Source organism: Corynebacterium sp. L4757, assembly GCF_043673995.1.
Classification (GTDB): Bacteria; Actinomycetota; Actinomycetes; order Mycobacteriales; family Mycobacteriaceae; genus Corynebacterium.
The window spans coordinates 403,701-461,046 of record NZ_JBIMEN010000002.1 but is presented as its reverse complement, the minus strand read 5'-3'; the positions used below and the strand labels follow the sequence as shown (position 1 = coordinate 461,046).

At 54.8% G+C, this 57,346-nt stretch carries 58 protein-coding genes and 3 pseudogenes (2 of these 61 only partly in view); 23 read left to right on the top strand and 38 right to left on the bottom strand.

Going from position 1 to position 57,346, the window contains the following annotated elements; genetic code table 11:
- The 6 genes from ybeY to hemW all read right to left on the bottom strand — a co-directional run.
- Positions 1-22 carry the beginning of an rRNA maturation RNase YbeY gene (gene ybeY, locus ACG98I_RS04595; RefSeq protein ID WP_394718751.1) on the bottom strand. It extends 557 nt beyond the left edge of the window, so the window shows 22 of its 579 coding nt (coding positions 1-22); the start codon lies at positions 20-22; its stop codon lies off the left edge, out of view.
- A gap of 5 nt (positions 23-27) precedes the next feature.
- Positions 28-1,014: a PhoH family protein gene (locus ACG98I_RS04590; protein ID WP_394718750.1), complete on the bottom strand. Its 987-nt coding sequence runs from the start codon at positions 1,012-1,014 to the stop codon at positions 28-30.
- Between the two features lie 23 nt (positions 1,015-1,037).
- Entirely contained in the window at positions 1,038-1,802 is a 765-nt protein-coding gene (locus ACG98I_RS04585; protein WP_394718749.1) for a 16S rRNA (uracil(1498)-N(3))-methyltransferase, read from the bottom strand.
- Between the two features lie 2 nt (positions 1,803-1,804).
- Positions 1,805-2,959 (bottom strand): molecular chaperone DnaJ, encoded by a 1,155-nt coding sequence (dnaJ, locus tag ACG98I_RS04580; protein WP_394718748.1) that lies wholly within the window; start codon positions 2,957-2,959, stop codon positions 1,805-1,807.
- A 93-nt stretch (positions 2,960-3,052) separates the two neighbouring features.
- A complete protein-coding gene (gene hrcA / locus ACG98I_RS04575) occupies positions 3,053-4,084 on the bottom strand; it encodes a heat-inducible transcriptional repressor HrcA (RefSeq protein ID WP_394718747.1) in 1,032 nt (343 codons plus the stop codon).
- A gap of 68 nt (positions 4,085-4,152) precedes the next feature.
- A complete protein-coding gene (gene hemW, locus ACG98I_RS04570; protein ID WP_394718745.1) occupies positions 4,153-5,289 on the bottom strand; it encodes a radical SAM family heme chaperone HemW in 1,137 nt (378 codons plus the stop codon).
- A 156-nt stretch (positions 5,290-5,445) separates the two neighbouring features.
- Here hemW and ACG98I_RS04565 point away from each other — a divergent pair, with 156 nt between their 5' ends.
- Positions 5,446-6,852 (top strand): hemolysin family protein, encoded by a 1,407-nt coding sequence (locus tag ACG98I_RS04565; RefSeq protein ID WP_394718743.1) that lies wholly within the window; start codon positions 5,446-5,448, stop codon positions 6,850-6,852.
- Positions 6,852-7,961, top strand: coding sequence for a CNNM domain-containing protein (locus ACG98I_RS04560; RefSeq protein WP_394718741.1), 1,110 nt, complete (start codon positions 6,852-6,854; stop codon positions 7,959-7,961). Before ACG98I_RS04565 ends, ACG98I_RS04560 begins: the two co-directional genes overlap by 1 nt.
- Before the next feature lie 48 nt (positions 7,962-8,009).
- Here the strand turns inward: ACG98I_RS04560 and ACG98I_RS04555 are convergent.
- The 4 genes and pseudogenes from ACG98I_RS04555 to ACG98I_RS04540 all read right to left on the bottom strand — a co-directional run bounded on the left by ACG98I_RS04555 (position 8,010) and on the right by ACG98I_RS04540 (position 12,936).
- Positions 8,010-9,326 (bottom strand): annotated as a pseudogene (locus ACG98I_RS04555) (PepSY-associated TM helix domain-containing protein).
- A 335-nt stretch (positions 9,327-9,661) separates the two neighbouring features.
- Positions 9,662-10,003: a hypothetical protein gene (locus tag ACG98I_RS04550; protein ID WP_394718739.1), complete on the bottom strand. Its 342-nt coding sequence runs from the start codon at positions 10,001-10,003 to the stop codon at positions 9,662-9,664.
- Between the two features lie 257 nt (positions 10,004-10,260).
- Positions 10,261-10,947: a hypothetical protein gene (locus ACG98I_RS04545; RefSeq protein WP_394718737.1), complete on the bottom strand. Its 687-nt coding sequence runs from the start codon at positions 10,945-10,947 to the stop codon at positions 10,261-10,263.
- 153 nt (positions 10,948-11,100) lie between these two features.
- Positions 11,101-12,936, bottom strand: a complete 1,836-nt coding sequence (locus ACG98I_RS04540; RefSeq protein ID WP_394718735.1) for an AMP-dependent synthetase/ligase — start codon at positions 12,934-12,936, stop codon at positions 11,101-11,103.
- 83 nt (positions 12,937-13,019) lie between these two features.
- Here ACG98I_RS04540 and malQ point away from each other — a divergent pair, with 83 nt between their 5' ends.
- A complete protein-coding gene (gene malQ / locus ACG98I_RS04535) occupies positions 13,020-15,134 on the top strand; it encodes a 4-alpha-glucanotransferase (protein WP_394718733.1) in 2,115 nt (704 codons plus the stop codon).
- Here malQ and ACG98I_RS04530 read toward each other — a convergent pair.
- Both ACG98I_RS04530 and ACG98I_RS04525 read right to left on the bottom strand, forming a co-directional pair.
- Complete coding sequence (locus tag ACG98I_RS04530) at positions 15,124-15,423, bottom strand: hypothetical protein (protein WP_394718732.1); 300 nt, start codon at positions 15,421-15,423, stop codon at positions 15,124-15,126. The genes malQ and ACG98I_RS04530 overlap by 11 nt on opposite strands.
- A gap of 11 nt (positions 15,424-15,434) precedes the next feature.
- Complete coding sequence (locus ACG98I_RS04525; protein WP_394718730.1) at positions 15,435-15,641, bottom strand: hypothetical protein; 207 nt, start codon at positions 15,639-15,641, stop codon at positions 15,435-15,437.
- A 54-nt stretch (positions 15,642-15,695) separates the two neighbouring features.
- Between ACG98I_RS04525 and ACG98I_RS04520 the strand changes: the two genes are divergently transcribed.
- On the top strand, positions 15,696-17,021 hold the full coding sequence (locus ACG98I_RS04520) for a carboxylesterase family protein (RefSeq protein ID WP_394718729.1): 1,326 nt from the start codon (positions 15,696-15,698) through the stop codon (positions 17,019-17,021).
- Here ACG98I_RS04520 and idi read toward each other — a convergent pair.
- A complete protein-coding gene (idi, locus tag ACG98I_RS04515; protein WP_394718727.1) occupies positions 17,018-17,587 on the bottom strand; it encodes an isopentenyl-diphosphate Delta-isomerase in 570 nt (189 codons plus the stop codon). The genes ACG98I_RS04520 and idi overlap by 4 nt on opposite strands.
- Positions 17,587-18,144, bottom strand: coding sequence for a hypothetical protein (locus ACG98I_RS04510; RefSeq protein WP_394718726.1), 558 nt, complete (start codon positions 18,142-18,144; stop codon positions 17,587-17,589). The genes idi and ACG98I_RS04510 overlap by 1 nt, the downstream gene beginning before the upstream one ends.
- A 163-nt stretch (positions 18,145-18,307) precedes the next feature.
- Between ACG98I_RS04510 and ACG98I_RS04505 the strand changes: the two genes are divergently transcribed.
- The 12 genes from ACG98I_RS04505 (at position 18,308) to ACG98I_RS04450 (ending at position 32,859) form a co-directional block, all read left to right on the top strand.
- Complete coding sequence (locus ACG98I_RS04505; RefSeq protein ID WP_394718724.1) at positions 18,308-20,194, top strand: ABC transporter ATP-binding protein; 1,887 nt, start codon at positions 18,308-18,310, stop codon at positions 20,192-20,194.
- A gap of 10 nt (positions 20,195-20,204) precedes the next feature.
- Positions 20,205-21,350, top strand: a complete 1,146-nt coding sequence (locus ACG98I_RS04500; RefSeq protein WP_394718722.1) for a MalY/PatB family protein — start codon at positions 20,205-20,207, stop codon at positions 21,348-21,350.
- A gap of 93 nt (positions 21,351-21,443) precedes the next feature.
- The gene (gene brnQ / locus ACG98I_RS04495; RefSeq protein ID WP_394718720.1) at positions 21,444-22,811 is read left to right on the top strand and encodes a branched-chain amino acid transport system II carrier protein; all 1,368 of its coding nucleotides are present in this window, start codon (positions 21,444-21,446) and stop codon (positions 22,809-22,811) included.
- 85 nt (positions 22,812-22,896) lie between these two features.
- The gene (locus ACG98I_RS04490) at positions 22,897-23,937 is read left to right on the top strand and encodes an LLM class flavin-dependent oxidoreductase (protein WP_394718719.1); all 1,041 of its coding nucleotides are present in this window, start codon (positions 22,897-22,899) and stop codon (positions 23,935-23,937) included.
- Positions 23,938-24,206: 269 nt separating this feature from the next.
- The gene (locus ACG98I_RS04485; protein ID WP_394718717.1) at positions 24,207-24,425 is read left to right on the top strand and encodes a hypothetical protein; all 219 of its coding nucleotides are present in this window, start codon (positions 24,207-24,209) and stop codon (positions 24,423-24,425) included.
- 320 nt (positions 24,426-24,745) lie between these two features.
- Positions 24,746-25,519 carry a GntR family transcriptional regulator gene (locus ACG98I_RS04480; protein ID WP_394718715.1) on the top strand — a complete coding sequence of 258 codons (774 nt, stop codon included), beginning with the start codon at positions 24,746-24,748 and terminating at the stop codon, positions 25,517-25,519.
- A gap of 58 nt (positions 25,520-25,577) precedes the next feature.
- The gene (locus ACG98I_RS04475) at positions 25,578-27,113 is read left to right on the top strand and encodes an ABC transporter substrate-binding protein (RefSeq protein WP_394718713.1); all 1,536 of its coding nucleotides are present in this window, start codon (positions 25,578-25,580) and stop codon (positions 27,111-27,113) included.
- Positions 27,110-28,057: an ABC transporter permease gene (locus tag ACG98I_RS04470; RefSeq protein ID WP_394718712.1), complete on the top strand. Its 948-nt coding sequence runs from the start codon at positions 27,110-27,112 to the stop codon at positions 28,055-28,057. The genes ACG98I_RS04475 and ACG98I_RS04470 overlap by 4 nt, the downstream gene beginning before the upstream one ends.
- On the top strand, positions 28,054-28,887 hold the full coding sequence (locus tag ACG98I_RS04465; protein WP_394718710.1) for an ABC transporter permease: 834 nt from the start codon (positions 28,054-28,056) through the stop codon (positions 28,885-28,887). The genes ACG98I_RS04470 and ACG98I_RS04465 overlap by 4 nt, the downstream gene beginning before the upstream one ends.
- Positions 28,888-28,890: 3 nt before the next feature.
- Positions 28,891-30,315, top strand: a complete 1,425-nt coding sequence (locus ACG98I_RS04460) for an ATP-binding cassette domain-containing protein (protein WP_394718708.1) — start codon at positions 28,891-28,893, stop codon at positions 30,313-30,315.
- Positions 30,316-30,519: 204 nt separating this feature from the next.
- Entirely contained in the window at positions 30,520-30,912 is a 393-nt protein-coding gene (locus ACG98I_RS04455; protein ID WP_394718706.1) for a hypothetical protein, read from the top strand.
- A gap of 72 nt (positions 30,913-30,984) precedes the next feature.
- Positions 30,985-32,859, top strand: a complete 1,875-nt coding sequence (locus tag ACG98I_RS04450) for a BCCT family transporter (RefSeq protein WP_394718704.1) — start codon at positions 30,985-30,987, stop codon at positions 32,857-32,859.
- Positions 32,860-32,884: 25 nt separating this feature from the next.
- Here the strand turns inward: ACG98I_RS04450 and ACG98I_RS04445 are convergent, their stop codons facing one another.
- From ACG98I_RS04445 to lepA, 4 genes and pseudogenes are all read right to left on the bottom strand, one after another.
- Positions 32,885-33,262, bottom strand: coding sequence for a type II toxin-antitoxin system death-on-curing family toxin (locus ACG98I_RS04445; RefSeq protein ID WP_394718702.1), 378 nt, complete (start codon positions 33,260-33,262; stop codon positions 32,885-32,887).
- Positions 33,259-33,747: pseudogene (locus ACG98I_RS04440) on the bottom strand (Panacea domain-containing protein); the annotation flags it as partial. The pseudogene ACG98I_RS04440 and the gene ACG98I_RS04445, both read right to left, overlap by 4 nt.
- 72 nt (positions 33,748-33,819) lie before the next feature.
- The gene (locus tag ACG98I_RS04435) at positions 33,820-35,265 is read right to left on the bottom strand and encodes a M20 family metallopeptidase (protein WP_394718701.1); all 1,446 of its coding nucleotides are present in this window, start codon (positions 35,263-35,265) and stop codon (positions 33,820-33,822) included.
- Between the two features lie 23 nt (positions 35,266-35,288).
- Positions 35,289-37,136 carry a translation elongation factor 4 gene (gene lepA / locus ACG98I_RS04430; RefSeq protein ID WP_394718699.1) on the bottom strand — a complete coding sequence of 616 codons (1,848 nt, stop codon included), beginning with the start codon at positions 37,134-37,136 and terminating at the stop codon, positions 35,289-35,291.
- A 92-nt stretch (positions 37,137-37,228) separates the two neighbouring features.
- On the opposite strand from lepA, the gene ACG98I_RS04425 reads away from it, so the two are divergent.
- From ACG98I_RS04425 to ACG98I_RS04410, 4 genes are all read left to right on the top strand, one after another.
- On the top strand, positions 37,229-37,765 hold the full coding sequence (locus ACG98I_RS04425; RefSeq protein ID WP_394718698.1) for a type II toxin-antitoxin system PemK/MazF family toxin: 537 nt from the start codon (positions 37,229-37,231) through the stop codon (positions 37,763-37,765).
- Between the two features lie 179 nt (positions 37,766-37,944).
- Entirely contained in the window at positions 37,945-38,208 is a 264-nt protein-coding gene (gene rpsT, locus ACG98I_RS04420; RefSeq protein WP_394718696.1) for a 30S ribosomal protein S20, read from the top strand.
- A gap of 119 nt (positions 38,209-38,327) precedes the next feature.
- Positions 38,328-39,167, top strand: coding sequence for a DNA adenine methylase (locus tag ACG98I_RS04415; RefSeq protein ID WP_394718694.1), 840 nt, complete (start codon positions 38,328-38,330; stop codon positions 39,165-39,167).
- Positions 39,148-40,419 carry a type II restriction enzyme gene (locus ACG98I_RS04410; RefSeq protein WP_394718692.1) on the top strand — a complete coding sequence of 424 codons (1,272 nt, stop codon included), beginning with the start codon at positions 39,148-39,150 and terminating at the stop codon, positions 40,417-40,419. Before ACG98I_RS04415 ends, ACG98I_RS04410 begins: the two co-directional genes overlap by 20 nt.
- Here the strand turns inward: ACG98I_RS04410 and ACG98I_RS04405 are convergent.
- From ACG98I_RS04405 to ACG98I_RS04340, 14 genes are all read right to left on the bottom strand, one after another.
- Complete coding sequence (locus tag ACG98I_RS04405; protein ID WP_394718690.1) at positions 40,416-41,066, bottom strand: LysE family translocator; 651 nt, start codon at positions 41,064-41,066, stop codon at positions 40,416-40,418. The two genes, ACG98I_RS04410 and ACG98I_RS04405, sit on opposite strands and share 4 nt — an antisense overlap.
- Entirely contained in the window at positions 41,063-41,449 is a 387-nt protein-coding gene (locus ACG98I_RS04400; RefSeq protein WP_394718688.1) for an ankyrin repeat domain-containing protein, read from the bottom strand. The genes ACG98I_RS04405 and ACG98I_RS04400 overlap by 4 nt, the downstream gene beginning before the upstream one ends.
- A 10-nt stretch (positions 41,450-41,459) precedes the next feature.
- A complete protein-coding gene (holA, locus tag ACG98I_RS04395; protein WP_394718687.1) occupies positions 41,460-42,422 on the bottom strand; it encodes a DNA polymerase III subunit delta in 963 nt (320 codons plus the stop codon).
- On the bottom strand, positions 42,391-43,698 hold the full coding sequence (locus ACG98I_RS04390) for a ComEC/Rec2 family competence protein (protein ID WP_394718685.1): 1,308 nt from the start codon (positions 43,696-43,698) through the stop codon (positions 42,391-42,393). The genes holA and ACG98I_RS04390 overlap by 32 nt, the downstream gene beginning before the upstream one ends.
- A 37-nt stretch (positions 43,699-43,735) precedes the next feature.
- A complete protein-coding gene (locus ACG98I_RS04385; RefSeq protein ID WP_394718683.1) occupies positions 43,736-44,404 on the bottom strand; it encodes a helix-hairpin-helix domain-containing protein in 669 nt (222 codons plus the stop codon).
- Positions 44,405-44,514: 110 nt separating this feature from the next.
- The gene (locus tag ACG98I_RS04380) at positions 44,515-45,834 is read right to left on the bottom strand and encodes an MFS transporter (RefSeq protein WP_394718681.1); all 1,320 of its coding nucleotides are present in this window, start codon (positions 45,832-45,834) and stop codon (positions 44,515-44,517) included.
- Between the two features lie 198 nt (positions 45,835-46,032).
- Positions 46,033-46,923, bottom strand: a complete 891-nt coding sequence (locus ACG98I_RS04375; protein ID WP_394718680.1) for a LysR substrate-binding domain-containing protein — start codon at positions 46,921-46,923, stop codon at positions 46,033-46,035.
- Positions 46,923-47,711, bottom strand: a complete 789-nt coding sequence (locus tag ACG98I_RS04370; protein ID WP_394718678.1) for a DegV family protein — start codon at positions 47,709-47,711, stop codon at positions 46,923-46,925. Before ACG98I_RS04370 ends, ACG98I_RS04375 begins: the two co-directional genes overlap by 1 nt.
- On the bottom strand, positions 47,711-48,409 hold the full coding sequence (locus tag ACG98I_RS04365) for a histidine phosphatase family protein (protein WP_394718676.1): 699 nt from the start codon (positions 48,407-48,409) through the stop codon (positions 47,711-47,713). Before ACG98I_RS04365 ends, ACG98I_RS04370 begins: the two co-directional genes overlap by 1 nt.
- A 6-nt stretch (positions 48,410-48,415) precedes the next feature.
- A complete protein-coding gene (gene rsfS / locus ACG98I_RS04360; protein ID WP_394718675.1) occupies positions 48,416-48,877 on the bottom strand; it encodes a ribosome silencing factor in 462 nt (153 codons plus the stop codon).
- A 53-nt stretch (positions 48,878-48,930) separates the two neighbouring features.
- Entirely contained in the window at positions 48,931-49,539 is a 609-nt protein-coding gene (gene nadD / locus ACG98I_RS04355; RefSeq protein WP_394718673.1) for a nicotinate-nucleotide adenylyltransferase, read from the bottom strand.
- A gap of 6 nt (positions 49,540-49,545) precedes the next feature.
- The gene (locus ACG98I_RS04350) at positions 49,546-50,436 is read right to left on the bottom strand and encodes a cutinase family protein (RefSeq protein ID WP_394718671.1); all 891 of its coding nucleotides are present in this window, start codon (positions 50,434-50,436) and stop codon (positions 49,546-49,548) included.
- Positions 50,437-50,509: 73 nt separating this feature from the next.
- Positions 50,510-50,815 (bottom strand): DUF202 domain-containing protein, encoded by a 306-nt coding sequence (locus ACG98I_RS04345; protein WP_394718669.1) that lies wholly within the window; start codon positions 50,813-50,815, stop codon positions 50,510-50,512.
- Positions 50,815-51,156, bottom strand: a complete 342-nt coding sequence (locus tag ACG98I_RS04340) for a YidH family protein (protein WP_394718668.1) — start codon at positions 51,154-51,156, stop codon at positions 50,815-50,817. The genes ACG98I_RS04345 and ACG98I_RS04340 overlap by 1 nt, the downstream gene beginning before the upstream one ends.
- A 52-nt stretch (positions 51,157-51,208) precedes the next feature.
- On the opposite strand from ACG98I_RS04340, the gene ACG98I_RS04335 reads away from it, so the two are divergent.
- Positions 51,209-52,588: a GntP family permease gene (locus ACG98I_RS04335; protein ID WP_394718666.1), complete on the top strand. Its 1,380-nt coding sequence runs from the start codon at positions 51,209-51,211 to the stop codon at positions 52,586-52,588.
- Here the strand turns inward: ACG98I_RS04335 and ACG98I_RS04330 are convergent.
- Positions 52,557-53,075, bottom strand: coding sequence for a gluconokinase (locus tag ACG98I_RS04330; protein ID WP_394718841.1), 519 nt, complete (start codon positions 53,073-53,075; stop codon positions 52,557-52,559). The two genes, ACG98I_RS04335 and ACG98I_RS04330, sit on opposite strands and share 32 nt — an antisense overlap.
- Before the next feature lie 183 nt (positions 53,076-53,258).
- Positions 53,259-54,896, bottom strand: coding sequence for an HNH endonuclease signature motif containing protein (locus ACG98I_RS04325; protein WP_394718664.1), 1,638 nt, complete (start codon positions 54,894-54,896; stop codon positions 53,259-53,261).
- Between the two features lie 135 nt (positions 54,897-55,031).
- Here ACG98I_RS04325 and ACG98I_RS04320 point away from each other — a divergent pair, with 135 nt between their 5' ends.
- Positions 55,032-55,325, top strand: coding sequence for an aldehyde dehydrogenase family protein (locus ACG98I_RS04320; RefSeq protein WP_394718662.1), 294 nt, complete (start codon positions 55,032-55,034; stop codon positions 55,323-55,325).
- On the opposite strand, the gene ACG98I_RS04315 is transcribed toward ACG98I_RS04320, so the two are convergent.
- From ACG98I_RS04315 to ACG98I_RS04305, 3 genes and pseudogenes are all read right to left on the bottom strand, one after another.
- On the bottom strand, positions 55,303-55,515 hold the full coding sequence (locus tag ACG98I_RS04315) for an integrase core domain-containing protein (protein ID WP_394718661.1): 213 nt from the start codon (positions 55,513-55,515) through the stop codon (positions 55,303-55,305). The two genes, ACG98I_RS04320 and ACG98I_RS04315, sit on opposite strands and share 23 nt — an antisense overlap.
- A gap of 31 nt (positions 55,516-55,546) precedes the next feature.
- Positions 55,547-56,158 (bottom strand): annotated as a pseudogene (locus tag ACG98I_RS04310) (IS3 family transposase); the annotation flags it as partial.
- A gap of 43 nt (positions 56,159-56,201) precedes the next feature.
- Positions 56,202-56,465 (bottom strand): hypothetical protein, encoded by a 264-nt coding sequence (locus tag ACG98I_RS04305; protein WP_394718659.1) that lies wholly within the window; start codon positions 56,463-56,465, stop codon positions 56,202-56,204.
- 84 nt (positions 56,466-56,549) lie between these two features.
- Between ACG98I_RS04305 and ACG98I_RS04300 the strand changes: the two genes are divergently transcribed.
- Positions 56,550-56,999: an AbrB family transcriptional regulator gene (locus ACG98I_RS04300; RefSeq protein WP_394718839.1), complete on the top strand. Its 450-nt coding sequence runs from the start codon at positions 56,550-56,552 to the stop codon at positions 56,997-56,999.
- Here ACG98I_RS04300 and ACG98I_RS04295 read toward each other — a convergent pair.
- A protein-coding gene (locus ACG98I_RS04295; RefSeq protein ID WP_394718658.1) for a GntP family permease crosses the window boundary here: on the bottom strand, positions 56,980-57,346 show its end. 1,070 nt of this gene lie beyond the right edge of the window; only the last 367 of its 1,437 coding nucleotides appear in the window; its start codon lies off the right edge, out of view — the gene reads right to left on this strand; the stop codon is at positions 56,980-56,982. The two genes, ACG98I_RS04300 and ACG98I_RS04295, sit on opposite strands and share 20 nt — an antisense overlap.

The window sequence follows — 57,346 nt, the reverse complement described above, 5'->3', positions numbered from 1 at the left end:
CATTGAAAAACTCAATGCTCATGCGTTTTACTGCCCTTTGCTTTCATAGGAGTTATTGCCATTATCTGCATCGAACTTGTCATATGCTGATACGATACGTCCGACCAACTGGTGACGCACCACGTCCGAGGACCCGAGGTCCGCGAAGTGCACATCATCAATATTGCTCAAGATCCTGCGCACTAAGCGCAGGCCAGAAATCTGACCCTTAGGCAGGTCCACCTGGGAGATATCACCAGTGACCACAATCTTGGAGCCAAAGCCGAGACGAGTCAGGAACATCTTCATCTGCGCTGCCGTGGTGTTCTGAGCTTCATCGAGGATGACGAATGCGTCATTGAGAGTACGACCACGCATATACGCCAGCGGAGCGACCTCAATGATGCCGGCTTCCATGAGCTTCGGAATCATCTCCGGATCCATCATGTCGCGCAGCGCATCATAAAGCGGGCGCAGATAAGGGTCAATCTTGTCATTGAGCGTACCTGGCAAAAAGCCCAGCTTCTCCCCTGCCTCAACCGCAGGGCGGGTCAAGATAATGCGCGAGACCTGCTTATTCTGCAGCGCCTGTACAGCCTTTGCTACCGCAAGATAGGTCTTACCGGTACCAGCAGGACCAATACCGAATACAATCGTGTTGTCATCAATGGCCTGGACATACTCTGTCTGCCCTAGGGTCTTCGGACGCACGCGCTTGCCACGACGCGAGACAATATCAGCAGCGATAGCTTGGGATACTGATTCTGGCGCATCCACGGCGATCATGTCGAGGGTGTGCTTGACCGTATCTGGGGAAATCGCATGCCCGCGGCGCGCGATTGCTTCTAGCTCATCCAAGGCTTTCTTTGCCCGCGCTACCTCGTAATCAGGACCGGTTACGGTGACGGTGTTGCCGCGCGCAAAAAGATCCGCATCCAGCAAGTTATTTAATACCCGCAGGTTGTCATCACCCACGCCCAATACTGAGCTGGTGTAGGCGGAATCTACATCGAATTTCTTGGTTATGATAGCCACGTTCTTCAATTTACCAGCGCTCCTTACCACCTATCGGTGCGTACTCCGATAGCTGCCAACGCCACCATTGCCGCTGATGCTGTCCTCAGCACCTCAGAGCCTAGTTTGATGGCTGATGCTCCTGCTTCTTTTAGCTTCGATAATTCCTCATCACCAATGCCGCCCTCCGGCCCAATGATGAGCACGACATCATCAGTGAGCGGGACATTCTTGATGGACTCTGTTGCGTCTTCATGTAATACATAAATCAGCGGGCTGTCTCGCTGATTTAGGTGCTCAATGAGTTGTGGCGTGGTCAGTGGACCTGAGACATGCGGGATGCGAGTGCGGCGAGATTGCTTCGCAGAAGATTCGGCTTGCGCTTGCCACTTCTGCAATGCCTTGGGGGCTTTCTTGCTATCCCATTTCGCAATGCAGCGATCGGCTTGCCAAGCAATGAACTCATCAGCGCCGGCTTGAGTGGCCAGATCGATTGCTAGTTCGGAGCGCTCCGACTTCGGGATTGCCTGCACTACCGTCACGCGGGGATTTGGGTCCGGCTCTTGGCCTACCTCATCGACTTGTGCGCTCAGCGTGTCCTTGCCCTGGGTATCCTGCACCGTGGCTACAACGTACATGCCTTCAGCATCACGGTTCAGTTCTTGTGGGGCGTGAATCAGCAGAACTTTTTCGCCGGGAACAATCCTTTTGACCGTCACCGCGTGGCGGCCTTCGGGACCGGTTAGCGAGATGACATCGCCAACTTCTATGTTACTAAGGTCAGGATGCAGGAACGCGGGCAAAGACATATCTAGCGCCTAAAGCGGTCGCGGATGCGGTCGAAGAAACCTTCGCCATCACCATCTTCGGAATTGTGGACCTTGGTTTCTTCCTCGCGCTTATCGCGAATCTGCTCGAAGAGTTCCTTGGTCTTCTTATCCAAGTTGGTTGGCACGACGACCTCGACGTGAGCATAGAGCTTGCCGTGGCCATCGGTACGCAGGCGTGGCATACCCTTGCCATCGAGCTCAATCGCTGCATCTGGCTGGGTGCCTGGCTCAATATCAATATCGATGGTTTCGCCATCGAGGTGCTCGATGGGGAAAGAAGTACCAAGGGCTGCATCAACCATTGGCACGCGGACCGACAAGTGCAGGTCATCTGCATCACGAGTAAAGACTGGGTGCTTCTGGGTGTGCACCTCAACATAGAGGTCACCAGCTGGGCCGCCGCCATGGCCAACCTCGCCTTGGTCTGCCATGCGAATACGCATGCCATCACCAATGCCTGCTGGGATATTAACGGTCAGATCGCGGCGCTTCTTCACGCGGCCATCACCACCACAGTGGTTACAAGGATCCTCAATGACTTCACCAAAGCCCTGGCACTGTGGACAAGGACGGGACGTCATGACATTGCCCAGGAAAGAACGCTGGACTTCCTGGATTTCACCAGCGCCGCCACAACCAGTACAGGTCACTGGCTTAGCCTTAGATGCAGAACCGGAACCGGAGCAGCGGTCACAGAGCACCGCGGTATCCACGGTGACGGTCTTACGCAGACCCGCATAAGCCTCTTCCAGGGTGATGCCGGTACGCAGCAGCGCGTCATTGCCTGGCTGCACGCGAGAGCGTGGACCGCGTCCTCCGCCGGAAGAGCCACCGAAGAACTCAGCAAAGATATCGCCCAGTCCGCCGCCGCCAAAGCCGCCAGCTCCACCGAAGCCGCCGCCGCCAGCTTGGCCCTGCTCCATTGGGTCAGAGCCCATGTCTACAATCCGACGCTTTTGCGGATCCAGCAAGACTTCCTGCGCCAAAGATGCCTCACGGAACTTCTCGGCTGCCTCAGCATCATCCGGATTAACATCTGGGTGGTACTTACGCGCTAATTTGCGGTACGCCTTCTTAATTTCCTGATCGGATGCATTAGATTCCACGCCTAAGATGCCGTAGTAGTCACGAGCCATGGTGAGTTAAAAATTCCTTCTTTGATTGCTTATATTTCTAAACGTTTTAAGAGTTGAAAGATGCGCTTTGAACACTCTACTAGTGGTGAACCATCACTCGTGTTTGAGGATGTCACTGACATAGTGTGCAACGGCGGAGACCCTGGACATTGTTCCTGAATAGTCCATAAATGTTGGACCCACCACACCTAGTCCACCCAGGACCTCTCCATCAGTGCCATAGGCGGTGGTGACCACCGATGCTTGACGCAGCTGGTCATCATCATGTTCATCACCAATCACTACCGAGATATTGCCTACTTCTGGCACACGGGTCAAAAGATTGAGCACCACTACTTGCTCTTCAAGTGCCTCGAGGATGCTGGAGAGGTCTACCCCGCGTGCAGCTAAATGATTGCGCGTGAGGTTAGGGGTGCCGGCAAGCAGGTAGCGCTCGGCTGGATACTCCACGAGCGTATCCACCAAGACGGTGGCCGCCTTGCGCAGGTGCGGGCGGATATCCATGGGTGCGGATTCTTCTAGCAGATCCAAATGGGTCGTGGCGTCATTGAGCGTCTTGCCGGCCAAAGCATTATTGAGGAAGTCCCGCAGGCGCGCCACCTCATCGGGCTCGATGATGGTGTCGAGCTCCACGTTGCGTTGCTCCACGCGGCCATTATCTGTAATCAGCACCAGCAGCAGACGCACGGGCGTCAGGGCCACGACCTCACAGTGTTTGACCGTGGACACTTTCAGATTCGGCATCTGGACAACCGCTGCAGAATTGGTCACCTGCGCCAGCATGCGTGCTGCGCGGTGCATGACATCCTGTAAGTCCACGCCGCCTTCGAGGAAAGTCAGCATGGCTCTGCGCTCTGGCTGCGACAGTGGTTTTAAGTCATGGAGAGAATCCACGAAAAGGCGGTAACCCTTTTGCGTGGGCACGCGTCCTGATGATGCATGGGGTTGGGTAATCAGGCCTTCAGATTCTAAGACGGACATGTCATTGCGGATGGTAGCTGAGGATACGCCCAGCTGATAGCGCTCGAGCAGCGCCTTTGACCCGACGGGTTCCTGCGAGGAGATAAAGCCTGCAACGATAGCGCGCAGGACTTCTTTTCGCCTGGCGTCAGTGATACTCGACATCTAGCACTCGCCTCCTTCGATTGCTAAATCTTACCCCATGAGCACACCAGATGTTAAGTGGCGTGCACTCAGGCTTCTTCGGCGAGAAGAAGGTCGGTAATGATGCCATCGGCAAGCAAACGGCCCTTGTGCGTGACATGTAAGCTGCCGTCTTCTGCTAGGAGCCCGCGGGAGATGAAATCATCAATCACCGGCTGTGCTTTGGCAGAAAGTAGGTTGCGGTCAATGCCTTCCTTCAAGCGCAGGCCGAGCATGATTTTTTCCATGTGATGCTCATCCGCGCTCAGGGTTTCCGTATCCGCGATGGGCAGCTCACCCTCGCCCAACATCTTGATGTAGCGACCCGGTAGCTTCACGTTGTAAAAACGCTGATCACCAAGGTGTGAATGGGCGCCAGGGCCCGCGCCCCACCAATCCTGATCGCGCCAATAGATCATATTGTGACGGCACTCCCCGCCCTCTTTGGCCCAATTGGAGACCTCATACCAACCAAAGCCAGCATTATCCAAGGTCTCAGCGATGATGTCATAGCGGCGAGCCATCGTATCCTGGTCCGGCATGGGCAACTCGCCCTTCTTCACCTTTCGTGCCATGCGCGTGCCATCTTCGACGATGAGCGAGTAGGCGCTGACATGGTCTACTCCTGCATCAAGCACGAGCTCCAGCGTGCGGCGCACGTCATCATCGGTTTCTGTCGGCGTTGCGTAAATCATGTCGAGGTTGACGTGCTCAAAACCTGCTGCGCGGGCTTCTTTGGCGGCCTCAAATGCGCGGCCCGGGGTATGTGCGCGCTCCAGGACCTGCAGGACGTGCGCGGCAGCTGATTGCATACCCAAGCTAATACGCGTGAAACCGGCCTCTTTAAGCTGGCCAAAGAATTCTGGCGATGTGGATTCTGGATTCGACTCCGTAGTAATCTCTGCGTTCTCCGCAATACCGAAAGTATTGCGCGCGGCATTGAGTACCCGGGTCAGGCCCTCCCCACCCAAAAGGGATGGCGTCCCGCCGCCGATAAAGATGGTATCTGCAGGGCGATTTACCTTCGCTGCGGCAATCTCTAATTCGCGCTCTAATGCATCCAAATAGGGTCCGGTGAGATCCCGCGGGCTCCCCAGCTCACCTGGGGTATAGGTGTTGAAATCACAATAGCCGCAGCGCGTTGCACAAAACGGCACATGGATATAAAGCCCGAACGAATCCTTCATGGCCATTACACTAACGCTTGGGCCGAAATACGTGTAATCTTGTCACATCATTTACTTGATGATATGAAGCTTGAAGTCAACCTAAGAAAGGCACCCGCTGGTGGAACCCCCGAGTCGATGTCCCCGCTACCAAAATACTAGGTGGTGGGGATCGCTATGATGACCGCAATACTCATGATTTTGGGCGGCATCGTAGTTATTGGCCTAATCATCGTTGCAAACGCCTTCTTCGTAGCGCAAGAATTTGCCTACATGTCTGTCGACCGCACCCAGCTCCGCACGCTGGCAGCGGAAGGTGACACGCGCGCGCAACGTGCTCTAAAAATTACAAAACAAACGTCCTTCATGCTCTCTGGTGCCCAACTGGGCATTACGGTGACCGGCCTGCTCATTGGTTATGTGGCGGAGCCGCTCGTAGGTGAAGGCCTCGGCATCCTGCTGGGCGGCGTCGGTGTTCCGACCGCTGTCTCCGTGGGTGTCGGTACCGTGCTGGCGCTGGCAGCGTCCACGATTGCAACCATGCTCTTCGCGGAACTCTTCCCGAAGAACTATACCATTGCTGCACCAATGAAGTCCGCTTTGTGGCTGGCAACCCCATCCATCATCTTCCTTAAGATCTTCGGACCGCTGGTCCACTTCTTTGAGTACTCCTCCAATGCCATCTTGAAGATGTTCAAGATTGAGCCACTAGAAGACGTGGATTCTTCCGCGACCTCTGGCGATCTGGAATCCATCATGGATAACTCCCGTGAATCCGGTGATCTGGATGATGACACCTACTTGGTGTTGGACCGTTTGCTGCAATTCCCACACGATGACGTTGACCACGCGATGGTTCCACGTTCACGTGCTGACGTGGTGGAACCTGACACGACTATCGCTGAAGTGCGTGAGTTGATGGCCTCCAACCACACCCGCTACCCAGTCATTGATGATGACCACAATCCAATTGGCATTGTGCACCTCTTTGATGTTCTGGCGTGGGATGGTGACCCCCAAGCTCCGGTGACCGAGTTGATGAAGGACACCGTTGTGGTGCCGGACTTGATGGCTTTGCCGAGCTTGGTGGAAGAATTGCACCACGCTGATGAGAAATTAGCGTGTGTCATCGATGAATACGGTGGCTTCGTCGGAATTGTCACCTTGGAGGACCTCGCTGAGGAAATCTTGGGCGATATTGCCGATGAGCACGATATTGAAGAGACCGAGGAAATCACTGAGCAGGATGACTCGCACTGGCTCGTCGATGGTGACACACCATTGGATGAGATTGAGCGTGCCATTGGCCATGACCTTCCAGAAGGCGACTTTGAGACCATCGCAGGTCTGCTGATTGCTCATACTGGCTCGCTCGTGGTGCAGGGTGAAACCCACACGATTGATCTGGAAGCTGAGCCTGAAGACTGGGTGGCTGATGATGCCCCAACGCGTCAAATCAATGTGCGTGTGGAGGAAGTCGACCGCCATGTCCCATCGGTGCTTTCCATTGAGTTGGTTGAGCACACTGCATCTGAGAATGAAGCTGAATCAGATGACGCTGACGAGGAAGAGGAGGTGCGCTAATGGATAACTGGATTATCAACCTCATCATCACCCTTTTAGTGATTGTCGCATCTGCGTTCTTCGTCATCATTGAGTTCTCCTTGCTTAGTGCAAGGCGCAACCGTTTGGAAGAAACCGCGGAAACCTCCCGTGCTTCACGTGCTGGTCTGCGCTCTTTGAATGAGCTGACCATCATGCTGGCGGGTGCGCAACTGGGTATTACTGCTGCGACCTTCATTCTGGGTGCTGTGACCAAGCCTTGGGTTCACCACCTCTTGGTGGGACCTTTGGAGGCGCTCAGCTTGCCTACGCAGGTCGCTGACGTTGTCGCCTTTATTGTCGCACTGTTTATTGTCACCTTCTTGCACCTGGTGATTGGTGAGATGGCGCCGAAGTCTTGGGCGATTACTCACCCGGAGACCGCGCTGCAGATCATCGCTATCCCAGCCCGTGGCTTCATTTGGCTCTTCCGTCCACTGTTGAACTGGATTAACCACATGGCCAATGTCATGGTACGTAAAACTGGTGAAACCCCAGTCGACCGCGCCGGCGCTGCCGGCTATGACGTGGATACCCTGCGCACCTTGGTGGAGCACTCCCGCGATACCGGTGCATTGGATGAAGAATCTGCTTCTTCGATCACCGGCGTCATTGAGCTAGAGACTTCCACCGTGGGCGAGTTTGCTCGCCTGCATGGTTCTGAAGTTGTGCCTTTGCCTTCGGATGCCACCGTTGCTGAGCTGCAATCCCTGTGCGTGTCCAAGGACATCATGCGTGTTCTGATTTACCCGAAGAACTCCCGCATGCCACAGATTGTGCACGTTCGTGACACCTTGTTAGCTGAGGCTAACGAGCCTGCGCTGCAGTTCTCTCGTCCTGCGCTGACCGTGGCTTCTTCCAGCACCGTTCAGCAGACTCTGGACCACATGCGTGCTCGTAATGAGCAGATGATCATGGTGGGCAAGTCCAACAATAAGCCAGGCGCCCAAGGCGTGTGGATTTTGACCTGGGATGACATCATGGGCCAGCTATGGCCTCAGATTACCGAGGAGCTGGACAAGGTTCCTACTCTCCCACCCGAGGAGCGCGCTGCTTTCCGCCGCCCGCAGGTACCTGTTGAAGAGAGCTAGCCTTTAGATAGAGCGTAGGTTTCCAGAATCACATCTGGGACCTACGCTTTATTTGTTTCTGCGTACCGCCTGAATCATCGCATCAACTGCTAAGAACGCCACCAGGCTGATTCCAAACATTGGCGCGATTAATGAATACGCACACAGGAAGGCGATGATTGCTAGCAGGACCTTGGGGTTGGTTTTGCGCCACTGCCCTGCTGCCGTGAGTCTTCTTTTGCGCCACCATGACCGGTAACCCAGGAAAATCACCGCCAGAAGCCCCAACGCAATAACTGCCAGCACCACCTGGTTGATCCACCCGAAGAGCGATCCCATGTGCAGCTGAATCAACCACGCCGATAGTTTCGCGGCCAGTGGCCAATCAGCATGGTCAATGCGGTCAACCACTTCCCCAGTCGAACCGTCGACTGCAACCGCATCATTTTCCATCTTCCACGGTTCACGCATCTCTGTCACATGCCAAATACCGTCAGCTACTTTTGGCAGCGTCATTTCAATTACTCCGCTCATGCCTGCATCGCGTGATACGGCTAGCGCCGTATCTATCTGCGAGTGACGAGCTGGCTCAACCATGTCTTCACTGTGCTCGGAGTGATGACTGCTGTGATTGCTGTGCTGGCCGTGGCCATGATGTTCGTGTTGGGCGGAAAGACTCGGTTGTTCCCAGTCCAGCTCCGCACGTAGGTTCGCGATATTGCCGCCGGCCATGGAGGACCAGGTCAAACCGGTGATGGTCAAGAAAATAAAGCCCGGCAGCAACCACACTCCGAGCTTGCTGTGGAGCGACTTCCTGCGCTTAAACCACAGCCATAGTCCCACCAGTGACAACATGCCCAGCCATGAGGCAGCGACCTCTGAGTAGATTCGGCCCGGCTCCCCCATCCACAGCTGGCGGTGTCCTTCAGAAAGCCAGGTTCTTAATGGCAATGCCCGTGAGGAACCCTATTGGACTAATTGTCCAGTGACTTCCAAAGAGCCTGGGTCCACGAACACTGCTTGCCGGTAGCTGCTACTGTCTAGTCCTGGATCCTCAAAGAGGACTCGCGTTGTCGCATCTGGATCTTCGGAAGTCTGCACCGCGGAAAGCTCCAAGTCTGGGTGCACTGCTTCCGCAACCTCAACCTGCTCAGCCAAGGGCCGAGCTGGTTCCTGCGAGCTCGGGGTCAGTACATCGCGATACACGACGTTCTCGATACTAGGCGCGAATGCATAGAGCAATCCGGACAGCGCCGCTATCACTAGCAACGGCGCAACAAAGACACTGACAACCGTGTGCAGCCGATAGATGACGCCACATGCGCCGTTCTTTCTCCGAAGAGTTTTAGTTGATGTGGAAGTTTTCACGCCTATAACGTCGCGCATGCAAATGCATAAGTTCCGTGAGGGATTTGATACTTGCCCCTGTTTAGCCCCAGCGGAAGTTCCCAAGATTTTGCGAAATCACGAAATCTATGAACCTACGTGTTGGTGATAATGGGTGAAGGTTTCCTTTTGCACGCGGCTTTCTGGGAATTCACGAAAAGGCGAAATTTTCAATCGCCTGAATATAGTGTTTGGGCCGGTTGAAGTTTTCGCGGTTTGGCGAAATCTCTTTGGGGCTCTTGATTGATATTGATGGCGTGGTGAGATCACAAAAGCTCCAGCCAGGTGGCTGGAGCTTGGAAGTTAGCTTCTAAATTCTAAACCTGGATTAAGGCTTAGTAGAAACGAGGAAGCTCGATGTTGAACTGCTTAGCAATTGCGCGAGCCTGAGGGGTCTGGGAAGCGAAAGCTGCTGCGCCACCAACGATGGTAGCCAGGGAAGCTACGGTGTAAACGTAGGTCAGCTGGTCAAAGCCATTTGCGGAGTCGAAGTCCTTGGCGGAGCCCCAAACAGCGCGCTGGGAATCGGTTGCGTCCAACTCGGTCGCAACGGTGGAAGAGGTGGAGCTGGTGGAAGAAGCGTTGGAGCCCTCTTCTGCAGCCAAAGCTGGGGATGCGGAGAAAGCAACTGCAGCAGCGGTAGCAGCAGCAACGATGGAAGTACGGATAGAACGCATGTAAAATACCTTCCTTGCAGGGATTAAGGGCCCGTATGAAATAGCATAACTAAAAATACATACTAGACCATTTTTTAACGTTTATAGACTCCGATGAAGTCACGGGGTCGCGCCTCACTTTTGCGTGGAGCACTCTGACTATCATAGCACCACAATGCTAACTCTTTGGAAATTAGATTCCCATAATAGAAATTGCCCCGAATAGTATATTCATCTAAACCAATTAGATGTATAAAATCGGGGACGAAAACCGAGGTTTAAGCAGTTGTAGCCTTGCGCTTTGCGGCGGCACGCTTTGCAGCCACCTTGGCCACAATACGGTCAATGCGGGCGCGTTCCTCCAGGAAAGGTGGAGGATTGTAGCCACGCATGGTGCGTACATACGCCGGGTGTGAATCCACAACAGTACGGTGCCAACCATTGGCGGCAGCGATAACCTGCTTGCCCACGCGGTTATAGAGCTGAGGCAAAGAAACCATGTCCAGGTTGCGCGCCACGGCATCGGTCTGACCGAGGACGTACTCCACGACCCCACGCAGATAGTCCACGGTTGCAGCGGTGCGATCCTGCAGCGCCGCAGCGAGCTGGTGAACAGCCACGGGCGGGCCATCAATCGGATAATCCGCTTCCAGCGTGCGGGCATTGAAAGCATGTGGTGCTTCCATGTCATGATTACCGGAAGGAGCCGCCGAGATAGTGCCAGAACGCAGACCAGAAACCAGCGCCTGACGCAGGCCGATCAGCTCACCAACGCAACGGCCGGAATCCACACGGGCATCTTCGACGATATCGCCGAGCTCAGCCAGGCAATCTAGGGCCAGATCCGCGTCCCAATCTTCAATCGCCTCAATGAGGTTTTCAACATACTGGGCGATTTCATCACCGATATTGTAAATCTCTTGAGTGAGCTCGCGGTGCCGAAGCTCGGCGGCAATTTTGTGCATTGGCTCGGCGTATCCTTTCCGCAGTTTCTACCCAATCAGTGACTTAAACCTATCCCTCAAGTTGAACTTGAGGGTGATGGTTAACGCGACTGACTTTATTCCAGATTCTGCATGAAATCTGTTAGACACTCCGTAAATTCACAGCGAAGATCTCTAGCGGGTGTAGAGGTGGTCAATCGCGTCCGCGTAGCGCTGGGCCACAACATTGCGCTTGACCTTGAGCGTTGGGGTCAGCTCATTGCCTTCCTCAGTCAGATCGGACTCCAGAATGTAGAACTTCTTGATGCCCTCTGCATGCGACACAGTTGCATTAACTTCATTAATCGCATCCTGAATCTCCGCGCGCAATTGCGGATCAACCGCCAATTCCTTGATGTGGCGATTCTCTGGAATATTGCGGGTCAGCTTCCAGCGCTTGAGTGCATCAGGGTCCAAAGTAATGAGCACGCCGATGAATGGCTTGCCATCACCAACCACCATCGCCTGGGATACCAGTGGATGTGCGCGCAGAATATCTTCCATCGGTCCAGGAGAAACATTCTTACCGCCCGCGGTGACAATGAGGTCCTTCTTGCGACCAGTCACCACAAGCTTGCCATTGTCTTGAATCTCGCCCAGGTCGCCGGTGTTGTACCACTCGCCTTCAAAAGCTTCCTTGGTGGCTTCCTCATTATTCCAATAGCCATCAAAGACGGTTGGTCCCTTGACCAGGATTTCACCTTCATCATTAATTCGGATGGTCATGCCACCGATTGGTGGGCCGACGGTGCCGATTTCCTGGTCGACAAAGTCCACGCTGGCGGCAGCTGCTACTTCTGTCAGGCCATAGCCTTCATAGACTGGCACGCCGATTCCGCGGAACCAATGCAGTAGATCCTTCCCCATCACAGAGCCACCGGTAATGCAATAGTGCACGGAGCCGCCAACACCATCACGAACCTTCGAGTACACCAAGCGGTCAAAGACGCGGTGCTTTGCCTTCAAAATCTTATTGGGGCCCTCTGGAGTATCCAGTGCCTTCGAATATTCAATGGCGGTTTGCTCCGCCTGCTCAAAAATACCGCGCTTGAGTGGTGAGCCCGAAGCCGCTTTTTGAGCTGCTGAGTTACGAACCTTTTCAAATACTCGTGGCACGCCCAGAATCAGGTTCGGGCGGGAGCGCTGGAATTCCACAGACAAAGTGGAAAAATCAGACCAGTGGTTTTGGGTTGCACCACTCATCGCCACTGCCAATGACACAGCACGGGAAAACACGTGCGCCAGCGGCAAGAATGTCAGAACGCGGGAACCAGGAACAGCAATAGCACCAATCGGGTTGGTCAATAGGCCACGGGTTTCCGCCAGCCAATTGCGGTGGGTCAAAATACAGCCCTTGGGCTTACCAGTGGTGCCAGAGGTATAAACCAGTGAAGCCAAGTCATCAGCAGAGGTATTTTCAATACGCTCATTGACCTGCTCATCTTTGAGGGTGCGGCCCTCAAATTTCAAAGTGTCAATCGCAGAGGAATTAATCTCAAGGATTCGGCGCAACTTCGAGGTGGAGCCATGCAAAGCTGGGGCACCCGAGTCATCGATCAGCAAATGCTGCACCAACTCGGTGTGGTCGGTGTTTTCGGTTATGGCTAATACTGCCCCGGAGTCCTCAACCATCCACCGCACCTGTGAGAGTGAAGAAGATGGATACACCGGGACAGACACCGCGCCAGCTGCCCAGATAGCAAAGTCCAGCAGGGACCATTCATAACGGGTCTCAGAAATAATAATGACGCGGTCGCCCTGCTCAATACCGGCAGAAATCAGGCCTTTAGCAACATCGAATACCTCACGGACAAATTCTTTCGCCGTAACATTGACCCACTCATAATTAGCGGGACGGGTAAACATCACGCCATGCGGACGCGCCCGAGCCATGTCCATCATCGCAGTTAGACAGGTCTCATTAGGTTCTATTTCAAATTCTGCGGGAGTGAAAGTTTCTTGCAGAGTCACAGCTTAGGCCTTCCCTACTGCTTCATGAGGAAAATAACTCTTACCACCTTATCAATGCTACTTGTGTGGCAGAATAGCGTGGTGTGACATACCGGAAGCTTTTGGAAGAGCTCGCGGGCAACCACAACATCTCCACTGGCTATTATTCTCAATCTGGCCAGTGGATTCATGTCTCGGATGCCACGCTGGAGTACACCCTTCGCGCACTCGATGTTCCGCTATCCGCAAACCCGGACGATGCGGAGCTAACCAACCTCCTTTATGTGGACTACCTGAAGCGGTCCTCCCGTCCCCTGCCGCCCACGGTCGTGGCAGTGAGTGGAATAGAAGCCTCCTTCGACGTGCACGTGCACCATGGCTCTACTGCGGAAGTATCGATTAAGCTGGAATCCGGTGAGACTCGCTCGGTGTATCAGGATGAGAATCTTGCTGCGCCCGTTGAGGTGGATGGCCAGTTGTGGGGCGAGGCCACCTTCCACATTCCCGGTGACTTGCCTTTAGGTTTCCACCATCTGGTCTTGGAATCAGATGGCTTTGACTCTGCCTATACTGCCCCGCTGATTATTACCCCTAAGCGCTTGACCACTGCAGATAAATTCCAGGAAGAGCCCGTGACGGGTGTTATGGCGCAGCTGTATTCAGTGCGCTCTGCGCAGTCTTGGGGCTCAGGAGACTTCGCAGACTTGGGTGAGTTGTCGCAGGTTGTGGCGAAGGAAGCCGGGGCGGATTATTTGCTGATTAATCCTCTGCACGCGGCAGAACCGGAACCTCCAATTGAAGACTCCCCTTATCTTCCCACCACCCGGCGCTTTATCAATCCGATCTATCTACGTATTGAGGATATTCCTGAGCTAGAACTGCTGGATGCCTCGCTGCGTGAAGATGTCGAGGAAATTGCAGCGGAATTTCGGGAAAGGAGTATCAGCGCCGAGTCGATTGAGCGCAATCCGATCTTTGAGGCAAAGCTTGCGGTCCTGCGTGAGCTGTGGGCACTAGAGCACACCGAAGCGCGGGTTTCTGCTTTCCGGGAGTTTACGCGCCGTGAAGGCACGGGCCTGGTGCGTTTTGCTCAGTGGTGTGCGGAGCGTGAAGCTCAAGTTGGCCGCCATGCGGTCAATGATGACTTGGATGATTCCATCGGGTTTTATTCCTGGCTGCAATTCTTGTGTGATGAGCAGCTGGCTGCCGCACAGGAAAAAGCATTGGCGGCGGGAATGAAGATTGGCATCATTACGGACTTGGCTGTGGGCGTGCACCCAGGTGGTGCGGATGCTGAAATCCTCAGCGAATATCTGGCGCCGCAGGCTTCAGTGGGTGCACCGCCAGATGACTATAACCAGCAGGGCCAGGACTGGTCCCAGCCGCCGTGGCACCCAGTGCACTTGGCGGAAGCTGGTTACCAGCCGTGGCGCGATATGCTCGCCGCTGTGCTGCGCAATGCCGGTGGTGTGCGCGTGGACCACATTTTGGGGCTCTTCCGTTTGTTCTGGATTCCGCGGATGTCCCCGCCCACCGAGGGCACGTATGTGGCTTATGACCATGAGGCCATGCTGGGCATCCTGGCGCTCGAAGTCGAGCGCGCCGGCGCAGTGGTCATCGGTGAAGATTTAGGCACCCTGGAGCCGTGGATTCAGCAGGTCCTGCAGGATAAAGGTTTCATGGGCACGTCCATCGTGTGGTTTGAGCGCGATGACAATGGCGCACCACTGCCCCAGGATCAGTATCGCACCCTGGCGTTGTCTTCGGTGGGCACGCATGATTTGCCGCCGACTCTGGCGTATTTGGGTGGTGACCACATCACGCTGCGAGACAGGCTTGGTCTGTTTACTCGTGACGTGGCGGAAGAGGAAGCAGAGGACCTGGACTTCCAGGCGCAGGTGCTGCATCTGATGTCAGATACGGGACTCTTGCCGCAGCGTGATTTTGAGAACCTTTCGCGCAAAGACCGTGGCAACCCAACGCAGTTGATGGGTGCGCTGCATGCTTTCATCGCCGGCACGCCTTCGGCGTTGACGTGCACCAACTTGGTCGACATGGTCGGTGATATTCGCGCGCAGAACCAGCCCGGTACCACCAATGAGCTTTATCCCAATTGGTGCATTCCTTTGTGCGATACCGAAGGCCAGCCAGTCCTCATTGAAGATCTGGCGCAGAATGCACTATTTAAGGCCATCGCGGCGGCCGCGACTAGAAGATAAGACCCCAGAGCGCAGCGAGAATAATCAGCAGGAACATCGCGCGTAGGGTCATCTTCACCCACGACTTTGGCAGAGCGCGCTTGCGCTTCACCACTGGTACCGGCGGTGCGGGTTCCGGGACGCTCTCGGTCTCGGATTCCTCATTCGCGCGCTCTGGATCCCATAGGCCCTCACGGGGGTCATAGCTCGGATCCAGGTTGAAAGGCTGAATATCATCAAAACCAACGCGCTCATTACCCTCACGTGATGGTTCTCGAGGGCTGGAAGAAGAATTCTGCGGCGTTGACACAGTGCTCTATCCTAGCCCTTTGTCATGGGCTTCGGCGAAATGGCTGCCCAACCTCGCTTGGTCCAGGTGGTACACACATCAATCAAGAAATTCAGCAGCAAAGCCAAAACCACCATCACTGGTATCCCCACCGCCATGATGGATATCAATTGCAGCCACACCGGCGCTGATGCCAACCATTGGGTAATCGCATCTGAAAATTCCACAAACCACGTCATCGTTATCTGACTTTATCGGATAACGGGGATTAATTAGCGCTACACTTGCTAATCATGTCTCACGTGCTTGTTCATGCGCCCGCTGGTATTTATCAGGGCTATCGCAAAGATGGTGTCGATTATTTCCACTCGGTGGAGTTTTTAGACCTTGAATCCCGCTTTGCGCCCTCGGCACCGCGAAAATTCGAGCCCACCCAGACTTTTGATGCAATCACCAAGCGGCCTGAAGAAATCGCGCTGTCTATTACGGCACCAGAAGATGCGAAGAATGGTTCTGATTATCCGGTCTTGGTGTATATCCACGGTGGCCGGTTTGAATCCGGCACGCATGAGGATCCGCGCGCCGATGGCACGGCGAATGCCTTGCAGGGCGTGGTCCAGGTGCAGCTGGGCTACCGCGTGGGTTTAGAGGGCCTGGTTCCTTTCAAGGGTGATGAGCCGCACCGCTACCGCGCGATAGATGATTGCCAGGTTGGCTTGGAGTGGATTCAGCGCAATATTGAAGCATTCGGCGGGGATCCCACTAATGTCACGCTCATAGGGCAGTCCGCTGGCGCGACCACTGCCCTATGGCTGACGCGCAAAGACCACTATCGCGGCGGTTTTCGCCGGGTGATTGCTCTCTCCCCGTGTTTTCCTCGGGAGCACTTTGATGCACGCAAGAATACGTTGCGCGCAGTCTTGGGCAAACCAATCACGCGGAAATCACTGGAAAATACATCCTCGAAGCGCAAGGCACGGGCGTTTAAGTGGTTCCGTACCCGCTATATCTTGGACATGGCGCTCGGTCCTGGACCTTTAGATACCAGTGAGCTGGCAGATGTCCCGCTTTTGCTGGCCTCTACTCGGGATGAGTTCTACAAAGACCAGGGCGGCATGTGGGCCGATAAGCGCAAGGATGGTTTCTTTAAAGACTGGATTATCAAAAAGACGATGCTTTTGATGGGCCTGCACAAAGAGTCTTATGACATCTGGAAATATGAGGCCGAGAAGATCGATAAGACCCGTCTGCTCGGTCGCGGAATTGGTGATTCCACCATTCGCCGCTGGGTCGCCCACGCCGGCGACAATGCGCCGGGCAAGACGTGGATGGTGGAATTTACCAAGTCCAGCAAACCGGCGCTGCACTGCGATGAGCTGCGCTATATCTTTGGCGTACATGCGCTCAAGGATGAAGATGCGCTGGCGGCATCATCCTCGAAGAAGTTGAATGAGTGGATTCAAAGCTTCATTCGCTCGGGAGTGCCTGACGGACTACCCGAGTATAAAGATGGTCATGATGTGCTTGATTTCAATTTAGAAACGGGTGAGCACCAACTGGTTCAGGGCACGCTGGACTATATTTATCCAGCGTTTCCAATGACCTCCGATGAGCTCTAGGCGCGTAACGCGTCTCTGAGCTCGCTTTCGGCGAGCTCTTCGACCATCCAGGGGGAGAATACGTCGGGGGCGGCGTCGACAGCGGAGATGAGCTTGTCGATCTCCAGCCAGATGAGGGAATCTACTTCCAGTGGGTTGGGTTCAAACTCGGCGCCGTCCTGCAGATGGGTGACGAAGACCGGGCAGATTTCATTTTCCACGATGCCGGAGGAATCCACGGCGCGATAGGAAAAGTCCGGCAGGACCTCGATTGGCTCGGTGAGCTGCTCCGTGTTGATGCCAAGCTCGAAAGCGGCACGCCGCAGGACGGCTTGCTCATTGGTCTCCCCGGGTGCGGGGTGGCCGCAGAAAGAATTAGTCCACACACCTGGCCAGGTTTGTTTGGTCAACGCGCGGCGGGTCAAAAGCACTTTTCCTCCGCGGAGAACCCACGCGGAGAACGCGAAGTGCAAGGGAGTATTAGCGGTGTGCACCGCCACTTTCTTCTCCGTGCCGGCAGGCTGGCCATTGTCATCTGCCAGGATGACTACTTCTTCATCCATCTCAGCCATTTCAGCATTGCTCATCACAGGTTCATGTCTCCTTCCCAGACCACGTTGCCGATGCTCAAACGCGCATTCCATAAATTGCCCGGCGCGACATCAAAGCGGTACTGCAGATTGGTCGACGCGCCCGCGCCGAGTGGCCTATCCAGCCCAGGCGCCATCAGGTTGGTGTTGACTTCCGGGTCATAAGGCAGCTGTTCCACCTCGGTCCAGCCGCCATTGCCATCGGCAAGTTCGAGGACGGGATCGGTGATGGCATCGGCAGGCAATGTCACCTCATTGTCATTGCGGACCTTAATCGTGATGACGGAGCCGGTGATATTGTCCTGGTACGCACCCTGGTTCCACCAGGTCACGCCCAAGCCGGCGTCTTCTACTGGGGTGGTGAGATCACCGGTGACCAGTTCATCATCGACGTCTTCAGCCTGGTATTCAGGCTGCGCAGAAGTGCTGACCACCAAGTCATCATCCGGGCCTAGTCCGGTATCTTCGGGTTCCAAAAAAGAACAGCCCGCCAGGACAATTCCAGCCAAGCTGATGCTGGCTATGGCGGATACTATGGCACGGGAATGTTGCACTGGAGGATCGTTTCCCTTCTAACATGACGCAAACTTCTTAAACCGCAGCTTAGTCTACCCACTCACAATCATGGGCATCGATTGCTCTTAGATGGCATACTTTCCCTTCTGATATCCCCCATGAGCAATCATTTAAATTAAATAACTTTTGGAGTAGTACTTAGTGAATTCCCTGGCCAAAATTCTAAGAAATGCCCAAGCATTATGGCCCTTTTATGTCGGCGTCATCATTACCTCTGCTGTGGGTGCGGCATTGGCATTGGCGTCGCCGTTTATTGTCCGCGAAGCAACCGACACCATCGTTGAGTCCCTGCAGGGCAACGTGGCGGTTTCTGCGGCGCTTGCCACCGTCATTGGTTTTGCGTTGCTTTTGCTTTTGGCGGACTCGCTCAATGGCGTTATCAATAATGTTGGCGGGTATATCGGCGATGTGATGATTTCGCGGCTGAGGCAGATTCTGTCCACGCGCTATTATGCCAAGCTGCTGTCTTTGCCCCAAGGCTACTATGACAACCAGGTCACGGGCACAATCATCGCGCGCTTGGACCGCTCGATCATGTTTATCACGCAATTTCTGCAGTCTTTTGCCAATAATTTCTTCACGATGATCATTCAGGTCATCGCGATCTTGATTATTACCGCTTTCTATTATTGGCCACTGGCTATTCTGCTGGCCGTGCTCTTTCCTATCTATATGGTGCTGACCACGCTGACCTCTAAGCGCTGGTTGAAGTTTGAGTCCACCAAGAATGAGCACATTGATATTGCCAATGGCCGCTTCGCCGAAGTTGTGGGCCAGATGAAGGTGACCAAGTCCTTTGTGGCTGAGGTACGCGAGCTAGACGGCTTTTCCTCGCATTACCGCGGCTATGTGGACACCACGCGCCCACAGTCGCGCTGGTGGCACACCATGGATGCGCTGCGCAGCTTATCGATGGCCCTGGTCTTCTTCGGGATCTATGCGGTCATTTTCTGGCGCACGCTCGAGGGACATTTCTCCATCGGTGACATGGTCATGCTGATTCAGATGGTGACCATGGCCAAGCAGCCGGTCTTCATGATGAGCTGGATGGTTGATGCCGCCCAGCGCGCCATTGGTGGATCGCGAGAATACTTCGAGGTCATGGAACAAGAAGTAGAACCCACCGTGGATAAGGTGCTGGTTCACGCCACCCATGCGATTAATGAGCCACAGCTCAATACCACCCAGGTTGATCCGCTGCCTCTTCCTGCAGATGAATCCGAGCCGATCTTTGCTTTCGATGATGTGACTTTTGCGTATGAGGAAGATAAGCCGGTCATTAAAGGTGTGAGCTTTGAAGCTAAGCGCGGTGAGAAGGTCGCGCTCGTGGGTGAATCCGGTGGCGGTAAGTCCACGCTGGTCAACCTCATCTTGGGCCTGTATCAGCCAAGTGATGGCCAGCTCAATGTGCTCGGTCACGATGCGGCGGATCTGACGGCGGCGCGGCTTCGGGCATCGGTAGGCGTGGTGTTCCAGGAGGCCTTCTTATTCTCCGGTTCGATTCGCGAGAATATTGCCTATGGCAAGCCCGGTGCCACGATGGAAGAAATCATCACGGTGGCCAAGCGAGCCAATGCACATGAGTTCATTGAGGCTTTCCCCGATGGCTATGAAACGGTCATCGGTGAGCGCGGCTTGCGTCTTTCTGGCGGCCAGAAGCAGCGCGTGGCAGTTGCGCGCGCGATGCTGAAAGACGCTCCTATCTTGGTCTTGGATGAGGCAACCTCGGCGCTGGATACCAAGTCGGAGCGCGCGGTACAGGCGGGTTTGGAAGAGTTGATGAAAGACCGCACCACGTTGATCATCGCCCACCGCCTATCCACCATTGCCAATGTGGATACCATCATCACGCTGGATAAGGGCAGCGTGGATGAAATGGGATCGCCCGCGCACCTGTCCACTACCGGTGGCATTTATGCACAGCTGCTGCAACTGACTGCATCTTCTTCCGCAGCTGACCGCGCGCGATTGAAGAAGTATGGCATCTCCCATGAATCTGAAGAAGCACAGGAGGAATCAGAGGTTTAGGCTAGTAAGCATGAAGTTTCCTAGCCAACAAGAATTACGAGCACGTTTTACCCGCAAATGGACTCAATTTGAGCCTGATGTCCTGCCGCTGCATATTGCTGAATCTGACTTCCCCACCGCACCCGCGGTCAAGAAGGTCATTACGGACTATGCCGAGCGTGAATGCTTCGGTTATAGCCCAGCGGTAGGTTCTGTGGGACTGGGTGAGGCAGTCGCTGATTTCCATGAAAACCGCTATGGCTGGCACCCAGATCCGAAGAAGGTGTTCTGGATTGGGGATGTTGTCCGCGGCATGCTGCTGGGCATCCAATACTTCACCCGGCCTGATTCACCCGTCGTGGTGCCCGTTCCGGCATACCCTCCTTTCTTGGAGCTGCCTGCCGCTGCCGGCCGCGAGCGCATTGATGTCCCAGTAACTGAGACCGGCCTGGATTTAGATGCCATCGAGAAGGCTTTCGCTGATGGCGCTGGCTCCATCTTGTTGGCTAATCCTTATAATCCTTTGGGCTTCGTCTTTGATGAAGAGCACTTAAGCGTATTGGTCGCCCTGGCTGATAAATATGGTGCCCGCATCTTGTCTGATGAGATCCACGCGCCGCTCGTTCTAGATGGCCAGCACATCTCGATTGCTGGTCTCTCTGAGACTGCCGCCAATGTCACCATGACCGTCACCGCAACGTCGAAGGCATGGAATTTCGCGGGGCTGAAGTGCGCGCAGATCATCTTCTCCAATGACAAAGACATTGAGACGTGGAATCAGATGACGCATGTGGCCAAAGATGGCGTCGGCACGCTCGGCATCTTGGCTGCGGAAGCTGCCTACCGTGATGGTCTGGACCACCTGGAGGCGCAAGTTGATTACCTGCGTGAGACCCGTGACTGGCTGGTAGAAGAGCTGCCCAAGCGCATTCCGGGAATCCGCACATCGCATCCATCGGCGACGTATCTTTTGTGGTTGGATTTCCGCGATACGGCGCTCGGCGATAATGACTATCCTGCTGCATGGCTGCTTCAGCATGCCCGCGTGGCCTTTAATGAGGGCGTGACTTTTGGTGAGCTCGGCAAGGGCCAGGCGCGCCTGAACTTTGCTACTTCACGTGAAATCTTGGAGGAAGCGATCGATCGCGTGGCAAAAGCTATCGAATCGATTAAGTAACCCCTGTAATTGCCATCCCACCCTGCGGAAAGTAGTATCCCACCTATTGATAAATCGTTCCTACTATTTTTCGAAGGGTCTGGGTAACGCTTTATGGCTGACACGGCCACACCTAAAAAGTTCTCGCCACTGATGACCATCGTGTTCGCATCATTGATGCTCTTTTCGATGTTCTTTGGCGCAGGCAACCTGATCTTCCCGCCAATCGTGGGCGTGAGCTCCGGCACCAACTTCTGGCCTGCCATCATCGGCTTCCTGATCGCCGGCGTGCTGCTGCCCGTCGCAGCGATCATCGCCGTGGCTGTCTCCGGCTACAGCGTCCGTGACCTCGCGTCCCGCGGCGGTGCCTTCTTCGGCGTCGTTTTCTCCGTCATGGCTTACCTGTCTATCGGCGCGTTTTATGCTCTGCCGCGTACCGGCGCTGTCGCGATGGAAACCGCTATTACCCCGCTCTTTGGCTGGGAAGGGACCGCGGCTAATGGCATCTTCAACATCATCTTCTTTGGTGTTGCTCTAGCGCTGTCGTGGAAGCCCAATGCGATTATTGACGTTCTGGGGCGCTTCTTGACCCCAGCGCTGGTGATTTTGCTGGTCATCCTGATCACCCTGGCTGTCACCAACTATGAGCGCATTCCGGGCACGCCAACTGAAGCTTATGCGGATAACCCAATGGTTACTGGCCTTTTTGAGGGCTATAACACCATGGATGCCATCGCCGGCCTGGCATTCGGCATCGTAATTATTGCGTCCCTGCGTTCCAAGGGCTTCGGCTCTGGCGGCACCTTGGTGCGCTCCACCATCATCACCGGCATCATCGCCGGTGTCCTGCTGGCGGCTATCTACTTGGGTCTCGGCTACATGGCACAGACCCTGCCTGATGGCCAAAGCTATGAATCAGGTGCAGCCCTGCTGGCTGACTCGGCCAACCTGACCATGGGCACTCCCGGCCAATTCGTCTTCGCGCTGATCGTGATCCTCGCATGTCTGACCACCGCGGTGGGCCTGATTTCTTCTACCTCTGAGTTCTTCAGCCAGCTGGTACCAAAGATGGGCTACCGCACCTGGGCCATCCTCTTTACGCTGCTGTCCATCTTCATGGCTTTCCGCGGCCTGGATGCAGTCCTTGCTGTTGCTGTTCCTTTCATCGTGTTCTTGTACCCACCAGCAATCACCCTGATTGTCATGACCCTGGTCCAGCCACTCGTGCGCAAGGCCGTGGGCTTCTACTGGGCTTACCGCCTGGCACTGTGGGTCTCGGTGCTCTGGTCCGCGCTGACTACCTTTGCCGCGCAGGGCTGGGGAACAAATGTCCTCGAACCTGTGTTGAACCTATCGCCGGGTCAGGATCTTGACCTGGGCTGGATTGTTCCAACGTTCATCGCATTAGTCATCGGCGTTCTCATCGATGTCTTTGCCAAAAATGCGGACCGTGAGGAACCGCTGGCCAAGACCACGGACTAGCATTCAATCCCAAGCTCCTACCCTGCACAGGTTAGGAGCTTTCCTTTTGCGTACATGTAGCTAATTGATTTGGAGAAGAATACATATGACCGCACGTACTTCACGCGCACACCTTTCCGTCCTGGATTTTTGCACCATCTATGAGGGTGAGTCCGCGCATGCTTCCATCCAACATTCAGTGGACTTGGCACAGCGCGCAGAAGAATTGGGCTATTCGCGTATTTGGTATACCGAGCACCACAACATGCCTTCCATTAGTTCTTCTTCCCCCGCGGTCCTGATTGCGCATATTGGCGCCAAGACTAACTCCATCCGTCTCGGTGCCGGCGGCATCATGCTGCCTAACCACTCCCCTTATGTCATCGCCGAGCAATTCGGCACGCTTGAAGAGATGTACCCGGACCGTATTGATCTCGGCCTGGGCCGCGCACCCGGCACGGATGCGCAGACCCTAGGTCGTGCTCTGCGCCGTGATTTCAACGCAGCGGAGCGTTTCCCTGAGGATGTGCGCGAGCTGCAGGCCTACTTGGCCGATAACTCCCCCATCCCGGGCGTGCAGGCGGTCCCCGGTGCGGGCACCAATGTGCCGCTGTATATCTTGGGCTCTTCCATGTTCGGCGCTTCTTTGGCCGCCAAGTATGGCCTGCCTTATGCTTTTGCTTCCCACTTCGCGCCACAGCACTTAGAGGCCGCAACGCAGTACTACCGCGAGAATTTCCAGCCCTCGGAATTCTTGGATGCTCCTTATGTCATCGCCGGTGTGAATGTCACCGCCGCAGACACGGTGGAGGCAGCCGAGGAGTTATGGGAGCAGGTTTGCCGTAACCGCATCCGCATGATGGTTGGACGTGGCCGCATGCTTACCGATGACCAGGTGGAGCAGATCATCTCCTCCGGCCAGGGTCAGCAGGTTCTGGACATGCTGCGCTACTCCGCAGTGGGTACGGCCACCGAGGTACGTGATTACTTGGATCACTTCCAGCAGATTTCCGGTGCGGATGAGTTGATGATTTCTCTGCAGGCGACCTCCCGTGAGACCACGCTGAGCGGTCTGGGTATCTTGGCTCAGGCGTGGGAGCTGGATCCAGAAAAGGTCGCTAGCCGCCCTGGGTACACACTTTCCTAGTTTTCGCCACACTAGGGGTAGTTTCCCTGGTGTGACCAGCTGTCTCCTTCTTTCATAAATACCCCCAAAAGAGTGAAGTTCAGCACAATATTATTTCTTCCCATTTTCGCGCGATGGGAAGCTGAACTATCCAATTCCTATTGAACGTGAATCAATATGCCCCATAGCCTGTAGTTACTCCTATAACTACAGGCTTAATCGCACCCAATTCCATTCATCGATAGACGTCAATATGTCTAGAATTATGGACACCTTTAGATTGATTACGTTTGTTCACCATTGATTTCCAATTGTTCCCAGACCGTCAGTCAATCGCCTGCATGAGCTGGAAATTTTTACAACTATTGGTCGACAAAGAAGCAAAGCTTCAGGATTCCATTTTGGCACAGTTCATGCCAGTTCTGTCTCAAAACGATTACATCAAGGTTGCAGCTGGGGATCACTTGCCTTACTCTGAGGGCAATAGAAATACGCCGCTGGCTATATAAATTTACCCAACTCACTGGGACTTTCATTGGCCTATCTAGAATTCAATTAAAGTAAGACCACGACGTTATAGCCAGCGTCATATTCTGTGTTAAAAAATTGCTATAAATATTTCTTCATTCAAGGAACCACCTTGTGGCCCTGCCAGTCCACAATTATAAAGACAGTGTTTTAGCAAGACTTTCTTTAACCTGCCATACATAACCATCGGTAGTTGCCCCAGTTGCACTGGAGCAGCTCACCATCTTCGACATATAAAGATCCCTTCCAGCCTTATCAAGGCTTTATAAGGATCTATGAAGAAAAGAGGAGCCAAATTTCAATGTCTGCCCGCCGAGCACCTCAGCAGCACATTAAGATCGCCGAACATCTCAGGGGAAAGATCCTCTCGGGTGAGATTCCTGCGGGTAGCCTCTTGCCTTCTGAGGCAGAGCTCTGCGAGGAATTTAGCACCTCCCGCGGCCCAGTCCGCCAGGCATTGGCATCTCTGCGCACCGAGGGTTTGATCTCTTCCGGGCGCGGCCGCCGTTCTGTGGTTCTTCCGCATGAGAAGACGGAGACCTTTGAGACCTTCATTTCCAACTTCGAGTGGATTGAGTCCAATGGCTGGGAAGCCACCTCTAAGACCCTCTGGATGGCGCGCTGCCCAGCCCCAGCAGATGTTGCTGAGAAGCTAGCCATCAATGATGCTGACCCAGTAGTCTTCTTGCACCGTGTGCGCTATGCCAATGGCGTGCCCATCGCCGTGGAGCGTAGCTACTTCACCCTTCCGGTGGGAAAGCATGTTCTCTACATGGACCCAGACCAAGGTTCTTTGCACGCCAAGTTGCGCGATGTCGGCGTGGGCCTAGATCATGGCCGCCGCGAAATGTTTGGCCGCGCATTTTTGCCTGAGGACTGCGAGCAACTCGGTCTCGAGCCCGGCTCAGTCGGCATGGTCTCCCAGCTCTCTTTGTCTGATCACAATGGCCATCCAGTGGAGTACACGGAAATGCACCATGTCTTTGAAGGCATTACGCTGACCTACAACTACATCGCGGGGACGCCTTCCCCACTGGATATCTCAGTGCGTCACTCCGACCGTTATGAAAAATAGTCACTGCTGATAGGCACAAGATTGCGCATTTTCATCGCGCATTCGTTACTCTGCCTATATGCTCGTGACTTCCGGAAGCATCAAGCGCTTCCTGTATCTCCCCGCCAGCGTTTTCATGGCCGCAACGTTACTTGTCGGCTGCGCTGCGGGGCATACTGCTGTGGTGGCCCCTAGTGAGTCTTCAAACTCGTCGATTTCTATCGCCACCACCTCCGCGGCAAACTCTTTGGACTTCACCACCACCGGCGGCGCCGCCATCCCCGCAGCACTCATGGACAATGTCTATGAAACCCTGGTCACCATTGACCCGGAATCCGGTGAGATCATCCCGCGGTTGGCATCTTCCTGGGATATCTCCGATGATGCCCGCACCTATACTTTTCACCTGCGCGATGATGTGGAATTTAGCAATGGTGATGCTTTCACCGCCCACACCGCAGAATTTTCCATTGAGTACGTCAAAAATGAGTGGACCAATGGCATTGCCTCCCAAATGGCTCCCGTTGAATCCACCGAAGTCATCGATGAACACACGCTTCAGGTCACCCTCTCCCAGCCTTCCCAGTCCTGGCTATGGAATATGTCCACCGCTATCGGAGCCATGATGACGCCCACCGCCATCGATAAGCTTGCCACCGAACCGATTGGCACTGGGCCTTATCAGCTCAAGCAATTTTCCACCGGCGAGTTCATCGCGCTTAAGCCTCACCATGATTATTGGAGTACGCCTGCTGCAAATGATGTCACCATCTCCTATTACCCGGATGCATTGAGCTCCATCAATGCTCTGCAGGCCGGCCAGGTCGAGGTGGTCTGGGCCATGCAAACCCCGGAGCTGCTCAATACTCTTCCTGAAGCCTTCAACGTGGAAGTGGGCACCACCAATGGTGAGATCTTGCTATCGATGAATAATAACACCGCGCCTTTTGATGACCCACGGGTGCGCCAAGCAGTCTCCTATGGCGTGGACCGTGAAGCACTCAATGAAGTCTTGTGGGAAGGTCTAGCCGCTGATACCGGTGGTGCCCCTGTCCCGCCCACTGACCCGTGGTTTACCGATGAGAACTTCTATAAGTTCGACCCTGAGCGCGCAAAGGCGCTTATGGATGAATCCGGGGCCACCGGCGCTCCCCTCACTCTGACGATTCCCACCGTGCCCTATGCCCAGACCGCATCGGAATTGCTCTACTCGCAGCTGACCGATATCGGATTCGATGTCACGCTCGAGACCGCTGAGTTCCCCGCTGTGTGGCTGGGCCAGGTCATGGGCGCGCAGGATTATCAGATGTCGCTGATTGCGCACGTGGAACCGCACGATATCCCTGTGCTTTTTGGTGATCCCGATTATTACTTGGGCTATGACTCTGAGAGCACCAGGAAATTGCTCACAGAAGCAGATACCGCGACCTCGACTGAGCAGTATCACGACACCATGGAGCAGGCCGTTGCCAACATCATGTCCGATGCCGGTGCGCTGACCTTGATGAATATGCCCAATATCGTGATTTCAGACCCGGCTATCTCGGGTCTTGAGACCAACTCTATTACGGATGCAATGATTCTGCGCAACCTCGAATCTAAGGATGCCTCATGACGTTTCTCAAGCTCATTGGGCGTTATCTCATAACTCTTTTCGCCGCCTCCATCATCATTTTCCTGCTCATGCGTGCAGTCCCCGGCAACCCGGCGCGCGTGGCCCTGGGCGTCAACGCCACTGAGGATGCCGTCGCGGAGCTCACCACTTCAATGGGTCTGGATCGTCCGCTGATTACCCAATATGCCGAATGGATGGGTGGGTTGCTCACCGGTAACTTCGGTACCTCGCTGGCCTCACAACAAGACATCACAGTGCAAGTACTCGACCGCGCGCAGGTCTCCCTCATCTTGGTTTCTTGCGCGCTCATCCTGGCACTGGCCATCGCCATTCCCGTCGGCATGTGGACTGCCACCAAGCGGACCCAGTTGGATGCCACTATTGTCACCGCACTGACTCAGGTCGGCATCGCGATTCCCAACTTCCTCGTCGGTATTGTGCTCATCGCGTTTTTCTCCATCAATCTCGGGTGGCTGCCGGCTAATGGCTGGGTACCACCGAACCAGGGTTTTGCGGATTTCCTCGCGCATCTCATCATGCCGGTCTGTGCGCTCGCGCTCGTCCAAGGTGCGGTGCTATCGCGTTATGTGCGTTCAGCGATTATCGATGTCATGGATCAAGACTTCATTCGCACCGCACGCGCCTTGGGCAAGTCCCCGGCGCAAGCACTATGGCGCCATGGCCTGCGCAATGCTGCGCTGCCCGTGCTGACTGTGGCCGGTCTGCAATTTACGACGCTGATTGTCGGCGCCGTGGTCATTGAGTCCGTCTTTGTCATTCCTGGTCTAGGCTCCATGCTCTTGGATGCGGTCTCCGTACGTGATCTCACCACAGTGCAATCTCTCGTCATGCTGCTGGTGGCGTTTACGCTCACGATTAATGTGCTGACTGACGCCGCCTATCGTCTCATTGATCCCCGCCTGCGCGAAGGAGCACGCTCATGAAAACACTCCAGCGCCTTCCGCTGACCGGAATCATTGGGCTGGTTATTGTCAGCCTCACCATCCTGACCGCACTCATCTCCCTGGTGTGGACACCTTATGATCCCCTCGCCGCTTTGCCGGCCGATCGCCTGGAGTCCTCCAGCACCTCACATTTGCTCGGCACTGATCGCTTCGGCCGCGACGTGCTTTCACGACTCATGGTCGGTGCGCAAATCACGCTCTTTGTCGGATTGGTGGCCGTCACTATCGCCGCGGTCATCGGCGTTCCGCTCGGCATTATCGCCGGGATGAGAAACGGCAAGCTTGCCGATGCCCTCATTATGCACGGCGCCGACCTCATGCTCGCCTTCCCCGCCCTGCTGCTCGCCATCATCGCCGGCGCTATCTGGGGACCGTCGACGCTCTCCGCCATGATTGCCATCGGTATCGCCGGCATTCCTTCCTTCGCGCGCATCGCACGTTCCGGCACCCTGCAGGTCATGTCCCAAGACTTCATCGACTCGGCCAAAGTCTCGAAGGTTCCCGCCGCCACTATCGCCACCCGCCACGTGCTGCCGAATATCACCGGCCTTATCATCATCCAAGCCTCGGTCTACTTCGCGCTCGCGATTCTTGCTGAAGCCGCTCTCAGTTACTTGGGCCTGGGTACCGCACCTCCCGCCGCGTCCTGGGGGCGCATGCTCCAAGATGCCCAATCGCTGCTCTCTATCCACCCAGGTCTTACCCTCTGGCCCGGCCTTGCCATCGCACTAACCGTGCTCGGGTTCAATCTTTTGGGCGATGGACTGCGTGATGTCCTTGACCCGCGCCAGCAGAAGGCGAGGAACTAAAAAGTGAATAACTTACTCGAAGTCACCAACCTGAAAATCACCACTGGCTCCAAGGAACTGCTCCATGGAATAACCTTCACCATTCGGCCTGGCCAACGCCTCGGGCTGATTGGTGAATCCGGTTCCGGCAAGTCGCTCACCGCACTGTCCATCATTGGACTGCTTCCGCACACGCTGACTGCGTCTGGCTCCATCATCTTTGATGGCACTGAGCTCACGTCCTTGCTAGAGCGCCGCATGCAGAAACTACGCGGCAGGCGCATCGCCATGATCTTCCAAGAACCCATGAGCGCGCTGGATCCCTTGATGAAAATCTCAAAGCAGATTCCTGGACCAGCTCACCAATTGCTGTCCGAAGTCGGTTTGGATGCTTCTTTTGCATCCCGCTACCCGCATCAGCTTTCGGGCGGTCAGCGCCAGCGCGTCATGATTGCCATGGCTCTGGCTCAAGACCCCGATCTGCTGATCTGCGATGAACCGACCACCGCGCTTGATGCCACCACCCAAGCAGAGATTCTCTCCCTCATTGAGTCCCTGGTTGAGAGCCGCGGCCTCTCACTGCTGTTCATCACCCATGACCTGGGCGTGGTTGCACGAATGTGCACGGAAACCCTGGTCATGAATGAAGGCAGCATTGTCGAAAGCAATAGCACCGCTGAGCTGCTGAAGAACCCGCAGCACGATTACACCAAGCAACTCATCGCTGCATCGAAGCTCGGCACTGCCACTGACTCCACGTCTTCGACTGACGTCGCTATCTCCTTAAGCGAGCTGACCAAGACGTATAGCTCCACCATCGCCGTCAATGACATCTCCCTCGATATCACCCGCGGTAGCCGCTGGGGCATTGTCGGCGGTTCGGGTTCCGGTAAGACCACGCTCATTAAAATGATTGCGGGTCTCATTTCGCCGACCTCTGGTACCTGCCGCACTGATGGCTCTATCCAGATGGTCTTCCAAGACCCCCAAGGTTCCCTGAATCCCCGCATGGCAATCGGCAATATCATCGCCGAAGGACTTGGCCGATACGATGCGGCCAAAATCAGCGAAGCGCTCATGTCCGTTGGCCTTGATGCTGACGATGCCGCGAAATACCCGCATCAATTCTCTGGTGGTCAGCGCCAGCGCATCTCTATTGCGCGCGCAATTATTGGAGGCCCCGATATTTTGCTGGCTGATGAAGCTGTCTCCGCTTTGGATGTCTCCGTCCGCGCGCAAATCCTTAAGCTTTTAAACCAGCTGGTCGAAGAACTCGATCTGACCTTGGTCTTCATTTCCCATGATTTGGGCGTCGTCAAAGCGCTGTGTACGCACGTCGCCGTGATGCACAATGGCGAAATCGTGGAGCAAGGCCCCACTAGTCAGATCTGGGAATCCCCCACCGAGGACTACACCAAGCAGCTTTTAGCTGGAGTGCACATCCAATAAGAAGCTGCCGTCCAGCAGGTGTTCTTCATGGTACTCAAAGACAGAAAACGCCTCTTCGAGTGAGGCCATCTCTGACTGGGAACGATGATTAAACAAGCCCATGTTCACGGACCCACTTTCACTTCGAGCTTTAAGGAAATATTCCGCTGTCTAATATAGCTCACATTCATGTTATTTTCCTACTACATGACCTAGCATGAAGATATGCCCACTGAAACAGTCCTGGATGGCTACACGATTACACAGCAGCATGTCATCGACCATGAGTTCCTGCTTCTCGGCTCGCCATTTTCCTTGAGCACGCCGGTATTCCTCATCTGCTTCATTCTGGGACTTGCGGCTCTTATCTTTGCCGCCTTCAAGCGCAGCGCACTTTTTGCCATCCTCTCCATCTTTCTCATCGGCGCTAAGTACCTGTGGCTGCCCTTCTACCTGTGGTTCAGTTATGAAGACGCACGGCTATTTGGGTATGCCTGGAAGATTTACCCTGGCTACTGGGTCACAGAAACAATCCTCATTGCGGCACTCGTGGTTATTGCGCTGGCTGTGATTGCGCACTCTTTAATCACCCGCAAACGTGCCCGTGAATTGAGATAGCTGGGCAACCCCGGAATAATAAGCAGTCCATTTGTTTATTTTATTCTTGAAATCGATCTCTTAAGGATCCTTATGAGCGATAAACCATCGCACAATAATGTCGAGGGTGCCGTTGGCATCTATCCGCACAATATGCACCCGGGATTGGTCCCGGGTATTCCTGTCGAGGACCAAAGAAACCGCTTTGGTATCGACAAAGTAATCTTCTCTGTCACCGCTGTTCTCATTCTCGGGTTCATCGCATGGGGCGTTATCCGCCCCGACCAGGTCTCGGCGGCATCTTCTACTGCCTTCGCGTGGGCTATCACCAACGCCGGTTGGTTGCTGAACTTCACCATGATCATGGCCATCGTGGTCATGGCCTATGTCGGCTTTTCCAAGCTCGGTCGCATCAAGCTGGGCACCGATGATGAAGAGCCAGAGTTCTCCCGCTTTTCGTGGGTAGCCATGATGTTCGGCGCCGGCATCGGCGTGGGTCTGTTCTTCTATGGCCCCTCTGAGCCGCTGTCTTATTACATCACCCCGCCACCACACACCGTTGATGGCAATTCCGTCGAAGCACTGCACCAAGCCATGGCGCAATCGCACTTCCACTGGGGCCTGTCCCCATGGGCGGCTTATGCACTGGTTGGCGCAGCCATCGCATATTCTTCCTACCGTCGTGGTCGCGTCACCCTGATTTCTTCTATCTTCAAGCCGCTCTTTGGCTCCAAAGATACAGATGGCCCATTGGGCAAAATCATCGACATCATGGCACTGATTGCCACCTTGTTCGGTACCGCCGCCACCTTGGGTGTTTCTGCCGTGCAGATTGGCCAGGGCGTGCAGATTGTCTCCGGCGCTAGTGAAATGACCAACACCATGTTGATCGTCATCATCGCGATCCTCGGTGTCTTCTTTGTCATCTCCGCTGTTTCTGGTGTCTCCCGCGGTATCCGCTACCTGTCCAATATCAATATCTCAGTCACCTTGGGACTCGTTGCCTTCGTCTTCATCGTTGGCCCCACCTTGTTGCTGCTCAACCTGCTGCCTTCCGGCATTTTGATGTACATCAATGAAATCTTGCCAATGATGTCCAAGTCTTTGTCGTGGGGCGATGAGACCATCGAGTTCCAGTCTTACTGGACCGCGTTCTACTGGGCATGGTGGATTGCGTGGACCCCGTTCGTCGGCATGTTCGTAGCACGTATCTCCCGCGGCCGTACCCTGCGCGAGTTCACCGCTGTCACCGTTCTGGCTCCCACCATGATTCTGATCCTGGCCTTCACCATTTTCGGTGGTACCGCAATCACCTTCCACCAGCAGGGTGTTGAAGGTTTTGATGGCAGCGCTGGCGGCGAAGCCGTGCTCTTCGCTATGTTCCAGAACCTGCCACTGGGCCAAATCACGCCTTTTATCCTGCTGGCTGTTCTGGCCATCTTCTTCATCACCTCGGCAGACTCCGCATCCGTGGTCATGGGCACCATGGTTTCCAAGGGCAACCCAGCACCAAATAAGTTGCTGGTGGTCTTCTGGGGCCTGTGCATGATGGGCATCGCCATCGTCATGCTGCTCACCGGCGGCGAGGAAGTCCTGTCCGGTTTGCAGAACCTGACCATCCTCTCGGCACTGCCCTTCTCGGTCGTGCTGCTGGTCATGATGGTCGCATTCATCATCGACCTGCGCTCTGACCCAATGTTCATCCGCCGTACCTATGCCGAGACCGCCGTGGCGAATGCAGTTGTGCGTGGTCTGGAAGAGCACGGCGATGACTTCGAGCTCACTGTCGCACCTGCCGAAGAAGGCCGCGGTGCCGGCGCTGACTTCGACTCCACCTCAGACCGCTACACCGATTGGTACCAGCGCACCGATGAGGAAGGCGAAGAAGTTGACTATGACTTCGACACCGGCGAGTGGGCCGATGGCTACACCCCAGGGGTTGAAGGCGTAGAAAAGAAAGAAGACTAGACGTCCTTAAAGCTACTCATGGGAATTATGAGAATCGATCTGCAAGCCAGCTCGCAATCTCCTCCACTTCAGCCTCATTATTTGCAATACTCACCATCAGATCAACTACTTCGGAATCACTGACCCGAGCAATAATAAAGCCATGATGCTCAAGATACGCAACGCCGCATACCCAAGCGGTGCGTTTATTGGCATCTACAAAAGCATGGGCATTTGCCACACGCTCAATCAACATGGCTGCTTGCCCCAAGGTAGAGGGGACTAAGAGTTCTCCACCAAATATCCTCAATGGCACACCGAGCGCGCCTTCGAGTTTCCCACGGTCCAGAACATTAAACTCCGTACCGACAAAAGACCGATTTAAGTCAATAACAAGCTCGGGTTCAATGCAATATTGCTTCATTTATCAGCGAGAATATCCAGGGCAGTTTTCCACCGGTCGGCTGAGCTGAACAACTTTTCACGAACTACTTCAGTCGAAGGCGCGCCAGCTCGGTTTGGCCTAGTAGGAACCCCTTTGCCTTGCAATTCCTGAATTGCATAGAAGGACTTCATCGTTGATTGTGACAAGGGCCTCCGGATCGGTGCCCCGTCCTCAACGCCTTCCCGTGCTTCTTTCCATGGAGTCTCATCATGGGTCCGTTCGATTAACTCTGACTGAGAAAAACTTCCATAGAATTCCAAAATCGAGTCAATGATGGCTCGGTCTAACTCTGCCAACCGCGTCACATCAGCGGACGGCAATCTCGTCGACATTGCATCTGAGCGATCGTACTTATTCTCCGAATGCAGTTTCGGCTCTACAGATCCGTCTGCCCATGCCTGGAATTCATCGGCAATCATTGAACGCCCATACCACCCCAGGCTCCATGCCTGTGAATAGTAGGTAAGCTTGGCAAGCCGTCAAGCATCAATCCAGCCTAATTTATTGTAAATGTACTGAGCCACATGATGGGTGGGCTAGGTCTCGGGCGTTTGGGCTGCCTCCCCGGCTGTCGCTGAAGGATTACCGGTCTGCACCGCGGTACGGGCAGCTTTTGTGATCGGCGAAGGATGGGCATCTTCGGTAGCCAGGCGCTCGAAAGCCAATGTTGCCAATGCTGCCGATTGCAGGCCCAGAATGGAGTCATCAAAACGTGCCAGCGGCGAATGGTTCCACTCGCGCTGCGCATAAGGTGTTTCCGGGTTAGCGGTACCCAGCCAGAAGAAAGAGCCCGGCACTTGCGCCAGCACGGCTCCGAAGTCTTCCGATGCCATCATGGGCGCCTCGAAATTTTTGATACTGTCCTGCCCGAATTGCGCGCCCCACACCGTGGCAGCGAATTGATTCTCACGCGCATTGGTCTTGGTGGTGGGGTACAAAATCTCAAAGTCCACTTCCACCAAGCAGCGATGCGCGGCAGCAATATTGGTAGAGATTTCACTAATCACCTGGCGCACCGCGTGAATCTGCTCATCACGCAAGACCCTGACCGTTGCGCCCAGTGCCGCTTTATCCGGAATCGCGTTGAATGCGCCATCGCCCGCACGCAGGTTGGTCACCGTCAACACGATGGGTTCGAGTGCATCAAAGCGCCTGGTGATGGCTGTCTGCAGGGCGGTAATAATCTCTGCCAGACAGGTCACCGGGTCAACTGCATCATGTGGACGCGAGCCATGTCCGCCCTTGCCGAAGACAGTGATGGCCAGATTCGAGGAGGATGCCATCGTGGGGCCATTGATGTAGTGGAACGTACCGCGGTCCTGCGGGCCCACGTGCACACCATAAGCGGCAATTGGGCGGCGTCCGGCCACATCCAGCACGCCTTCTTCAATCATAAGTTCCGCGCCGCCGGGGCCTTCCTCACCAGGCTGGAACATGAATACGACATCGCCATGAATCTCATCCCGGTACTGGCACAATAATCGTGCCGCGCCCACGAGTCCCGCCGTGTGCAAGTCATGACCACAGGCATGCATGTAATCATTGGTGGAGGCAAAAGGACTACCCGTGCGTTCTTTGACCGCGAGCGCATCCATGTCGCCTCGAAGTAATACCGAGACTGGCCTTTCGCCACGCTTGCCACCACGCAATACAGCAGTGACCGAGGTCAGGTCCTGGCCGAGCGTGATTTCTAACGGCAGACCATCGAGTGCCTCCAGCACCGCTTTTTGCGTGCGGGGCAGCTCCAATCCGATCTCTGGATGCTTATGCAAAGACCGGCGCAGCTCCTGGAGCTCCTCGAGAATCTCCTCCCCCGATTCCCGAAAAACCTCGCCCGCAGAACGTCCCTCAATGGTGGACGCAACAAAAGGCAAAGGCGGCAGCGCCTGGCCTTGACGCGGCAATTTCCGCTTCTGTTTGAATTGACCAGGCAGTGCCGCAGAGCTTTTTACATGAGTTTCAATTGGGTTGGAAGAATCCATGTCGTCCAATCTACCGAAGGAAACTACTCGGAGTCAGTAGAAAGCGCTGCTACGAATGCTTCCTGTGGAACATTCACAGAACCAATCGACTTCATTCGCTTCTTACCAGCCTTCTGCTTTTCCAGCAGCTTACGCTTACGGGAAATATCGCCGCCATAGCACTTGGACAGCACGTCCTTGCGCATCGCGCGAATATTCTCACGGCTGATGATCTTCGAGCCAATCGCTGCCTGAATCGGCACCTCGAATTGCTGACGCGGAATCAATTCCTTGAGCTTCTTGGTCATCTTATTGCCGTAATGACCAGCATGATCCTTGTGCACAATCGCAGAGAAAGCATCCACTGGTTCACCTTGGAGCAAGATATCCACCTTCACCAGGTCAGCTTCTTGCTCGCCAGCTTCCTCATAGTTCAGCGAAGCATAGCCCTTGGTGCGGGACTTCAACATGTCGAAGAAGTCAAAGATAATCTCACCCAAAGGCATGACATAGCGCAGCTCCACGCGGTCTTCAGACAAGTAATCCATGCCCTGCATCTGACCACGCTTGGACTGGCACAATTCCATGGTTGGGCCCACGAAAGACTCTGGAACGATGATGGTCATCTTCACGATTGGCTCATAGACCTCGGGAATCTTGCCGCTTGGCCAATCCGAAGGATTATGCACCATCCGCTCCGTGCCATCTTCAGAAATCACACGGTAGGTTACCGAAGGCGCGGTCGAAATCAGATCCAGATCAAACTCGCGCTGCAGACGGTCACGGGTAATTTCCATGTGCAGAAGGCCCAAGAAGCCACAGCGGAAGCCAAAGCCCAACGCGACGGAGGTTTCTGGCTCGAAGGTCAGCGAGGCATCGTTAAGCTGAAGCTTTTGCAGCGCATCACGCAGATCCGGGAAGTCAGCCTGAGAAATCGGGAAAAGACCGGAATACACCATCGGCTTCGGGTCCTCATAGCCGGCCAGTGGCTCCTCCGCGCCCTTAGCCGCCCAGGTCACCGTGTCGCCGACCTTGGTTTCACGCACGTCCTTCACGCCGGTAATGAGGTAGCCCACCTCACCCGGGCCCAAGCCCTTCACCGCGGTTGGCGTTGGTGACACCACGCCGATATCAAGAACTTCCAGCTCCACGCCGGTATTCATCATGCGCACCTTCTGGCGCGGCTTGAGCGTGCCATCAACCATACGAATGTAGGTCACAACGCCGCGGTAGGTGTCATAGACCGAGTCAAAAATCATCGCGCGCGCCGGTGCGTCCTTGCCAAAGTCGCTGGTTGGCGCCGGAATCAGTTCACATAGGCGGTCGAGCAGCTCCGGCACGCCGTCACCGGTCTTGCCGGAAACGCGCAGCACATCTTCCGGCTCCACGCCAATAATATTGGCGATTTCCAGCGCGTACTTCTCTGGCTCTGCATTAGGCAGGTCAATCTTATTGAGGACCGGAATGATTTCCAGGTCATTTTCCATCGCCATATACAAGTTTGCCAAGGTCTGCGCCTCAATACCCTGCGCGGCATCAACCAGCAAGATTGCGCCCTCACAGGCATCCAAAGCGCGGGAGACCTCATAGGAGAAGTCAACGTGGCCCGGGGTGTCATTCATCTGCAGAACAATCTGCTCACCCTCATGCGCACCCGAACGGGGTACCCACGGCAGGCGCACGCTCTGCGCCTTAATGGTGATTCCGCGTTCGCGCTCAATATCCATATTGTCCAGATACTGATCGCGCATATCGCGGGCATCAACGACCTGCGAAAGCTGCAGAATACGGTCTGCCAGCGTCGACTTACCGTGGTCGATGTGCGCAATGATGCAGAAGTTACGGATCTGGGCTGGATCCGTAAAAGTGTTCACGGCAAAATTATTAGTCAAAAGATTCCTATTCGGTATTTCCATGCGCGTAAAGAAAGCTTGCTTCAACCATACCCAACACCATTAAGATAATAGGAGTTAGGATGGTGAGCATGAGAAACGCCTTTGTGTCCCGTTTGCGCAAAGTAGCTGGCATTGAAGTGAAAGACCCGCTTGATTTGGGTCTGTCCCGCATTAATGCGCGCCTCGGAATGCACGGCGGTCAGGGAGCAAGCGATCCGCGTAAGCCCGCCTCCATTCGCGTTGAACATACCGAATCACGTGCGCGGTCCATTTTCTTTGCCCCCGACATGGACGGCCAGGCCGACTCCGGTGAGGTTGTGTGGGTTTGGGCGCCTACCGATGGGCCCAACTCCCCTCCCACCGAACGCGCCATCTTGCTAGTCGGCCGCACCCGCTCCACCGTGCTGGGGCTATTAATCTCCCCCAATTCCGCGCATTCGAATGAGGATGCCTGGCTAGAAATTGGTTCTGGCGAATGGGATGACTCAGGCCGCCAATGCTGGGTGCGCCTAGACCGCGTGCTGGAAATCTCCGAGGAGCAAGTGCGCCGCAAAGGCATCCTTTTCCCGCAGCGCCGCTTTGAGCGTATTGCCAACCGTCTGCGCCAGAAATACCACTGGGGATAGATTTGGAAAACCCCTTCACCGCTTGGTACCGTATCCAGGTTAGTTAACTTCTTTTGCGCGCATGCAGCTTGCGGTCAGGACCTTGGGTCCGCACAGCATTCGCCGAGAACCTTGAGGTTCGGGAGATTGCAGAGGATGTTAAATATCCAATCACATTCGATTTACAAGAGGTATTTCTCATGGCAAACATCAAGTCCAAGCAAAAGCGCATCCTCACCAACGAGAAGGCACGTCTGCGCAACAAGTCCGTACGCTCCGCTGTACGTACTGAGATCCGCAAGTTCCGCGCCCTAGTTGAGGCTGCTGACAAGGCTGGTGCTGAGGCACAGCTGCGTAAGGCATCCCGCGCACTGGACAAGGCTGTATCTAAGGGCGTCTACCACCGCAACACCGCGGCGAACAAGAAGTCCGGTATGGCTGCTGCTTTCAACAAGATGAGCTAATCATTTTTTAAAGCTTTTGGTGCCTCACACATTAACTTGTGTGGGGCACCTGCTATTTTCTAATCCTTGTTCGAACTGATGCACTCAGCGTCCACCGCGAGCGCTAAGATACTTCTACGATGACAAACCTGAAGCCTTTGGTAAAATGGGTCGGCGGTAAACGCCAGCTTCTACCACATATCCACGCTGCCCTCCCGGCAGATGGTTTTCAGCGCTACTTTGAGCCTTTCTTTGGCGGCGGCGCTGTTTTGTGGTCCCTTGCTCCCAAAGCTGCCACGGTTAATGACTTAAATGCTGAGCTCATCAATCTCTATACCGTTGTCCGTGATGATGTCAGTTCCCTGATTAAAGAACTCTCGGATTATCCCAATGATGAAGCCTTCTTTTATGAGCTGCGCGCGCTAGACCGTGAGCCTTCTTTTAGCTTGCTCTCCCCCATCAAGCGCGCCGCACGCACGGTCTATTTGAATAAGACCTGCTATAACGGCCTGTATCGCGTCAACCTCGCGGGCCAATTCAACTCGCCTTTTGGCCGGTATAAGAAACCGTTGATCTGTGATGAGAAGACTCTCACCGCTATCCACGGCTACCTCAATACCAATGAGGTCACGTTCCTCAATGGCGATTATCGGGATGCAGTCGCAAACGCACAGCCCGGCGACTTCGTCTATTTTGACCCGCCTTATGACCCGGTCAATGTCACCAGCAATTTCGTGGGCTATTCCTCCGGTGGTTTTAACCGCACTAACCAGGTAGAGCTTAAGGAGCTTGCCGATGCCCTCACCGACCGCGGCGTCAATTGGATGCTGTCTAATTCCGCCACCGATTTCATCCGCGAGCTTTATTCCGATTATCACGTTGATATCGTGGGTGCATCCCGCGCTATTAATTCTGTGGCTTCTAAGCGCGGCAAAGTCGATGAGGTGTTAGTACGCAATTATGAGCACACGCGTCAATGATATTGGCTGGGAGAAAGTCCTCGAACAGGATGAGTACCGAAGCAAGCTAGCCACCAACGGTTTCTTCCGCATTAGCCCAAATACAATCAAAGCGATTTCTGATCGCGAGCCTCGGCTGATGGCCAAGCATGATTCCACCGCTGCACGCCCACATCTCTTTAAAGAACTGGGTCTCAACATCATCCCGCTGTCCCGATACGAGTATCTGGTTGGCGAATTCGATCTTTTCGCCGAGTTTCCCGAAGATGATCTCGGCCCCGTGCGTTTCATGCCTTTTCCCGATGGCATCGAGTCTTTAACTCCCGATGGCATCACCTCCGAAGCCGCAGCCCTCAATGCCAGCGCACTATCCGGCATCCTCGCCGATTTCCTTGGGGCCGATCATCTCCACGCCACCGTGGCCGGCCGCATGTCGAGTGGAGACATCAATGTCGAACTTGCCTGCGGCAACTTCCGGGTCAGTAAAGCCCAAATGGAAATTGACGCCGGGTTTGAGGCCTCCAATCTCCTCTGCTTAGTCGAAGCGAAGAACCATCTTTCCGATGACTTCAATATCCGCCAGCTCTATTTCCCCTACCGCCGCTTTAGAACGGAAGTCTCCAAACCAGTCACCTCGGTCTATCAGGTCTATTCCAACGGTATCTTCCACCTGTACCAATATGACTTCACCGATCCCCTCCGTCCGGAATCCATCACGCTGGTCAAAGCCGCACGCTACACACTCAGTTCTTCCCGGATCACCCTCGATGTACTCAACAAGCTGCTCAATTCCGTGACCATTGAGCCCGAGCCCTCCACTCCCTTCCCCCAGGCTGATAGCTTCGCACGCGTCATTAACCTCTGTGAACAGCTCCAGCTTTCCCCACTCAGCGTCGATGAAATCACCGAGAATTATGATTTCACCCCGCGCCAAACCAACTACTACACCAGCGCCGCCAAATACCTCGGCCTGGTCACTGATACCAAACGCATCTGGTCACTGACTGATGCCGGAATCCGCATTATGGAGGCACGGAGAAATGAGCGCAATATTGAGCTCATCAAAGCCCTGGCCCGGCACCAAGTCTTTCACCAGGCCCTTGCCACTGCCCTCAAATACAACGAAGTCCCAGATAAACCAGCAATCATCAACATCATGAATGCTTCGAATCTGGGACTTGGTCAAGCAACTACCCAGCGCCGTGCCGGCACCGTGCTCTCCTGGGTGCAGTGGGTGTGGGATCTTGCCACCACGCAGGAACTAGAGATTTAAATCCCGAAGACATCGCGGAATCCGGTGACAACCAGCGCCAATCCAGCGACCATAAAGAACGCCCCGGCAGCGATATCAATCCACGGACCTGCCGCCAGTAGCTTCCGGCGTACAGCCTTGGTGGAGACGACCATGCTGATGACCACGAACATCGCATAACACGACAAGCTCATCGCCAACACCAAGGTGATCGCCACACCAATCGATAGGTTCGCCGGCAGCAGGGGTGCAATCAACGCGGACAGGAATAACACGATCTTCGGGTTAGACAGATTCGTTGCTAGACCCGTGCGAAACGCATGGCCCACGCTTCCCAGCGAGGCCTCTTGTTCTGCCAAAGACATCGGCACCGCATTGCGCGATTCCCAACCGGCCTTGAACGTCGAATAGCCCATGTATACCAGCCAGCTACCACCCAGCAGCTGCACGAGGCCCAGCAATTGCGGGAATGCCGTCAGCAACGCCGCTGCACCCAGCACCGTCAGGGTGGTCCACATGAGCACGCCAACCTGAATACCCGTCACCGCAGCAATCGCATGCTTGCGTGACTTCGTTGCCAGCCTGGTAATCAGAATGACATCGGGTCCTGGGCTCGCCGCGCCCAGTAGATTCAGTACAACAATCGTGGCGAGCGAACTCAGACTCACTCGAAGCGTCCCAGTAGATCCTCACGGCCAAACATGGTGGCTGAGTCGATGGCATTCGGCGAGCCAGCCTTCGGGTCCGCGCCCGCTTCTAGCAGCGCGTCAATAACCGCGTCTTCCTTCTTAAAAATCGCACCCGCCAATGGCGACTGGTTACGATCATTGAGCAGGTTCACGTCGGCTCCAATAGCCGCCAGTTCTTTCACCAATTCCGCATGGCCGTTATACGCCGCCAGCATCACGAAGGATTGTCCATCCTGGTTCACCAGATCAACGCTAATGCCCTGCTTGATGTATTCAATCAGGGACACATCGCCCTGCCGAGCCAGGTCAAAAAGCTTGGAAGCGAATTCCGCTAATTCTTGTTCATTTACGTTGTCACTCATAAACGATAGTTTATCGTGCAAGCTCCGCAATTCTCTTAACGGCCGCCTCAACCGCATAGTCAGCACCATCGCGACCCAGGGACTTCACGTCTCCATCAAGGTCAGCCACCACAATCACAGCCTTGGAAATATTATCGCCCGACCAACGCCTGGCAATCGGCGCAGTCTTTTCTGCCACATAAGGGTGCAATCCGGACTGCTTCGCCAGCGAAAACTTATCCCCGCGCGCAGTGTAGAGCCTCGCGATAACCCCAACTTTATTCGCCAGCGCCGCCGCAATACCCACCGGTTCTGCGCCCAATTGCAATGCTCGCCGACACGTCGCTACTGCTTCCGACACCTTGCCGGCCACCGCCGCATCCGCGATATCCCAATTTTCTACTTCCGCGACCCCCGCGTAGTAGCTTTGCACCGTCTGACGCGTGACGTTGCCGCCGGTATCTGCCACCAGCTGCGAAATCGCCGCCGATAGCGCACGCAGATCCGACCCCACGCCCGATAGCAATGCGTCCACCACATCCGGGGTCGGACGGACCCCGTGCGCGGCGAACTCACGCGTCGCCCACGGTTTCACTTCATTGTCATAGAGCGCAAAGACCTCATGCACGCGCGCGAGCTTTTGCAGCTTTCCGATGAGCTCCGGCGGCTTCTTGCGGTTCTTCAAGTTTTTTCGCGAAATGGCGAAATTTATCACCATCGTCATCCCCGGCGCCGGGTCTTTAGCCGCGTCCACGATCAACTTCACCAAAGCCGATCCCACGCGTTCGGTATCCGCGATAACAATCACGCGCGTCTCACCAAATAGAGATGGCGATGTCGCCTCAATAATCTCCCACTCGGTTACCTCGGACGCGCGAAGAATCTTCAGCTCCGGCTGCTCCCCCGTTTCTTCGGCTACGCCCTTCTGAATATTCCTGCGCGCTCGCTCCGCCAGAAATTCATCATCGCCCAAGATCAGGTGCACCGGTTCCATGCTGACTATAATAGAGCAAGCCCGCCACGAGCCAGCCATAGACAATCATCACCGTCATGGGTGAGGTTTCGATGACAGAGATTGGTATTTGATTCGCGCCGGCCGCAATGTGGTAAATCCACCAAGTGCACGGCTCAATCATTTTCAGCAAGATAGCTGCGGGAAAGTCTATGGGTAGTTGCGCCAAGCCAGCAGCAATGAGTCCGAGAACCGTAATTGGTGCCGTGACGGGTGCGACCAGGACATTCACCAGCACGGATACGAGTGAGACTTCGCCGGCCATCAGCGCCACAATCGGCATGGTCGCGATGTCCGCGGCAATCGCCACCGCCAGAGCACGGGTCAGAATATCTGGAAGATTAAACGCGCCAAGCAACCTGTGAAACATGGGCGTCAGCGCCACAATCGATGCCGTGGCTGCACATGACAAAGCGAATCCGAAACTGGCCGCCATGTCGCTATCCCACAGGATCAATCCAATGACGCCTAAACATAGAGAGTGTATCGGCTGCACCTTCGTCGAATTCACCACGGCCAGCAACCCAACGATGCCCGCGACGCTTGCCCGCAGAACGGAAGGCTCCGTGCCCACCAGAAACACGAAGCCAAGCAGCGCTAATCCACCCGTTAGCACCTGCACAATCGGGCCTAGCCCAATCCATCGACATAGCAAGAACACCGCTGTCAGCACGATCGCCACGTTCGCACCTGAGACTGCTGAAAGGTGTGAGAGTCCCGTTTCAATAAAGAGTTCTTGCTGGGCTGCATCTTGCAGCGACGTATCCCCTAACACCATTCCTGGAATTAGACCTTGAGAAGCCTCACCAACAGATCTGACCACAGCTTCCCGAAAATTCTCTGCCACAGTAATCGGAATTCCCGAGGCCTCAGTAAACGCAGTGATTTCGCCATTTCCAATAACGCCAGAAACACTCGGGCTCGAGAACTCGCTCCACCGAGCATTCACCTCGACAAGCGAACCGGTATCAACCCCTTCTGGAAGTTCCTTCACAAAGACTGGAAAGGTCGCATTATGTGCCGAGAGCCGAACCAAAAATCCCGAGTCGGTTTCCGAGGGTGACATCACCACTGCGCCCACAGTTATCTCTTCCGGAGCCCATCGCATTCTGAAGAAGGTGACCGCCATCGACACGATTCCCAGAACGGTCAACAGAATCCCTTGCCCGAATTGTTTGACCAAGATAAAGCTCAGCACCACCACAAATAGCACCACGATTGCGGGAGCAGTGTGACCCATCAGCACCATCAGAGTCATGGCCCAGACGATGAGCGCTGAAGGCAGCAGGCGAAGCTCAGACACTGACGTGGTCCTGTAGCTTCTCAAATTTCGCGGGCCCAATGCCAGAGACGTCCATCAGCTGTTCAACAGAGTTAAAGCTGCCGATGGTGTCGCGATAGGCAATGATCGCATCTGCTGTTACCTGCCCAACCCCAGGCAGCGACATCAAATCGGCAGCAGTTGCAGAGTTGAGATTAACTTTCCCTGTCCCTGATTCAGAACTTGGTTCAGTATTGTGTTCAGGACGAGCTTCCTCACCAATGCGGCTGACGTAGATCTGTTCGCCATCGGCAAGCAATTGCGCATGGTTGATGGAAATGATGTCGGCATCATCGGCCAATCCAGACATCTCTAATGCATCGGCGACGCGCGAGCCCTGCGGCAAAGTAATGATGCCGGGATTGTGCACCGCCCCGACCACGGACACCACTACCTCACTAGGCAGCTCAGCTTCTGAGGTGGTTTCCTCGATTTCCGCGACAGGTTCTAAAGGCGGCAATGCCTCAGATTCCCGATTGGATAGCGCCAACCACAGTAAAACTGCGATAACCACCCCAATCGCTGCTAGCACAGCCTGCCAAGGAGCAATTTTTACACGAGGGGTGGGATAAGCAACATCGAGGATAGGTTCTTCACCGGTTGGTGCAGTGAGTTCTTTGATTCGGTCAGATATGTGATTCATGATCTGAGACTAAATAAAAGCACAACCCCCACACCAGAGAGAAGAGGAAAACCTGTGGATAACTTTATTGACGCATCACCTAAGCGCTGGAGTTATCCACAGAATGGTCCTTATTTCATGCCCAGCAGGTGGGTTGGCGTCTTGGAGGTCTCTTTACCGGTGGCAAAAGACAGTCCGGCAAGCAGGGAGAAGAACAAGCACAGGAAGGCAACTGGCAACCAATTGCCGGCCTGACCGCCATTGAGCCACTCCGCGACAGCTGGCGCGAAGCCCGCGACCAACATGCCGAGCATCAGACCGATAGCCATGCCGGAGTATCGCACCTTCGCCGGGAACTGCTCCGGGAATGCTGCCATATAGGTTGCATTTGGCGCCGAATAGCAGATACCCATGAGCACCATCGCAGACAGATAAATCAGCGGAACATTACCAGTGCTAATCGAGCTAAAGAATACGAACGTCATGGCACCCGCACTCAAGGCGCCGGTGATGAATACTGGTTTGCGGCCGATGACATCGGAAAGCAAGCCCAACAATGGCTGCGTGATCACGGTGGTCATGTTCGCTGCAGCAATAACCATCAGCATGGTGGTGCGCTCAATATCATTGTGGACTGCGTATGACAGACCAAAGACGTTCAGGACGGTGTTAATCATGGTGTAGGTGGAAGAACCCATGATGCGCAGTACAGATGCCCAGTGGTTCCTGAAGAGCTCCACCAGCGGAACCTTCGGGGTTTCTTCCGCTTCATCGACTTCTTCTTCAAAAGTCTCAGACTCCTCCAGATGCTTACGAATCCACAGGGCCAGAATGGTCATGAATGCACTGAGCAAGAATGGGATACGCCAGCCCCAGCTAAAGAGCTGTTCATCTGGAAGAGCCGCAACTGGGATGAACACCAGGGAAGACAGCACGATACCGAACATCACGCCCGAGGCGGTAAAAGATGACAGGAAACCACGGCGACGCTCAGGAGCATGCTCCATTGCGAGCGAAGCAGCGCCTGGTGACTCACCACCAGCAGAAAGGCCCTGGCAAAGACGAAGCAGAACCAGCAGAATTGGCGCTGCGATGCCGATTTGTCCATAGGTTGGCAGCAGGCCAATCGCGAAGGTTGAAATACCCATGAGGAACAAGATGATCATCAGTGTCTTGCGTCGGCCCAAAGTATCACCCAGGTGGCCAAACAAGACGGCACCCGCTGGGCGCGCAACATAAGCCACGCCCAATGTGGAAATAGACAAAAGCACGCCATTCGCGGAACCCTCTGGGAAGAACACATGGTGGAAAACCAGAGCTGCTGCTGAGCCGTAGATGAAGAAGTCATAGTATTCCAGGGTCGAACCGAGGAAAGCCGAAAGCGCAGCGCGCTTTGCTTGAGGCGTTGACTTTGTAGGGTGTTTCTCTTGGATAGGTGGCGCAATAGTCATATCAATATCTTCCTGATTTGGTGTTCAAATATGAGTTGCTTAGCAATCACGAGAGATAATAACCAGCATCACATTGTGAGAGAAATGCAGAAATCAACTAATTTTAAGTAGAAAAAGCACTTAAAAAGCAAGCTTCTTTATCGTGACCTGCATAAATCGCAGAATTAATCCAGAATTATATGCGTTAAATCCTGGTCATTAGGGAGATGAAAATATTTCCTCGGCGACGTCCAAAACCACGTCTCGAGCCACCCGATCGAGCCCTTTCATCCACGCGATACCGTGACGCAAGTTTGCAGAATTCTGTTTGATGGGGATGGCTACTGTGCCTTGTGGCGCCAGCGTTCCGGTGCCTTGCGTTGTAATCGCGACCCCTACTCCCCGTGCGACAAGCAGCAGGGCCAAGAAGGGGTCTGGTACTTCTTGAGAAATCTTCGGCACAAAGCCCGCTTCGGCGCAGAGCTGAACCGTTGTATTACGAAAGACAGAGCCTGTAAACTCCGGCGTGGTGACAAAACCTTCTTGGGACAAATCCGCCAAGTCAATGAGAGGTTCAGAGGCCAGTACATGATCTGCAGGCAAAACTACGCAAAAGTCTTCTTTCCGGATCAATCGCGTCTCAATATCAGGGGCATCAATGGGCAGGCCCATCATCGCGATATCGAGCGTGCCCTGGCGCAACATGTTGAGCGCTTCGTGGGTAAGTTTTTGCCCCACCAGTTCCAGTTCCACCAGCGGATGCCTTTTGTGGACTTCACTGGTTAATAGCGGCAGCGTGGAATAATTCAGAACACCCGAGAACCCCACGCGCACCGTACCCACAATGTCACCTTCAGCAGCTGATACCTGCTCGCGCGCCTCTGTCATGGTGGCAAGAATCTTCCTCGCCTGGGGCAGAAATGCCTTGCCCGCGGCGGTCAATTCCACTGAACGGGTACTGCGATTAAAAAGCTTCTGCCCCAAATCCGCCTCAAGTTTGCGAATCAGCTGGCTCAGGGGAGATTGCGGCATGCCCAAGCGGTCGGCTGCATTAGAAAAGTGCAGCTCCTCCGCCACGACCACGAAGCCCTCTAACCACTTGATGTCCATCAGACTGAGTAAACCGCAGAAACACCAATCGCGCCAGGGCCCACGTGAACAGCAACAACCTCGGTCAGCTCAGTCAGGATGAAACTGGAGCCGTCGGGCAGGGCTTGCTCCAATAAATCTTGCAGAATCTCAGCTTGTTCCTCAGCGTCATAGTGCTGCAGAGCCATAAAGACGGGTTTGCCGCCGGCTTCCGATGCCACCAAGTCCACCAGCTTGATGAAGCCCTTCGTCTGCGTGCGGGTCCTACCTACTAGCTCCAGCTTGCCATCATTGAGCGCCATGATTGGTTTGGTCGCAAGAAGCGCGGTAGAAATCATCGCGGTTGTCGCTGACATGCGCCCCGAGCGGCGCAGCTCATCGGTGGAGCTCAGGTACACCCAGGTCCGTCCCCGCGAAAGCGTATCCTCAGCTGCTTCATAGCATTCATCGATATCGGCGCCATCGGCAGCCAACTTTGCCGCCGCCATCGCCGCAGCGCCCAGCACCATGCCGGCCGTTCCCGAATCAATCACGCGGACCTTATCATCAGGGAAAACACCTGATGCCGTGGCCGCCGCCGACCACGTAGAAGACAATTCTTTGGCCAAGTGCAGCCCGAGCAGTCCTTCATCCCCGCCGCGTTCCATCTGACGGCCATACTCGGCGGCAATTTCTAGCGCCGATAATGCAGAAGTCGAGGTTTCATCCTCATTCTCCATGATGTGGAGCTGACAAACCGTGATGTCTAATTCATTAATGATTTCTTCAGGCAGTCCCGCCGAGGAATCCGTGACAATTCGAACGGGCATTAAACATCAGCCCCGGAACCGCCCACCACGCGGGCGCCCATGTTCCATCCATCGAAGTACCAATTCGCGCCATCAACCGTGTCCGGAGTGAAATCCACGGTCATGTCTGAGCTTTCCGGATCAAAGCCCGGACGCGCCGTCAGCTGCGCCCAATGAGTATTTTTCAGTCCCGAAAGCATGTGATATTGCTCGTGGCGCAAATCGATCAAATTACAGGTCAACGCAGCAATCGCGCCGCCATGTGCCACCACCAGCACCGTATTATTTTCCCAGTCAGAATACTTGCGCATGTACTCATCAATCACCGGGCGTGCTCTTTCAGCAACCTCCACGCGGGACTCACCGCCAGGAGGTGCCCAGGTGGGGTCATGGCGCCACTTCGCGCGCGCACCGGGATACTCCGCATCCACCTCAGCCGAGGTCTTGCCCTGCCACTCCCCCAGGTGGGTTTCGCGAAGGCGCTCATCCACCGTGATGCCGACGCCCAATTGCTTGCCGACGATCTCCGCCGTCATTTTCGCCCTCGACAAATCCGACGCCACGATGCGGGTGATGCCTTGGCCCACCAAAAGACGCCCGGCGGACTCTGCTTGCGCAACCCCGTCATCGGAAAGCTGCGTATCCAGATGCCCCTGCATGCGGCCGGTGGCGTTATATGTGGTCTGACCATGTCGGATCAGAATTAGACGACGACTCATGAAAACCTAGTATTCTTCGTCTTCTTCTGGCTCTTTCTCAGCCAGCGGAATGTCATCAATAGACTGCGCGTCACGAATATTATCCCAGGTACCTGGGCGCGTAGCCGGCTCAATGCCCTCAATCTCAATGAGCGGGCAATCATGATAGAGGCGGTCCAGGCCGTAGTATTCGCGTTCCTGTTCGCGCTGAACATGCACCACGGTGAAGCCATAATCCAGCAGTACCCAACGGTTTTCGCGCACGCCTTCTCGACGCTTCGGCTCAAAGCCTTCCGCAGTCAGGGCGTCTTCGACTTCCTCCACGATGGAACGCACCTGACGCTCATTATCTGCTGAGGCGATAACGAATAGTTCGGTAATGGCCAGAACGTCAGACACATCAATCACAGCGATGTTGCTGGCGGACTTCTCATCAGCAGCTTTAGCTGCCAATTCTGCCATCCGGCGGGCCGCGTCAGTAATACTCACAAAGTTCCTTTTCTAACCGTGCATCATTGAAATACGTATAGCAGGTATTTACTCTACAGCGCTTTACCTTCATTTGGGCTATACAGGTGATTTTTCGCAATATACTGCACAACCCCGTCTGGTACCAAGTACCAAACCGGAATCCCCGACTTCGCCCGCTCCCGGCAGTCGGTCGAAGAAATCGCCATCGCCGGAATATCAATGAGCTCAATATTATCGCGCTGGTCTTCTGGCACCATATCGCGCGTGAGCACATAACCGGGACGCGTGACCCCCACGAAATGCGCCATGGTCAGCATTTCTTCCCAATCGCGCCAAGACATGATCGACGCCAAGGCATCTGCACCCGTAATAAAGTACAGCTCAGCATCCGGATAGAATTCGCGGATATCGCGCAGCGTATCGATGGTATACGTCGGCCCATCGCGCTCAATATCCACACGCGAAACCGTAAACCGCGGATTCGACGCGGTTGCCACCATCGTCATCAAATAGCGGTGTTCCGCATCCGTTACGCTACGGTCTGCTTTTTGCCACGGCTGTCCCGTGGGCACAAAAACGACCTTATCGAGGTCAAAGCGGTACGCAACTTCACTCGCTGCAACAAGGTGGCCGTTATGAATCGGGTCAAACGTGCCACCCATGATTCCAATCTTCTTCATAAACCCTTAACCGTAGCGGCGCTGATCCACGAACCGTCCAAAGGCATCCGCTACTTGCGCATCCCACTGAGATTGACGCAAGAAATAACGGCCGTGGTTGCCGCCATTGCCTTCCGATGCCCTAAGCGTTCCCACCGTCGCATTACACACACCATCTGCTGGTAGGCAGTAGTTGATGCGATTATTAGTACCCTTGGCCGCAACGCTGTTATTTGGCATATCGCCCAAAATACCGGAAGCACCTGGCACGCCAACGGTGGTTGGATCATTGCGGTTAGTCATCGGGCTGCCAAAAGAAACCACGCCCGCGAGCTGTCCACGGTTTGCCAATTCTTTCTCATGGCCCGCCAAAATCATCGCACCCTGAGAGTAACCAATCAGGACATAACCAGGTTTGCAGCCAGTGGTTGCCTCATAGTGGTTGATTGCCTGCATCACGCCAGCCTGACCGGTCTCTACCGAGTAGCGGAATTGTCCCATCGCGCTCACCGCGGTGTTCACCACGGGAGCTGCGTAACGGTACACAATCCGCAACGCATCCAATACTGTCTCCGGCGCAGCTACATCTGGAACCTCATACTCTGGGTAGGTTGCTGGATAAACATTCGGACCCAGCCCCAGAACGTGCACGTCCTTCATCAAGGAATTGCCGCCGTGGGTTGCTTTGTAGCGCTGCTCCGAGGTCTGCAGGAACGCACGAATCGATTCGCCTTCCCAACCATTGGATGGGCGTGCACCGCCATACCAAGTTGGTGAAATATTCGTATTCTGCCCCGAGCCACGCGCTGCGACAGCCACCACTGCCGGGCACTGCTCCTGAGCTTGAGCGGCGGTAGGAACCAATACGAGGGATAATGCAGCAGCCGCTGCGGCAATCAGTGCGCGTACAGACTTCATCGCTATTTAAATCCTAGCTGGTAAAAAGATGCGGGAACGGCTACTAAATCTAGCCTATCCACAGCCTTCTTGCTCAAAATAATAAAATTAGGAGCAAAATCACAGCCAATGCCGCCACAGCAGTTGACATAACAAACACTGATAACACTTGCGGCCGAACTTCCCACTTATTTGAGCGCCGATATCTCGAGGATTGCCTCATCGCAATATTCAGCGCCACCATCGCGCTCACCGCCGAAACAGCCATCAGCGCCAGCTCATGCATGGATGCTGCAACCCTTGTTGCAAGCCCGGCCACCACCAGAAAAGACACCAGCGTGCGCGTCCACGCCATGGTTGTCCGCTCTGGCTGCAAACCGGGATCCGTGTGCCTTTCCATCACAGCACCACAACCACAATTCCCAGCACACCACCGATTGCCGCCGCAAAAGACAGCACCGGCACGAGCTTTGGCGCGGGCAACGCTTGACCAATACGCATGGCTTTTTCCACCAGGGCCCATCGGAAAGCTGCTCCTACGGCAACAAATCCCGACACAATAATCAGCACCAGCGACACGACTGAATTCATCCACGCCGGAATCTCTTCAAACGCGAAAATCTCCAACGCCAAGCCGCCCGCCAGAAAAGCCAATGACGTTCGAATCCACGCCAAAAACGTGCGTTCATTAGCCAAGGTGAAGCGCGGGTCGGGGTCCTCGCCTTCCTCCCAAAATTTCATGAACCTAATGATACTTGTAAGCTCAGTTTAAAAATTAGCTAAGGAGAACTATATGGAGACCTGGGAACCTACCCTGTCCGCCGGGCCCTTGCTAGGAATCGCACTGGGCGCCATCCTGCTCATTCTGCTGCTCGTCATTAAATTCCGCATTCACGCCTTCGTCACCCTCATCATCGTTTCCGCGCTCACCGCCCTGGCCGCTGGCATTCCGGTCTCCGGTGTCGTGCCCACTATGATTGACGGTTTCGGGTCCACCATCGCATCGGTCGCCCTACTCGTCGGTCTCGGCGCTATGATTGGCCGCATCGTCGAGGCCTCCGGCGGTGCGCAATCGCTTGCCGATGCCCTCGTCACCGCCTTTGGCGCCAAACGCGCCCCCTTGGCCCTGGGTATCGCGTCCCTCATCATGGGCTTCCCGATTTTCTTTGATGCCGGCCTCATCGTCATGCTGCCCGTCATCTTCGCTGTTGCCCGCCGACTCGACGGTCCGGTTCTCACCTACGGCATCCCTGCTGCCGGTGCGTTCTCAGTCATGCACGTATTCCTGCCGCCACACCCCGGCCCCGTTTCCGCTGCCGAGTTTTACAGCGCGGACATCGGCTACATCCTCGGTCTCGGTCTCATCGTTGCCCTGCCGACCTGGTACGTTTCCGGCTACCTGTGGGGAAAGTTCTTAGGTAAGAAATTCCCATTCAAGGTCGACGACGCCCTGCTTGGCGAACAAACCCAGCACGATCCCGCAACAGTCGCCTCCCCAGCAAAGGTCATCAGCGTCATGCTGCTGCCGATGCTGCTCATCTTCTGCAACACCGGCATCAACACCCTATCCACCGCCGGCACCATTGATGCTGACAGTACCTTCGCTGACATCCTCACCTTCATTGGTCAGACCCCAATCGCGCTGCTGATTACGCTCATCATCGCAATGATCGTGCTTGGACCTAAGGACCGCGACAAGCTCGAAAGCCTCATGGATGGCGCCCTCGGCCCAATCTGTTCCGTCATTCTGATCACCGGCGCCGGTGGCATGTTCGGTGGCGTTCTGCGCACCTCCGGTATTGGCGATGCACTTGCCGATTCCATGTCCGACCTCGGCATCCCCGTCCTCTTCGCGGCTTACCTCGTAGCAGCTGTACTACGCGTGGCCCAGGGTTCCGCAACCGTTGCCCTGACCACCGCCGCTGCCCTCATGGCCCCTGCCGTTGAGGCAGCCAACATGAACGAGATTCAGCTCGCGCTTCTCGTTCTGGCGACCGCCGCCGGCTCCGTATTCTCTTCCCTGGTCAACGACTCCGGCTTCTGGCTGGTCGGCCGCCTCATGGGAATGGATGTCTCCACCACCCTGAAGACCTGGACCATGAACCAAGTCTTCATTTCCGTCATCGGCTTCGTAGTCGTCCTTATTCTGTGGGCGATCCTTCCAAGTAGTTAGCCGCAGCCTTCGCCACCTCGGCGACTTTCGGCGCAATATCGATCACGATTCCCGCTTCATCCGGTTCCAGCTGCTCCAGCGTTGCAAATTGCGAGTCCAACAGCGATGCCGGCATGAAGTGGCCCGTGCGAGCATTCATCCGCTCCATCAGCAACGCATGGTCCCCTGCCAGGTGCACAAACACTGCTTCTGGGCAATAGCTGCGGATCAGATCCCGGTACTTGCGCTTCAACGCACTGCATCCGATCATCAAACCATCCGAGGCCGCTAGCTCCTCACCAATGCTTTTTAACCACGGCATCCTGTCCTCATCATCGAGCGGGATGCCTGATTCCATTTTCTGGATATTCGCCTCCGGATGCATGTCATCCCCGTCCCGGTAAGGCAGCCTCACCAGTGGACTCAATTGCTCACCCACCGAAGACTTGCCGGATCCGGAAACACCCATGAGAACAACATGGCGCGAGATTAGAGAGTGCTCAGTCATTCCTCCATTATCCACATCTAGCCGGGCTCCCCTTCATTAGATTTCGTCATTTCGCGAAATCCTCACTCGCCGGACTCAAGCCTCTCCTCACACGATTTCGTGATTTGGCGAAATCCCCCAGGATGATTCTTGGTTGATGGAACTTGCTGCTGGCTTCATGAAATTTCGTCATTTGGCGAAATCCTAGAACGGTGGTTCCTCGGTTGTGGCCGTGGTTGCAGGTTCTTTCTTCCACGAGCGGGCCCAATCTTGAGGCTTTCGGCAAGTCTTCTTAACCCGGCGTTTGAATTCATCAATCTTGTCCTGCGGAATTAGGTTTTTAAACTTATCCGCTTCCTCTTGGATACGGCGCTCGAATTCCTCTTCCTCGGCTGCTGCAATCTTCTTGTGAACGCGAACCCAGCCATCGATATCATCGGAAGGCGTGAACTCTAGCCCCATGCGCTTTGCTGCTTCGATGAGCATAAACACGTTCTGGCTCATGAACTGTGGGAATGGTTTATTAAAATCGCCTTCCCGCAGCCAAGCCTGAGCAAGCTTCACGTCATCAACCCAGTTGTCGTCCATGAAGTCTTGGACTTCTTGCTCACGCTTTTCTTCTTCTGCGCGCTCGCGGTACCAATCATCGATTTCCTGGGCCTGTTCATGCGCACGTTCCTGCGCGTTGCGGCGACGAGCCTCAATCTTTTGGGCGAAAGTTTGCAGCCAGTTCTTAGAGCCCTTGCCGATTGGACCGTCTTCAGCGTTATCCGCGACCCAGGTTCCGTCCTCAAAGAGCCAGTAGACGAGCTCAGAGATTGGGTCGATGATGTAAAGCGCGCGCGTATCGGTCTTGATGTTGTGGTGATGCTGGCACAGGGCGTAAAGGTTCGACGGCGAGGTTGGACCGCCCTCGGCATGATTGTGACGGTGGTCGAGCTGGCAGTTGTGCGCCGGCGTGGTGCAGCCTGGCCATCGGCAAGTTCCGTCGCGGCCTTCAACGAAGGTGCGGATGGCATCGGTAGGCCGGTAGCTTTCGGTCTCGGCGGTGGCGGCTTCATCCATATCCACAACCGTCGCGCCTTCCTTGAGCCTCTCGACGGTTTCGGGACCGACCCAGCCGACTCCCTGCAGGTAGGACGGTGCGCCCTCCAGGTCTTTAGCGGTAAACAGCGCAAGCTTCGTCTGCACAAGCTTGGACGTAATGTCACCGGTCAGGACTTTCAAGATTGCTTCAGCGCGGCTGATGCCATGTTCTTTAGCTGTAGCTTTAATGCATTCGTTAGCTGCTTCGATTTCTTCGTGCGGAGCCTCGATGGTGATTGAAGAGGAGTTCGCCGATAGCTGTGTCTTGGCCATTCGCCTGGTTGGGCGTGGGTCTTTCTCCGGCACGCGTTCGTCAAATTCGCTGACCATCTGACGTACTCGCTGGCCAATATTATTTGGCCCGGGAAGCTGCTGATTCGCCGTACGCGGGGTCAAGTACCTGGTGATTTTGGCATCAAGCGCCTCCATAACTTCAGGTTCAGGCGTCGCGCCCAGCTTGGATAGTGCGGTATCAATCGCGACAATTCGAGGAAAATCCAGGTGCCAGTATGTAGTGACAGCTTCATACAGCCGTGGTAATTCAGTTGTTAATCGTTGGAGGGCGACGAGGATTTTAATAACTTTGTCTGGAGTTTCGCCGACGTTTCGGGCATATCGTTCGCTTACTAATTCGCTATCTTCTTCGAATTCGGGAATCAGCTTTAACCACGCGTCATACTCGGCGCTACGGGTTGTGGAATAGAATTGGGCTAATGGGTTGTCGGGGCAATTTACTGCGTAAAAGCTCGTTTTCATTGCAAGTCCATTCGGTTCGAACTAATTTTCTATAGCCTAGTCTACGATGTAGACACACGTCCGTCTAGTCGAACAAAGTAACGAATAGGTATCAGTTTCAATAGCCGCCCGCGCGCCTGACACTTGTTTGACAGAATGGGCTCCAATAACTTCGAGGAGAGGACTTCCATCGTGACCTACCGTGTGCAAAACCCAATGACCGATGAGGTTGTGGAAACGTTCCCAACCGCTTCGACGGAAGATGTTGAGCAAGCGCTTGCCGATGCCGCGGGGGCGGCGAAGCACTGGGGTGAGGTGGAAATCGACGAACGTGCTGAGATCATCCTTCAGGTGTCGAAGCTTTTCGATGATAGAAAGGCTGGGCTGTGTCAATTTTTGTTGACGGGGAAACTCTTTGGTTTGTTGGTTAGGCCGCTTGCGCGGCAGTAGTCGTTGGTGGGGTCAGGAAGTCGTCCATTGCTTTCTTAGGGATTTTGCCGGTGCTGGTGTGGATGCGACGCCGGTTGTAGTAGGCCTCGTTCCATTCGCCCACACCGATCCGTGCTTCTAGCTTGGATTGAAACTGTTTGCGTTCGTAGAGTAAATGCAGTTTCAGTGTGGAAAAGAACGATTCCGCCACGACCGTTATCCCAGCACACTCCTACCTTGCCGACCGATAGGCGAACATCGTGACTTTCGGCCCACTTGCTTAGTGCCGCACTAGTGTATTGGCTGCCGCGATCAGAATGAAATATGGCATTACCAGCGACATAGCCACCACGATGAGCCATGGCCAGGGCATCAATCACCAACTGACTGGTCATACGATCCGCGACCTGCCAGCCTGTAACCATCCTGGTGGACAAATCAATAACGGTCGCCAGATACATCCAGCCCTGCCCGGTGCGAAGATAGGTAATATCACCACATAAGTGCGTTGTGGGCACCGGTGGAGTGAAATTGCGTCGTACCAAATCACCGCGATACGGTGCATTCTCATCAGCGATGGTCGTGCGTTTGTATGCCCGGCGATACTTAGTAACTAATCCCAGCTTTCGCATGGTATTACGCACGGCATACAACGATACTGTGATACCACGTGTGGCCAGTTCAGCGGCGATGGTACGTACGCCGGCGAAACCACGGTGCGCATCAAAAATGGTTTTAATTTGCTCCGCAATCCGGTCACGGAATCCTCGTGGAGTCGAAGAAGGATACTTTTGGTTACGGCGCTTTTTCCACGCGTAGTACCCAGCCCGGCTTACGCGTAGCAGCCTAGCCATCATAGTCACGGTAAAGCGGGGTTGTTGGTGTGTGCCTTCTTCATCAAAGCGATAGATAAGGGCAAAAGCGCGCTCGTCTACATGCCCTTGGCGAAGAAGGCCGCTTTTTTAAAAACTCGTTCTCCAGTTCCAGTTCACGAACGCGTTTAGATAACTCGGCCGCATCCTGTGAGTCAAAAACCGCTTTACGTCGGTGCGGCCCAGAGCCGGTACCTTGCGTGCCCTGCGCAGCAGCTACCCAGCGTCCTAAGGCCGAGGCTAAGACCTCATATTCACGGGCTACTTCTTCCCGGGTCTTTCCCAGCACCAGTACCGCATCAACACATTACTGCTTGAACTGTGGTGGATAAGCCTTTGACATACTCTCAATCCTTGTCGGTTATGGGTTTCCCTGTCAACAAGAATCATCACACCCCAACCAGCGCCGCTGATTCTGACGGTGATCGCTGGGCACTTCTTTCCGGATGCGATTGCGATGCCGGAGTTTGTTGCCGTGGTGGGCTTTTTGATTATTGGTTGGTTCTGCGGCGGAGGGTTGTCTATGCCGGTGCTGAAGATTTTTGCGCGCCAGCTGCCGAGGACTCTGGTCTTTATCATCCTCACCATCGCAACCTGCGCGTTGACGGCTCTTCTGCTCACTGCCTGGCTGGATATCTCATATTTTGATGCCTACTTGGCCACTAGCCCTGGCGGTCTGGAGACCGTGCTGGCGCTGGCGCATGAGGGCGGCGCGGGCCCCGCGGTGATTAGCGTGCAGCTCATTCGGTTGCTGTCGCTGCTGATTCTCGCGGGGTATCTGTCCGGGATAATCAAATGGATTCTTAGGAAAGGCCAGGGATAATCGCGTTCAGGCCCAAAAAGAGCACAAGAACAACTAGTGGAATCACAATAGTTACCACCGCGACGTCTTTATAGGACAGCCGGTGCGTCATACCGCAGACAATCAACATCGTGAGCACAGCGCCATTGTGCGGCATTGAATCAAAGCTGACTGAAGCCATCGCAGTCACACGGTGCATCAGTTCCATGCTGATTCCTTGGTCCGCTGCCAGCTGCGCAAGCTGCTCGCCCATAGTCTGCATGGTAATACTCAAGCCACCCGACGAAGAACCGGTGATACCGGAGATTACCGCTGTAGACACTGTGGAAACAACGAGAGCATTATCGCTTACTTCCAGCATGTTGTCT

Coding starts and splice junctions, on each gene's coding strand:
- ACG98I_RS04320 (WP_394718662.1), top strand. CDS start 55,032: ATGGGCTCCAATAACTTCGAGGAGAGGACTTCCATCGTGACCTACCGT.
- ACG98I_RS04370 (WP_394718678.1), bottom strand. CDS start 47,711: ATGCCCGTTCGAATTGTCACGGATTCCTCGGCGGGACTGCCTGAAGAA.
- ACG98I_RS04465 (WP_394718710.1), top strand. CDS start 28,054: ATGAAAACACTCCAGCGCCTTCCGCTGACCGGAATCATTGGGCTGGTT.
- ACG98I_RS04410 (WP_394718692.1), top strand. CDS start 39,148: ATGAGCACACGCGTCAATGATATTGGCTGGGAGAAAGTCCTCGAACAG.
- ACG98I_RS04365 (WP_394718676.1), bottom strand. CDS start 48,409: ATGAGTCGTCGTCTAATTCTGATCCGACATGGTCAGACCACATATAAC.
- dnaJ (WP_394718748.1), bottom strand. CDS start 2,959: ATGGCTCGTGACTACTACGGCATCTTAGGCGTGGAATCTAATGCATCC.
- ACG98I_RS04445 (WP_394718702.1), bottom strand. CDS start 33,262: ATGAAGCAATATTGCATTGAACCCGAGCTTGTTATTGACTTAAATCGG.
- ACG98I_RS04470 (WP_394718712.1), top strand. CDS start 27,110: ATGACGTTTCTCAAGCTCATTGGGCGTTATCTCATAACTCTTTTCGCC.
- ACG98I_RS04525 (WP_394718730.1), bottom strand. CDS start 15,641: ATGACGTGGTTTGTGGAATTTTCAGATGCGATTACCCAATGGTTGGCA.
- ACG98I_RS04400 (WP_394718688.1), bottom strand. CDS start 41,449: ATGAGTGACAACGTAAATGAACAAGAATTAGCGGAATTCGCTTCCAAG.
- ACG98I_RS04450 (WP_394718704.1), top strand. CDS start 30,985: ATGAGCGATAAACCATCGCACAATAATGTCGAGGGTGCCGTTGGCATC.
- ACG98I_RS04390 (WP_394718685.1), bottom strand. CDS start 43,698: ATGACTCTGATGGTGCTGATGGGTCACACTGCTCCCGCAATCGTGGTG.
- ACG98I_RS04520 (WP_394718729.1), top strand. CDS start 15,696: ATGTCTCACGTGCTTGTTCATGCGCCCGCTGGTATTTATCAGGGCTAT.
- hemW (WP_394718745.1), bottom strand. CDS start 5,289: ATGAAGGATTCGTTCGGGCTTTATATCCATGTGCCGTTTTGTGCAACG.
- ACG98I_RS04385 (WP_394718683.1), bottom strand. CDS start 44,404: ATGAATCACATATCTGACCGAATCAAAGAACTCACTGCACCAACCGGT.
- ACG98I_RS04415 (WP_394718694.1), top strand. CDS start 38,328: ATGACAAACCTGAAGCCTTTGGTAAAATGGGTCGGCGGTAAACGCCAG.
- hrcA (WP_394718747.1), bottom strand. CDS start 4,084: ATGTCGAGTATCACTGACGCCAGGCGAAAAGAAGTCCTGCGCGCTATC.
- ACG98I_RS04550 (WP_394718739.1), bottom strand. CDS start 10,003: ATGCGTTCTATCCGTACTTCCATCGTTGCTGCTGCTACCGCTGCTGCA.
- nadD (WP_394718673.1), bottom strand. CDS start 49,539: ATGAAGAAGATTGGAATCATGGGTGGCACGTTTGACCCGATTCATAAC.
- ACG98I_RS04435 (WP_394718701.1), bottom strand. CDS start 35,265: ATGGATTCTTCCAACCCAATTGAAACTCATGTAAAAAGCTCTGCGGCA.
- ACG98I_RS04455 (WP_394718706.1), top strand. CDS start 30,520: ATGCCCACTGAAACAGTCCTGGATGGCTACACGATTACACAGCAGCAT.
- ACG98I_RS04335 (WP_394718666.1), top strand. CDS start 51,209: ATGGAGACCTGGGAACCTACCCTGTCCGCCGGGCCCTTGCTAGGAATC.
- ACG98I_RS04375 (WP_394718680.1), bottom strand. CDS start 46,923: ATGGACATCAAGTGGTTAGAGGGCTTCGTGGTCGTGGCGGAGGAGCTG.
- ACG98I_RS04585 (WP_394718749.1), bottom strand. CDS start 1,802: ATGTCTTTGCCCGCGTTCCTGCATCCTGACCTTAGTAACATAGAAGTT.
- ACG98I_RS04340 (WP_394718668.1), bottom strand. CDS start 51,156: ATGAAATTTTGGGAGGAAGGCGAGGACCCCGACCCGCGCTTCACCTTG.
- ACG98I_RS04490 (WP_394718719.1), top strand. CDS start 22,897: ATGACCGCACGTACTTCACGCGCACACCTTTCCGTCCTGGATTTTTGC.
- rpsT (WP_394718696.1), top strand. CDS start 37,945: ATGGCAAACATCAAGTCCAAGCAAAAGCGCATCCTCACCAACGAGAAG.
- ACG98I_RS04325 (WP_394718664.1), bottom strand. CDS start 54,896: ATGAAAACGAGCTTTTACGCAGTAAATTGCCCCGACAACCCATTAGCC.
- idi (WP_394718727.1), bottom strand. CDS start 17,587: ATGAGCAATGCTGAAATGGCTGAGATGGATGAAGAAGTAGTCATCCTG.
- ACG98I_RS04500 (WP_394718722.1), top strand. CDS start 20,205: ATGAAGTTTCCTAGCCAACAAGAATTACGAGCACGTTTTACCCGCAAA.
- ACG98I_RS04350 (WP_394718671.1), bottom strand. CDS start 50,436: ATGAAGTCTGTACGCGCACTGATTGCCGCAGCGGCTGCTGCATTATCC.
- ACG98I_RS04425 (WP_394718698.1), top strand. CDS start 37,229: ATGAGAAACGCCTTTGTGTCCCGTTTGCGCAAAGTAGCTGGCATTGAA.
- holA (WP_394718687.1), bottom strand. CDS start 42,422: ATGGAACCGGTGCACCTGATCTTGGGCGATGATGAATTTCTGGCGGAG.
- brnQ (WP_394718720.1), top strand. CDS start 21,444: ATGGCTGACACGGCCACACCTAAAAAGTTCTCGCCACTGATGACCATC.
- ACG98I_RS04475 (WP_394718713.1), top strand. CDS start 25,578: ATGCTCGTGACTTCCGGAAGCATCAAGCGCTTCCTGTATCTCCCCGCC.
- ACG98I_RS04345 (WP_394718669.1), bottom strand. CDS start 50,815: ATGGAAAGGCACACGGATCCCGGTTTGCAGCCAGAGCGGACAACCATG.
- ACG98I_RS04380 (WP_394718681.1), bottom strand. CDS start 45,834: ATGACTATTGCGCCACCTATCCAAGAGAAACACCCTACAAAGTCAACG.
- ACG98I_RS04545 (WP_394718737.1), bottom strand. CDS start 10,947: ATGCACAAAATTGCCGCCGAGCTTCGGCACCGCGAGCTCACTCAAGAG.
- ACG98I_RS04480 (WP_394718715.1), top strand. CDS start 24,746: ATGTCTGCCCGCCGAGCACCTCAGCAGCACATTAAGATCGCCGAACAT.
- ACG98I_RS04565 (WP_394718743.1), top strand. CDS start 5,446: ATGATGACCGCAATACTCATGATTTTGGGCGGCATCGTAGTTATTGGC.
- ACG98I_RS04560 (WP_394718741.1), top strand. CDS start 6,852: ATGGATAACTGGATTATCAACCTCATCATCACCCTTTTAGTGATTGTC.
- ACG98I_RS04330 (WP_394718841.1), bottom strand. CDS start 53,075: ATGACTGAGCACTCTCTAATCTCGCGCCATGTTGTTCTCATGGGTGTT.